Origin of the sequence: Schleiferilactobacillus perolens DSM 12744, from assembly GCF_001435585.1 — a bacterium.
Taxonomy (GTDB): Bacteria; Bacillota; Bacilli; order Lactobacillales; family Lactobacillaceae; genus Schleiferilactobacillus; species Schleiferilactobacillus perolens.
This window is the reverse complement of the sequence record NZ_AZEC01000016.1, coordinates 1-57,618: the sequence shown is the minus strand read 5'-3', so window position 1 is coordinate 57,618 and position 57,618 is coordinate 1. Positions and strand designations below refer to the sequence as shown.

Below are 57,618 nucleotides of genomic sequence, written 5' to 3'. Positions count from 1 at the left end.
CTTTGTTCAGTTTTCAAAGGCCTGCGATCGTTGTTCGTTCGTGTTAGCTCACTCACAACGACAGCTTATATAATATATCACGCTCAGCAACTCATGTCAACAACTTTTTTCAATCAAGTTTTTGATCAATCACTGCATCGCTGTGCTGTACTGCGTTGCCTCAAAATGACAACAGAAAATATCATACCAGCTGGATGGGGAGTCGTCAACACTGTTTTTCAAAAAAACGATAAAAATCGTCAGGCAGATTCTTTGACCTGATTTCTAAAACGGTTTACATTGCTGGTGTACCAAGGAAAAGGTGGATCTTCATGCTTGACGTAAAAAATTCAATTGACCGATTATCCTGGACCGTTGACCATCATTTCTTGCATATTAAGAACCAACACGACTTCATGCGGGCTTGGGCTGTACAATTCGAGCTTGCCTACACAGACTTCCGCGTGATTCAAATGGCGTTGCAGTTAAACGGCGAGGAAAATCATCCACTGTTGGCGCGCTTCGCTGCCAACTACGAGGCCATCTTCCAATATGAATATGAATTCGCCGGCAACGGTTTGGAAGGATTCAATGCAAAGTTTGGCCCTTCAGAAATTCCAAAGTACGAGGCACTCGTCAAAGAATTCGACGGGATCATCAAAGAAATTCAAGCGTTGCAGTAATTTGCCAATAAAAAAGATGACGACCGTTTTTCTCGGCCGTCATCTTTTTTATTTGCGTAATGCGGCGATATCCAATACCTTGTCCACCCAAGAGTCATCATAGAAGCCCTCTTCATGGGTGACGAGCACAACACCGCCAGGAAATTCTTGAATAGCCGTACGCAGTGCATCTTTCGTGGCTTCGTCTAAGTGGTTGGTGGGCTCATCCAGAAGAAGCAGATTACTGGGGGTTAATAGTAACCGGGCCAGTTTAACCTTGGACTGCTCCCCGCCGCTTAACTCGTGGATCGGACTCATTGCCTGCTGCGCAGTCAGCCCAGTCCGCGCCAGTGCTTGACGTAAAGTACGGGGCTGGGCTTTGGTAAAGATGCCCTGCAAATATTGCAGCGGCGAAGCCAGGGGGGCTTCCCAGTGGAGTTCCTGATCGTAATAACCGGGCACCATTGTCGCCGAGGTATCCACTTCACCGCTAATTGCCGGCAGCATGCCAAGAATTGTCTTCAGCAAGGTCGTTTTCCCCACACCGTTAAACCCGGCAAACACAACGACTTCACCGCGCCCCACGGAAAAGTTTAACGGTTCTCGAAGCAATGGCTGCTTTTGATAGCCAATCAGTAAGTCGCTGACGGTGACCAAAATTTCGCTGGCGGTTTCCACAAATGGAAATTCCAGCACCGGTCGAACTTTGTTGCCCGGCGGTGTTAACCGTTCCACGTGGGCCAGCTGCTTTTCCCGGGAACGGGCACTCTTGGAGCGAGAACCGGCTTTATATTTGCGAATATAAGCTTCGGTCTTCGAGATTTTCTCTTGTTGCTTGTTAAATTCCCGCATGTAGGTTTCCCGAGCTTGATTGCGCAGCTTCAATGCTTGCTTCAGATTGCCGGTATAGCGAGTGATCTTGCCAAATTCGACATCACAGATCACGTTCGTGACTTGATCCAGGAAATCATAGTCATGGGATACCACGATGTAGGCACCATTGAAATCCTGTAGGAAAGAAACCAGCCAATCAATGTGATCCTTGTCCAAAAAGTTGGTGGGTTCATCCAATAAGAGGACATCGGGATGGCTCAGCAACAGTTTAGCTAAAATCAGTTTCGACCGCTGTCCGCCAGATAGTGCAGTGACGTCCCGATCGTAACCGAGTTCAGCCAGGCCTAAACCGGTGGCCACTTGGTCAATGCGGGTGTCGATGTTATAGAAGTCAGCGGCTTCCAGTCGTTCCTGGATCGCCCCCGCCTTGGCCAATAATTCATCATCCGCATTGGTCCCATAATCGGTGTAATATGCATTCATCCGCTTCTCGTCATCGTACAATTCAGCGAACGCCGAATGCAAAAACGCGCCGATGGTCACGCCAGCACTAAGCTTGGCATACTGATCTAAGTAGCCATAGTGCAGTCGGCGCTGCCATTCGATTTTGCCCTCGTCCGGAATCAGTTGGCCAGTGATGATGTGAATCAAGGTACTCTTCCCCACACCATTTTGACCGATGATCCCCATCCGGTCGTGCGGATTAAGGATGAGTTCAGCGTCCGTATATAATTGTTTATCCATGAATTGGTGACTGAGATGGGACACGGTCAACAAAGCCATTAGGCAACCTCCTCTTAAAAAATCTAGCTACCAGTATGGCATGGCCTGACCGATGACGCAAATTGACGGTGTTCGCGGCAATAAAAAAATGCGCAAAAAAATAGGATTCAAGCCTTCTCTTACTTGAATCCTACTTAACTAACTCTGGGAGCGCGGGAACAATCATCTATTAACTTATCAGCCAAAATGGTAATTTCTTTCCACCTCGTAAATCCTGGATGCTTGTCACTTATTCGATTTTCCATCAATTATCAATGCCACCACGTTGACTTTTTTACCAGTCTGAGGTTTGGCGGTGAGGCATCTTTCTTCACAAATGCGATCATCAACGCCCATTTTTGTCAAATTATGTGGCGGCGCAATTGATAACGACGTTTGAAACGCGTTGGTCTTTCTTAATACTACATTACCTCGTTTGTTTCTCGATTTTCGTTTACAATCCATCTTCTAAATCTGGTGCTGTAAATCTGGTGTCACGTACACTTCTATTGCTTGTGATGCTTGATACCGGTGTTCCTTCTTGGGACAACGATTCAACGTCTCACGACGCCTTGAAGCTTCTTGCTACATTCACCCGAGCGGAGCGCAGTCGCAGTTCCACTCGCTAGTGCTGAACTTGGAAAGAACCACTTGGCAATTCCCGAATCTGACACTGTGGTGCTCAACCTGGGATCGTCTCGCCCAGGCTGCTGAGTCCAGCCGCTATACAGCCGGGGCCCAGAGGTTTTGTGAAACTCTGTGGTGCTTTGCTTTGGTACTCTTGTTGCGGTGATACCTGAGAAGATTTCTGATTGTTCCCTTAATCCCTCCCGCAACTATAATATAGCACGGACCGTAACCGGTTGCAACCCCCAGGCGCAAACAATGGAAGCCTTTACCTTTTCTTAATATTTGGCCGTTGGGAGGTACTCGATTGCTGCGCCGCCCAGGCTTGTAATTTCTTCTCCACACTGCCCCAGCGGCGCTTGGGAATCACTAAGGCCAAGTCACCCCGATAGATGGGGAAATTGGTGCTGCGTTCGCCGGTGATGGCAGCCAGATCGTCACTGGTCAGGTTGAATTCGCGCACGATGGCCTTGATGTTGGCACGCATGCGCATGTGGTAATACTGGGTGTAAGCCACTGCGGCCCCGCCGAGGATACCGCCGCCGACGGAAACAATAGCGGGATAGTGGCCAAAGCGGGCAAGTAGCAGTGTGAAGGCAATAAAGCCTGCCACAAATGACATCGCCGACATGAGAATAATAGAGATCAGACTTTTTTTCACCGCGTATGTTCCTTCCGTTTGATAATTACTGACAGCTTACAACATCCTGTGGCAACCGGCAATTGACCATTAAAAAAACAAGAACCCGCTTTTTGGATTCTTGCTTTCTGTCGCTAATATGGAATCGTGTATTGTCCCCCGGGTTGGAAATTAGGGTTTTGAGCGTTCATCTTGGTATTTTCGTTATCCAGGGTTTCGGTGCTGAGCCCGAGGGCGGTACGAATACGATCAGACGTTTTTTGCAGTTCCGCCGTAGTCGGTACTTGGTAGGCACCGTCACCAATCCAAGCGTCTTGACCTTGCAGGGTTTCGCTGGAGATACTCTTGGCCGCATTGCGGTAGTTGCTGAAGATACTGAGCATATCATCCGTCTTCAAATTGGTGCGCATGTTGCTGGAAATGGAGTCCAGCAATGTTTGTAAATGCGTCAACGTCCCTACTGACAACGCATTTTTAATAATTGCCTTGATGACCTGCTGCTGCCGCTTTTGCCGGCCATAGTCACCGGTGGGATCTTCATAACGCATCCGGGCATAAGCTAGTGCCATTGCTCCATTCAAATGCTGCTTGCCCTTTGGGAAATGCTGGCCACCCGTCTTAGCCGAAGTAAATTCGAACGGGTTATCGACATCCACCCCACCCACGGCGTCTACGATCTTTTCCAAACCGCCCATGTTAATTGTTAAGTAATAATCAATGGGGACATTCAACAATGTTGAAACTGTATTAATCGCCATCTTTTCACCGCCAAAATTGTAGGCCGCATTGATCTTTTCAATGTCTGTGGTGGGTTGACCAACGATCTGAGCCACCGTATCTCGCGGGATACTTGTCATAGTGACTTTGTTTTTCTGAGGATTGACCGTGGCCACGATCATCGTATCAGAATTGGCGTCACCTTGATTGGTCGTCCCATGATCAATCCGTCCATCCGCCCCGGTATCGACTCCGAGCAACAGAATCGAGAACGGCTTGCGATCGCGAATAGAGGTGGACACATTCTTACTATCCAGGGGGGTATAGGTTTTATCAATCGCGCTCTTGGTTTGGTAGAACACTCGGGCGGCATACGCCCCACCGGCAGCAAGCACGATGAACAGGAAAAGCAGAAAGATCTTGAGTCCGCGATACCGGACACGCCTACTACGTGAATCCACAATATAGCCTCGATTCCTTGAAAAATTCTGACTTTTATCATACTATAACGCGCTCCGTGTGCAAAATACACTGCCCGCAATAATCCAATAATTAAGAAAAACACTATATTTCGACATGCTCAAATCATGGCTGGTCCGCATAGAAGCATGTATACTGGTCATAATCGCTATTTTTAGAAAGCAGGGATAAATTTGAGTCAAATTACAAAGCAACCCACTCGGGATCAAGTGCCCGAAGAACTGACATGGGACTTGACCAAGATTTTTGCCACCGATGCGGATTGGGAAAAGGCGTTTGCCCAAGTTAAGGCGGATAGTGCCGCGTTGAAACAGTATGCGGGTACCTTAAAGGGCAGCGGCACGGCACTGCTTCAAGGGATTCAGGCGGTATTGAGCGTACTGCGTGTATTTGAAAAAGTTTACGTTTACGCCAGTATGAAGAGTGACCAAGACACCGCTAATGCCCATTACCAGAGTTACGACGCTCAGGTGTCCGCGTTGGCTGCCACGATTTCCGCTGACACCGCCTTTATGGAACCAGAAATCCTCGCTATCCCTGCTGACAAGCTCACCCAATTCTTCCAAGATGAACCTAAATTGGCGGATTATCGGCACTTTATTGATGCCATCACGGTGAATCGCGATCATGTGCTATCCGCTGATCAGGAAGAATTATTGGCTGGCGCCCAGGATGCTTTTTCTTCTTCAGCACAGACCTTCAATGTGTTGAACAATTCAGATCTGAAATTCCCGACCACCACAGATGAAGACGGCAACCAAGTCCAAATTACCAATGGTGTCTACAGCACCCTGCTGCAGTCCAGCAAACAAAGTGTCCGCAAGCAGGTCTTCAAAGGCCTGTATTCTGCCTATGGCCAATATCAGCATACGTTTGCCAGCACTTTGGCCGGCGAAATTAAAGTGCACAATTATTCGGCTAAGGTTCGTCACTACAGTTCCGCCCGGGAAGCAGCACTCGCTCAAAACCATATCCCGGTCAGTGTCTATGACACTCTAATCAAGGAAGTCAATGCCCACCTGCCGCTGCTCCATCGTTATGTAGCACTGCGTAAACGGCTGTTGAAGTTAGATGTCGTCCATATGTATGACATGTACACTCCCATCACGGGTACACCGCAACTCAGCTATACGTTTGCAGAAGCCAAGAAAGAAGCCCGGCAAGCGCTCTCCGTTTTGGGTGACGATTATCTGAGCCACGTGGATGAGATTTTTAACAATCGGTATATTGACGTGGTGGAAAACAAAGGCAAGCGATCCGGTGCCTATTCTGGCGGGGCTTATGATACACCGCCGTATGAATTGCTGAACTGGCAAAATGATTTGGAAAACTTGTATACGCTGGTCCACGAAACTGGTCACAGTGTCCATTCCTGGTACACCCGCCACAACCAACCGTATCAATATGGCGACTATCCGATCTTCGTCGCCGAAATTGCGTCAACCACCAACGAAAATATCCTCACCAACTATTTGCTGAAGACCCAACAGGATCCAGCAGTGCGGGCTTACGTGCTGAATCACTACTTGGATGGCTTCAAGGGGACAATTTTTCGGCAGACCCAGTTTGCGGAATTCGAACAATTTATCCACGATTCCCAACAAAACGGCCAGCCTTTGACCGCTGATCACATGAGCCAGTTCTATGGCGATCTCAATGCCCGCTACTACGGTCCAGACGCCGCGCGTGATCCAGAGATTGCCATTGAGTGGACGCGGATCCCGCACTTCTACTACAACTACTATGTCTACCAATACGCCACCGGCTTTGCGGCCGCAGCGACTTTAGCCGAAAAGATCTCCAGTGGTCAAGATGGTGCTGTGGATGCCTACATCAATAACTTCTTGAAGAGCGGTTCTTCCCGGTATGCCATCGACACGATGCAACGGGCTGGAGTCGACATGGCTAAGAAAGATTACTTGGAAAATGCCTTTGCGGTTTTTGAAAAGCGCTTGGCAGAATTGGAAAAACTCGTCTAAAACGTTGATGGCATCACAAGAAAAGCGCTGGTTGTTCAAAACCGGCGCTTTTTTCGTACATTATTGATAGACACTGGGCCATCCCACTTCTGTACAATGAAAGGTATAGGACAAATATGAGGGAGGCCCACCATGCAGCAACCCAATGAAAACAATCCCCACCGTGCCCAAACTGATGGCGTTCGCTTCACCGTGCCATGCTATTTTGCCCGGTTATTATGGCAATACGTGGACAGTTTGCCGGTCCAGGGTATCCAGTTAAGCAGTGCCCTGTATTTTCACATTCGTCAAAATGCCGGCGATTGCCGAGTAGCCTGTGTACAAACTGGTCCAGAATACCGCCATCAATGGGAAATTCAACTCTTTAATAAAACTGATATTCTGCCGGACGAAATTGTCGTCGGGACCTTTGGCGACCGGCAGATCATGTGTCTGCCGGAAGAATTGCCAGACTTGCAGCAGCGCTATGGTCAAGTGACTTAGTCGCCAGTGGCCCGCCGATCCCACAACAGGGTCCCTAAGTAAATGACGACCTCAATGGTGGCAATGAAAAAAGTGACCGGCCAGTTGGTATAGTAGCCCAGTACTAGTCCGCCCCACACCCCGGCCAGCGCCAAGATTACCGATACAAGAATCATTCGGGGAACGGTGTGCACCAAATAACGCGCTGAAGACGCCGGTAAGGTAAGCAAGACAAAAACCAGCAGCGAACCGACGATTTGGGCTCCGATACTGACGGAAATTGCTAGTAACAGCAGAAACAGAATCGACAGCAAGTGCTTGGGCAGCCGCTGTACCCGGGCCCCGACACTGTCAAAAGAATCAAATACTAAGTAACGGTAAGCAAAGAACATCACAATCAACATGATGATCGACAGGACAACCAGTTGCCACACTTCCTGAACACTGATCCCAATAATGCTGCCAAACAAAATGTTCGTGGCGTAACTGGCGCTCTTATTGGCTAAAGATAGAAACAAAATCCCCAAGCCCATAAACAACGAAGAAATGGCGGCGATGGCCGCTTCCCGACGGGATTGCTCCGTGGCCATTTCACCCACTGCCACAGCGGAAATCATCGTGAAAAACAGCATTCCGTCCAAGGGAGCCAAACCAGTGAAGACACCAAATGATGCCCCGGCAAAGCCAATCTCCGACAACGTGTGCGCCAAAAAGGACAGGTTGCGGGCAATCACGAAGACTCCGACGACGCCGCAAGTGAGAGCAATAAACGTACTGGCGACAAAAGCATTGCGCATAAATTCTAATTGAAACATCCGATTCTTCCTCTCAGTCCGTAATCATTTCATCGGTTAACGCCGCCGCATTTCCACTGGTCATTTGGCCATTCTGCAGCAACAAGTAGCGATCCGTATATTCCCGGGCCATGGGCAAATCGTGGGTCACAAACAATACCGTCAGCCCCCGCTGCTGATTGAGCTGGCGCACCAATCCGATCAGCTCGTGTTTCACCGCCACATCCAAACTGGCGGTGGGTTCATCGAGAATCAATAATTCGGGATCATTGACCAGCGCTTGGGCCAAATAGGCTCGTTGTTTCTCACCCCCGGAAGTCATCCCCAGAGGTGTTTTGGCCAACTTGGTCAATCGAGTTTCTTTGAGAATGTCGTGCAGCTGCCGTTTTTCTTTAGTCGTGTGCCAGGGCCAAAAGTGACTGAGCTGATTCAGCTGGACAAAAGCTTCCGCCGATAACGGATAGTCCCGATCCAGGTTGCGAAACTGAGGTACATAGCCGACTCGCAACCGTTGCTCTCCAGCAGAGGTAAGAACTTTGCCGGTGGTCGGCTTTAACACATTCAATAAAATGCGGGTGAGCGTCGTTTTTCCAGAGCCGTTAGCCCCTACCAAGCTGATCATGGCACCCCGGGGAATCGTGAAGTTCACATGGGAAAAAATAGGCCGATCAGCGAACGTCATCGCCAGATCTTGGCCCTGTAATAGTGGTTTATCCGTTGCCATACATAACCTTCCTTGCTTACTTTTATTAAGCATTTTTTAGTATAGCATGGTTGCCGAGTGCTTATGTGAATGATTCAGCATATGAAATGATATAATCAAGGCGGAATGTGGGAAGAAAGGAAAGTGTTTAATTATGCCAAAACTAGCCAATATCATTTTAATTGGGGACGGTGCCATCGGCTCCAGTTTTGCATTCAACTGTTTGACTTCTGGCGTCGGTCAAAGTCTAGGGATCATTGATATCAACATGCAACGGGTGCAAGGCGACGTGGAGGATTTGAACGACGCATTGCCTTATGCCGCCCAGAAGAACATTTACGCTGCGAACTATCACGATTGTCAGTATGCCGATTTGATCGTCATTACCGCTGGAATTGCCCAGCGGCCCGGTCAAACGCGGTTGGAATTATTGAAGAAGAACGCCCAAATCATGACGGACATCGCTAACCAAATCATGGCTTCTGGCTTCCACGGCATCATTCTCATTGCCAGCAACCCGGTGGACATTCTCACGGAACTGGTATTGCGAATCACTGGTTTGCCTCGCAACCAAGTCCTCGGTACCGGCACCGCACTGGATTCCGCGCGGCTGCGGTCCGAGATCGGCCAACGGTTCAACATTGATGCTCGGGCTGTCCACGGGTATATCTTGGGTGAACACGGCGATTCCGAATTCCCCGCTTGGGACTATACAACGATTGGCGGCAAGCCGATTCAGGATTGGCTGCCAGCTGAACGGGAAGAGGAAACATTGGACGAAATTGCAAATACAGTGAAAACTGCGGCCTACTCAATCATTGATAAGAAGGGTGCCACATTCTATGGTATCGCCGCGAGTTTGACCCGGATCACGGCGGCTATTTTGGGTGATGAGCGGTCGGCATTTGCGATGTCGGTACACTTAGATGGTGAGTACGGGCTGCATGATGTGAGTATCGGTGTACCGGTCATTATCGGTGAGACTGGGATGGACCGGATCATTGAGCTGGATCTGAATAAGCAGGATATGCAGCGGCTGAGTGATTCGGCGACAATCTTGAAGAAGAATTTACAAGAGGTTCTGGACAGTACAGAAACTAAGTAGACACATAATTAACAAAAACTCGTTCGGCATTGAGATGCTGAACGAGTTTTTTGTGTGTTGATGAAAAATGGGCCCTGTTTGCCGTGCCAAAGCTGCGCAACAGAAAAGAGATTTCTTAGCTCTTCGCCGTGGCCGTGCCAATTTGATCACCGGCTTGGTGAGCGCCGTTTTCGACGTTGAGGGTGTCGAGGCTGTCTTTGGTGTTGGTAATGACGACGATGACGACATCGTCTAAGCCAGCATCTTTCACTTGTTGCAGATCCATGGTGGCGATGGCTTGGCCGCCGGTAACTTTATCTTGTGGTTTAACGTTGATTGTGAAAGGCTTACCCTTCAAATCAACGGTATCCACGCCCATGTGGATCAAAACTTCCAGACCATTATCCATGGTGAAGCCCAATGCGTGTTTCGTATTGGCGACCATAGTGACAGTGCCGGCCACGGGGGCGACAATGTTGCCATCGCTGGGGTGGATCCCAAAGCCTTCCCCCATCACGCCGCTGGAGAAGACAGGGTCAGACACATCTTTCAGTGCTTCGACCGTTCCATTGACCGGGGCATAGATGTGGTCATCGGTTTCTTTGTGGTGCCCAAATAACTTTTTAAACATGATGTATCCCTCCTAATTTCGCTTACATAGCCATCATACAGCATCACCCTGGGTCAAGGGTGGCTGGTGTGGGAAATTCTGAATTTTTAAAACTTAATCGTCTGTGGAGTGCTGGCGGGAATATTCTTGGGCTGGCCTTGAATGTAAATTGTCAGCGGTCGGTCGGCGGTGATGGTGACCGCCGCCTTGGTGACTAGGAAGTCCACCCGAATGCCCTGGTAAAGCCGATTAAAGTGGATACTTTGCCAGTGCTCGGGAAGATGCGGATCGATGGTCAGATGCTCACCACGATCATCAATGCCCGCAAAGTCCCGTTGAACCACGGTGAGTGTGGCAGCCATGACGCCAAGATGAATCCCCTCCGCAGTGGTGCCGCCTTGAATGTCGCGATAATCTGAGAATAATGCCGCGCTAAACAATTGCCACGCTAGCTCTGGCTGATGGTCTTGAACCGCTAAAGCACTGTACACCACCCGGGAAAGTGTCGATCCGTGGGTCGTGCGGGCCAACCAATAAGCCAAATTTTGCTTCATAAAATCGGCTGGCAGTTCGTGGCCCAAGTCACTGAAAATATCGGTAACCGTGGCCACCGGTAAATTCCAGAAAGCCATTAAAGCGTCGGCCTGTTTAGCGATTTGGTATGCGTCAGGCGAATCGCCTTTGGCCTTTAAGATCCGGTCCAGCCGGTGAACATCACCGTACTTTTCGCCATAAGCGGCCAAATCTACAGGTTGTAAATCAAAATAACCTTGGAATTGCGCAATGATCCCTTCAGGAGAGACGTTCAAAGCCATTTTGTTGGCAATATCTCGGGCCAATTGCTGATCTTCTTTGGTAAAGTCCACCCTGGCCGCACTGGCCTGCCACAGGTCCTCCGGCAACTGGCTCTGAAGCGTTGCCAGCATGGCAAAGAGCCAAACTACCATCACGTTCGTGTAGGTATTGTTTGTGAGCCCCGCCGGTTTTCCGGGAACTCCTTCGTGAAATTCATCCGGCCCCATCACTCCGGTAATATCGTAATACCCAGTCTGCGGATTCAATTGTGCCGCGCTGATCCAAAACTTAGCAATGCTTAGCAGCATTTCGACCCCTTGATCCCGCATAAATAGGATGTCCTGAGTGGTGTGGAAGTAATACCAGACATTGTAAGCCACCGCTAAGGAGACATGACGCTGACGGTATGAGTTGTCAGTCTCCCACTGCTGGGTGATGGGATTGAGTCGCAGTGCTGGCGTCTGTTCGTCCCCCACCATACCCGACTGCCATGGGTACATTGCTCCCTGATAATGGGCCTGCGCAGCGTTTTGGCGGGCAGCCCCCAAACGGCGATAACGATACGCCAGTAAGCTCTTGGCCAATAATGGATTGTGGTCGGTGTAAAACGGGAGCACAAACAGCTCATCCCAGAAGATATGGCCGCGATAACCTTCACCGTGCAATCCCCGCGCGCCCACAGACGCATCCAGATGCGGATTGGCCAATGGCGAAGCGGTGACGTAAGTGTGGAAAATGTTTAGCTGCACCAGCTTTTGACTGGTGATATCCCCGGTAATTTCAATATCCGCGGTCTGCCAAATCCGATGCCAGACACTAGCGGCATTATCCCGGGCAGTATCATAGGAAGCCACAGCCAATAATCGATCCGCCTGCGTTTCCAAATTCACACTTTCCAAGCTAGTAAACAACACCACATCTTTGGTAACCGTCCAAGACTCTCCCGCGGCTAGCTTGCGGCTGCTTTTTTGCCAAGCGACATCACCGTCTGCTTGGCCGGCCCACTCATCAGCCCCGTGCAAGCGGGTAGCCACCACGAAGTCGACTTGGGAAGATTTCGTCTCAGCCAGCAAGGTGGCATCGGGTCCTTGCACCGCCAGCTTCTGAATATCAAAATGATTAGACTTAAAAGCTTGGTAACGGGCCACATTTCTGTTTTGAATACTGCCGTCGAGTTTGCTACTGATGGTGATCGTACCGGTGAAATCTAGCGGCGTCACTGTCATCCGCACCGCGTAATGATGCCATTGCACCATGTCGACGACTTTTTCTGCCTTCACGTCCAAGTGCCGGCCATTACTCAGCGCAATGATCGTCTGCAGCGTCATGGTCCCTTTTTGCATATCTAAATCCCGGTAGACGTCGATCAATTTAGCGGATTGGGGATCGATGGGCACCCCATCGACACTGACTTGCAAAAATTGGGCATTGGGTAAATTCACCAAGTCTTCGTTCTCCACATTATGCCCAGCAATCTTGGTGGTTTGCTGATCAAACAACCCAGCGGCATAAAAGCCAGGATAATTGTCCTGGTTGGCATCAACGCTCAGGTAGGCTCCGCGGAGACCAATAAAGCCGTTGCCCAAAGTGAGCAGCGTTTCCTGAGCGTAATTCTCTGGGCCGCCAAAGACGCCGTAGTAAGTTAAATGGTGCCCCGCCAGCGCCACGGCGTCTTCCATGGTGGTGGCACCATGGCCGCGCTGGCCATAAACGGGGATGTTCGTCTGATCCGTGATTAATGTGGCCAAATCGACCTTTTTTCCCGCCAACTCAATGATGGTGGTACTGAACCGCGATGCCGTGGGTGTGCGCAAAGCCACAGCAGTCGCCCCCAGCGCTTGTAATTCACGGTTTAATCGCTGACCAATAGCCGCACTGCTTTCCGCCGCCGTATATTGAATACTTCTATCGCCCTGTTCCCCATGTAACAAAATTGCCGCTGGCTCCACCGTTAATTTAATCGTCGCCATGTCGAACACCGTCTCTCTACGAATGCGCTTTAATAACCTCTATGTTAGGACATTGGCCCACCCGCGGCAAGAATTTACCCTGACGATGGCGGCTTCAATAAAATGAGAAATATGAAAAGTCTATCATTATTTATGCATTTTTGGTTGACGCGCGGTCTTTCTTTCGGCACAATGGAAAGCAAACAAATGAGTTGATTCCTCAGCAACCGGCTAGTGGCAGTAACCGGTAATAGGCGGAGACTCTGGGAGGGTTCTTCTCATGTTCAAATGGTATCGGTCTATTTCTTTAATTATTCGTATCGCCTGCGGCATCGTCATTGGGGCGCTGCTTGCCGTGTTGGTGCCCCAGTGGGGGTTCCTGGGAATTCTGGGTGAGCTGTTCATCGGCGCCTTGAAGGCCATTGCGCCATTGATGGTTTTCTTCATTATTATGTCCGCGCTGGCGCAGTATGAAACCGGGACGAAGAACCACTTCAGTACGGTCATCGTGCTTTATATGGCGGCTACCCTCATTGCCGCCCTCACCGCTGTGGCGGCGTCGTACCTTTTCCCGGTGACCATCGTCCTGCCCAAGGGTACCCATGTGGGTAGTGGGATTCCCAAGGGACTGGGGCCGGTGATCCAAAATCTGCTGGTCAATGCGGTGGGCAACCCGCTCAAAGCCATTACCAATGCCAATTATCTATCCATTCTATTCTGGTCGCTGCTCTTCGGGGTCACTTTACGCAAGACGGGGCCGAATATTCGTCATTCAGTGAAAGAAATTTCGGACACCATCGCTTCCGTCGCCCAATTCATTATTCAATTTGCGCCATTTGGGATTGTCGGTTTGGTCTTTAATGCGGTCTCTGAAACCGGTTTTGCTGGCATTATTCGGTATGGTCAGCTGGTCGTTCTGCTGGTCGGTACCATGGCGTTCGTTTACCTGGGTGTGTACGCCTTTATGACTTGGGTTATGACAGGGCAAAATCCGTATCCGCTGGTACTGTGGACATTAAAGGTCAGCGGTATTCCAGCCTTCTTCACCCGGTCTTCAGCCGTCAACATTCCAATCAACATGCAAGCCAGTGCAGATCTGGGGTTGGATGAAAGCTCCTACTCGGTCTCCATTCCCCTGGGCGGGTCCGCCAATTCTGGCGGTGCAGCGGTGACCATCACCGTCATGACGCTGGCTGCCGCGCATACCTTGGGTATCGCTGTATCCTTCCCGCTGGCCTTCATTCTTTGCCTGCTGACGGCAGTTTCCGCCACTGGGGCCTCCGGTATCGCTGGCGGGTCACTGCTGCTGATTCCGATGGCGGCCAGTCTGTTTGGGATCAGTAATGATATTGCAATTGAGGTCGTGGGGGTCGGCTTCATCATTGGCGTGATTCAGGATTCTGTCGAGACGGCGGTGAATTCAGCGAGTGACCTGCTGTTTACGGCGGTGGCTGAGTATCATGATGAGAAGAAGGCGGGGCGGCCTGTCGATATTGCGGCGGCGGTGCACGCGGCCAACCAGAAGCGGCATTAGCACTAGTTTCGTGGTCACTCATAGATTGTTGATCAGATTGCTAAGTCGGCCTTGATCCCCTTTAAGACGGCCGGTTCTGTGCTAGAATTGAAGTGCAAACAATTTACTTATCTTTACTGGAGGAATGACTGATGGCCAGTGGCCAGTTAGTACAGAATCTAATTATTATCGTGGTGACGTTCATCGCGGCCTTCTTCTTTGTGGCTGCTGAATTTGCCTTGGTACAGACCCGGCCCAGTCAGCTGGAAGATGCGATCAAGAAGAAACAGGGTAACGTTAAGAAACTCAAACGCGGCCTGCATATGGTCCAAAATCTGAATGAATATTTATCCACGACACAAGTGGGGACATCCATGACCGGTATTCTCCTCGGCTGGATTGGGGAAGGTACGCTAGAAAGTATCTTTATTCAGTTTTTTGGTTGGTCTCACATTGTGAGCGGTCACACCGGACAAATTTTAGGGGCGCTGATCGGCGTCCTATTATTGACTTATTTAGAAGTCGTATTAACTGAAATCGTCCCGAAAAATATTAGTATCGACATGCCGCTCAAGACTCTGATGCGTCTTGTCACCCCATTGCATGCCTTCCACACAGTGTTCTATCCATTTGTTTGGTTATTGAACTCTTCCGCAGTGGGAATTGTCAAAATGATGGGGATGGCACCGGCGGATGAAGAAAACCAGGTCTTTTCGCAATCCGAAATTCTGCGGTTATCCCAGTCGGCCGTCCTCAGCGGGCAAATGGATCAAAATGATGTGCTATACATGCGGCGGGCCTTCGAGCTTAACGATAAAGTCGCTAAAGACATCATGGTGGACCGCACCAGCCTGTCCGTGGTCGATGTCACCAGTACGGTAAAACAAGTACTACGAGCTTACCTAGAAGAGGGGTATTCCCGGTTTCCGGTGGTGGCGGACAATGATAAGGACAAAATGTTGGGTTACGTGTACATCTACGATATTGTGCGTCAAGACCAAGTAGATGGCGGCTTACCAGTATCCCGAATATTACGTTCCATCATCAATGTACCCGAGTCCATGCCAATTCATGATATCTTGACGCAAATGATTCAAAAACAGACCCCGATCGTCGTCGTGGTGGATGAATACGGCGGTACTAGCGGGATCGTAACGGACAAAGATATTTATGAAGAACTGTTTGGGACCGTGAAGGACGAAATCGATGATGTCTCTGATGAATACATCGTCAAGCAGCCAGACGATACCTATCAAGTCAGTGGGAAAACAACCTTGTATGATTTCGAACGGTACTTCCGCACAGATGTTCCGGAATTCAAGAGCTCCGATGTCATCACCGTGGCCGGCTACATTATCGACCACAACCCGAATTTGCAAATGAATCAGCAGATTCACATCGATCAGTTCACTTTCACGGTGTCTGATATTGAGCACGGGTTCGTCAATTGGTTCACGGTGACCATGGCGAAAAAGCCGAATGCCACTTCGGAAGCGGCTACCAGTGAGACAGACGCCGGAACGAAGAAACAAGAATAATCAGCAAAAAGCGCTAAACTCGACAAATGAGTTTGGCGCTTTTTTAATCCGCCCACCCGCTCGTGGTCAACAGGACCAGGGCCGGCCAGTAGCAATACCAGGAAAGGCCGGCATTGATGCCGGTAATGGCGGCCAAAGCAACAAGCAGGTCGCAGCAGACAAATGCAGTGATGCCAGTTCGGGCTAACCATGTGGCACGCGGGTTAGGTAACTCATGACGGTGAGTCAGCCAATAGTCTGCACATAAAAGAATCGTATACCCGGCGGCGGTGAGGATCAGCCACATCGTATTGATGGCGAAAACCCCAATTAGCCCTGTGACCCATGTCGTGAAAGTGATCATTGTCAGCCACCCGGACACGCGGGGAACGAAACGGTGCAGATAACACCAGTGAACGGTGCTGAAAATACCAACTGCCAATGGGACCCAGCGACTGGTCGCCGCAAACAATAAAACCGCATCTGTGATGAGCGAAAGGAGCAATCCTGCCGCGAGCCACCTCTGCTGCTTTTGCCGACCGGCAGACCACATCGCGATGCCCATTCCGGCTGCACCGGCGACACAAAAATAACGAGCCGTATTAGCCAACGCCATGTTTTGCAGGACATCACCGCAAATAAAGGCGATCAGTAAAAGTGTCATCAATAATAGCCATACTTTGCGCGTACGATCATCCCCCTTCCCAGTGCCCCCTCCATTTTACTGCAAAATAAAAAAGGGCCCGGCGCACCGAACCCTTTCCAGGGATATCTCGTTTAGTCGTTACTCAGGTCTTCCCCATTGCTGGCGATGGCTTTCTTGTACCAATAGAAGCTCTTCTTCGGATGACGGCTGAAGTCGCCCTCCTGTTTGTCGTTGCGGTTGACATAGACGAAACCGTAACGCTTGTCCATTTGACCAGTCCCAGCAGAAACCAAGTCAATACAGCCCCAAGTGGTGTAGCCAATCAGATCCACACCGTCTTTGATGGCCTCGGCCATGGCGTTGATGTGGGCTTGGTAATAATCGATCCGGTAATCATCATTGATGCTGCCATCGGCTTCGACTTTATCGAAGGCCCCTAAGCCGTTTTCAACCACCATCAGCGGAATCTGATAGCGACCGTAAACCCGGTTCAGGTAAGTGCGCAGACCCAGCGGATCCATTGCCCAACCCCAGTCGTTGTACTTCAGATATGGGTTGCGCGTGGATACAGTTTGGTTGCCAGCGGCCTTATCGGTATTCTTCTCGGTGGTTTCCACGCCAGAAGAATAGTAGCTAAAGCTGTAGAAATCAACGGTGCCAATGGCTAAGATTTGCCGATCGGCATCGGTGAAGTCCAACTTAATGTTGTTTTCCTCAAAGAAACGCTTAGCAAATGGTGGGTATTCACCGCGGACTTGGACATCGCCGCAGAAGAAGTTGCGCATGTTGTCCGCCATATCAGTCTTGAAGGTATCTTCAGGCCGCGCTGTGAGCGGATAATCCATTCCGCCAGCGATCATACAGCCAATTTCGTTATGGAGATCAATCGCATGACCAATTTGCACTGCTTTGGCGCTCGCGACAAATTGATAATGCAATGCCTGATAACGCTCCTGCAACCGATCGCCTGCACCGCTGGTATCCGGCTTCAGCTCTGCACCATCTTCCAGTGGTAAAGCACCGGCCATATATGCCCCAAATGGTGCTTGCAGCATGTTGATTTCGTTGAAAGTCAGCCAGTAATGAACCAAGCCGCGATATTCGCGGAACAAGGTTTGGGCATAATTCACGAAGAAGTCGATGACCTTCCGATTAGCCCAGCCACCGTAAGCTTCCGTCAAATGATACGGCGCTTCATAGTGGGAAATTGTGACTAATGGTTCGATCCCTAATTCGTGACAACGTTTGAAAATCTGACGATAGAATTCCAGACCCTTCCGGTTTGGTTCGATATCGTCACCGTTAGGGAAAATCCGGCTCCAAGCAATGGATAAACGATAAACTTTGAAGCCCATTTCGTGTAAATAGTTTAAGTCCTCTTCCCAGTGGTGATAGAAATCACTGCCTTGATGGGAGGGATAATAGGCGTTCGGATCAATCGTCTTGGTGAACCGCCGCGGTGTGTTGACATCGCCGCCGATGAGCATATCGGCTGTACTGGGTCCTTTGCCGTCAACATTCCAAGCACCCTCATACTGATTTGCGGCGGTTGCCCCGCCCCAGAGAAAATCTTTTGGAAACTTTGCCAATTGAATTCATCCTTTCTGTGATCCGCTTACAATCTCATTGTACAGGGAAGCGGGCGCAAACGATACCGCTTTCGGCCGTTTTCTGTTCCAACTTTCAAAACTTGTACCAACCGTGTAGGATACTAAGTGTCAGTTAGTATTTTTCACTAGAAAGAAGTGGCTATCGTGGCAACTATTAATGCAAAGAACGCCGGTCAGTTCCGGTTGGCCGATGACTTCGTCGTTAATCGCTTGGGCTTTGGCGCCATGCAGTTGACGGGTAAGGGGACTTGGGGTCCTTACAGCGACCCCGATCGAGCGGTGGATGTGATTCACCGGGCGATTGCGTTGGGCATCAATTTCTTTGATACCGCCGATTCTTATGGTCCTTGGTATGCCGATCGTTACCTGGCTGCCGGGCTCAAAGGCGCCGCTAATCGTGACGAGTTGTTCATCTCCGACAAAGTCGGTCAAACCCGCCAAGGCCCTGGTCTGTGGACACCGCTTGGCGCGCCCCACTACTTACGGCAGCAAGTGGAAGTGTCCCTGATGACCTTGGGCATTGACCACGAAGATTTGCTTTTCTTACATCGGGTTGATACCCACTATTCTATCGCGGAACAAGTGGGCGAGTTAAAGAAGATGCAAGACGAGGGCAAAATCAAGCATATTGGTCTGTCCCAGGTCACCTTGGCGCAGATCAAGGAAGCGCAAAAATACGCCAAGATCGATGCCATTGAGAATATGTACAATGTCGGCGATCACCATGACGATCCCATTGTAGACTATGCTGAGGCACAGGGAATGGCATTCGTGCCGTGGTTCCCGTTGAACACTGGTAAGTTGGTCGGTGCGGATAGTCCGCTGACGGCGATGGCGAAGAAATATGATGTATCGCCGGCGCAGATTGCTTTGGCGTGGTTGTTGAAGCGGTCGCCGAATATTTTGCCAATTCCAGGGACGAGTTCACTGGATCATTTGGCGGATAATGTAGCAGCGGCGAATGTCAACTTGAGCGACGATGATTTTCAGCAGTTGAGTCACTTAACGAAATAAGTAATATTACTTAAGGTACACAAAAAGAGCTAGGAAGAATTTGTCCTGACGAGTGCCGTGCCAAAGCTCCGCATTGGCACTACATCCATTGGGATTCGAAATCTTTCCTGGCCCTTTTTGTGTCCCTATTTACTTCAGGGTTTCCGATGATCGACATATTGACCAATAAACGTAGGAATGATAATCAGCACGGCGGCAATGGCACTTTGCCAGCGCAAGCTGGTCACCGGGAGTTGGAGAGTGCCCAAAATGGCCATGAATGTGCCGAAGACGCGCATTAACCAGGTCAACCAAGGGGCCATTTGAAACCGGTAGATGAGTTGAGACCAGAACAAGCCACCGCAACCAATCGTAAATAAGAGTGCTTCTTGCAAGAAATATGTCTGATTCAACGTTGTCATCCCTCTTTAAATATTAAGCGAACGTCGTAATTTCATCAATTGGCAACCGCACTGTGGGGTAGCCTGCCTCATCGGCCTTACCCATGGCGACAATAATCTGCGGAATCAAACCTTCGCCGGGTGCAAAGGCCGCTTGGACTTTTGGTCCTTCAAAACCGCCAATAATACAGGTGTCATAGCCGTGGGCACGAGCGACCAGGGCCAGTTGCATGGTGACTAAGCCGCTGTCGAACCCAATGATTTTAGTCCGGGGCACTTCACCAGCGTGCCCATAGAAGCCCGCGATTTCAGTGAGTTCCCGGTCATGGGTGGCCTGGTCCATACTGCCCTGGGCCACAGCCGCGTCGTAAATTTCTTGTGCATTGTGTTCAGGATGCGCCAACGCGAAGACGATCACCAATGCGCTGGCGGTTTCCACCTGGGGCGTGTTGGTCATCACTTGGTCATGGAGTTTGGCCTTACCTTCAGCGGACTCTACCACGACGAAGCGCCAGGGCTGTAAATTCATTGAAGAAGGCGCTCGCCCCGCCTCGGCAAGGATCTGAATCATTTCATCCCGCGGAATCTTGACATCTGGTTTAAAGCGTCGAATTGAGCGGCGGCCGAATACGTTTTGGGCAAAATCGTTATGTGGAAATGTTGGAATCTGGGTGGTCATATAATTGCCTGCTTTCTCTAATTGTATGCGTTACCACCTTTATGATAACCCGCTTTCGTCGTCACGTCGACATCCAGGTCTTCTGCTGGGGCCATGGCCACCCGCTCGGCATCTGCGTCCGAATAGGCCGCCCGCACCGCGGCAACCAGCCGGGGCCGCACGATTTCGTTGACCACTTGGAAGAACGCTGCCGTCCCCGCCTCGTTCATGCTTTGTCCTTGCCGCCGCAACGGTTTGTAGCGCTGCCGAAATTCACGATACAAAGGTCGAAATGAAACATCCATGGCCAACTCATAATTGGCAACACCGGCGTCGTCCTTCACCGTGACCCGGACATGGTGGAACGTCTTGCTGTACAAGAACAGCAACACGCCGCCAATGATCAGCGGCAACAGCACGAAGACGAGACCCACCACGACAGCCGTGAAGACCAGCGCGACACCGGTTACGCCGACCGCAATGGCGGCCGCGATAATAATCAAAATCCCCGCAATTGGTAATGCCACACTCAAAGCAGCCAGGACCGCCAATGCCGCTAATACACCCTTACCTAATGTTCTCATCACGATGGCCTTCTTTCACTAATTCCCCCAATCAGGATTTAATGATATCATAGCGCACTTGTTTTCTGAGTGCACGCTGTTTTGCAAATATGCAAGACCACTTTGCAAGATTGCCGTCAATGCTTTGCTGGCTGTTGCCGTTCATTCAAGTCCATTCCCCAAAAAGCCAGGACGAGGCCAATCACGAGCGTAATGCCGCCTTGCCAATAGATCGTGAATGCCCGTAATGATAGCAACACCACCACAGTTAAGAGAATGTTGGCAAGGACGATGATCACTCGGATTCGCCACATTCCTGGACTATTAACCACGGGACGCGTGAACGAGTTATTCAGGAAGAAAATCGTGCCCACGAGCGGCCCAACAATGGCGTAGTGATTAACAGTCGGCAGGACCCAAAAATACACGGCGACGATCGCCACGGTGGCAATTAGATGGACCAAAATATTTCTAGTTTTTTGACTGGTCATTATTTTTCTCCTTTGCCATTTTCTGAGATGCGGATAGTCATAGTATACATGGCCCCTGCGAAAGCGCCAACATATCAATTTCCACCTTATTGACGTGGCGCCTCCGCTCGACTATTCTAAGGACACTATTATTTAAAGGAGATTACTCACCATGGCAAAAGTTGAAAGTTTCACCTTAGATCACACCGCTGTTAAAGCCCCCTATGTCCGCCTCATCACTGAAGAAAAAGGTCCCAAAGGCGATCTGATTTCAAACTACGATTTACGCCTCGTTCAACCCAATGCCGATGCCATTGGCACTGCGGGGCTGCACACCATTGGACATTTGCTGGCTTCACTTTTGCGGGATCGGCTTTCCGGCGTCATTGACTGCTCGCCGTTTGGCTGCCGCACAGGATTCCACCTGATTACTTGGGGTGAACATTCCACCACCGAAGTGGCCCAGGCATTAAAATCCAGTTTGCAGGCAATTGCCGACGATATTCAATGGGCCGATGTCCCCGGTACCACGATTGAAAGTTGCGGTAATTACAAGGATCACAGCCTATTTTCCGCCAAGGAATGGGCGAAGAAGATTCTGACAGAAGGAATTTCGGACGATCCTTTCGAACGGCACGTGATTTAGAGCAAAACAATCGGCACCTCAGACACATGTATGTTGTGTGCCTGGGTGCCGATTTTTTTGTGGGACAGGTTGCTTAATAATCAGCTAAGACAGAACATAATTCTGGCCTTAACGGACCAAAAACTGTTTACTTGAGGTGTGACTAGGAGAAAGTTGGCTGTGTGTTAAGAAAGTGAGGTCTGCTGATGTTTCCCATTTATTTGCAGTTTTTCTTTTTCGGTATGACAGCATTCTGCCTGATTCGTGATCGCCGCGTCCACCGATACCTCTTCTCCACTGCTTTTGTGGCGTTAACGTTTGGTTATTCCGTTCTACAGTTCTACGCTCTGGTCTCCGCCATTGATAATGGTGTCACAATCACCAACGCAAATTTGGTCAGTTATCTTTACCTTGCCGAAATCATCGTCAGTCTGATTTTGTTGATTTATGTCTTTGTCCGTGCAGCATTGATCGAATTGCCTGGTGGCGAACAATCATCTGCGAAAAAGAAGGTTCTCTAAGTTCTTCTGCTTTTAACCGTAAACGGGTCTGAAATGAAATCTTGAATCCCGATTCAGTGTAGTGCCAATGCGGAGCAATCGTAGGCTGAATGGCGCTCAGTGGTGGGAACAGCAATAAACGTGGCCCGGTCCTGGCCACGTTTATATGCTGTTAGGCGTGTTTGAGACCGCGCACTTTGCGGGCTCAAACCGCCGTCACCACGTTCCAGCGCCATTCAGCCGTAGATTGCGCAGCTTTGGCACGGCCTCTTAGGCAATACTTTGTTCCGGTCTTTTTATTTTGCCAACCAAGACTCAATCTGTTCCACCGCCCGCGGCACCCAGGCCGGCTTTTGCAACGGATCAGACCGAGTTATCTCCGCAAGCACACTACCATAAAGCGCCACCGCCGTTTTGAGTGACTGACGAATGGCGGCGTCATCATGCAAATTATAAGTCGCCATCAACTCACCGCGGACAGCATCTGGCAACACGGACCACAGGTTCTTGTCGTGGACCCCTGGATCAAATTGGCCATGCCGGGCCAGCGTTTCTTGGCAGGCCAGCAACCATAGCAATTCCGGTCGCAAATTCTGGCCAAAATGCTCTGCCGCATAAATTAAATTGCCCCCGGGCGAGACCCTTGACCACATACCCCGCAATCCAATAAAACTCATTCACGTGAGCCGCAAACTCTGCCTGCCTCGGAATTGCCAACCAGTGACTGGCGGCGCTCGTGGGCCGTGGTGTGATCCGGCCACTTCCCCGCCGCCAGACAATCGCGTTCAACTGATCATCGTCCAGATAAGCCTGCACCACACTCGCTGGCGCCAACTTCAAATCCATCCGTTGGGTGCCAGGATAACGGGTCAAAAATGTCTCCCAATATTCGTCACCGCCGCCAAAAAGGCCTGGCTCATGGAGATGCTGGACAATCGTGGGCGTCCCAAACAACGCCAAATAGGGCTGGGCCAAAGCGGGCCGGACTTGGTGTACAAAAAGCGTCACATCCAGATCCTGCCAAGCATCTTTGACCGCAGTCGGATTGTTCAGCGAGCCTTCCACCCCAATAGCGGCCACATTATCATCAGTTTCCGCCAGCCCGATCACCTTAGCCAGCATGACACTGGGCGTCTCACTCATGACGGGATTCATCGCCATGGACAATTTGCCGAAAGGCCAGCAGCCCGCGCGCCAGGCCGCGGAGTAAGACTTCAGCCGTCCCGGCGTTCGTGGCGATCGGCACATCATACACATCGGCCAACCGCAGCAAGGCGTTCACGTCCGGTTCATGGGGTTGGGCCGTCAATGGGTCACGCAGAAAGATAATTAGATCCATTTGGTTCTCAGATACCAAAGCACCGACTTGCTGGTCGCCGCCCAGGGGGCCAGAGTTGAAGCGATGCACCGGCAAGCCAGTGGCATCAGTCACCACCTGGCCCGTGTGGCCCGTGGCGAACAATTCATGGTGGGCTAAGATTTCTTGATACGCCGTCGCAATGCGGGCCATTTCCGGTTTCTTGGCATCGTGGGCAATGAGCGCAATTTTCAAAATAATTCCTCCTCGTATTAACCGCTCTCATCGTAGCATATTCCAGAATTTTCCGAGCGTTCTCATTTGCTTATGGCATAATGAAGAAAACCGACGAGGAGGATTTAACGCAATGATGGTGGACTCGAATGCAGTACAACAAGAAGTATTTCAAGATGGTGTACTGAATGTTCAAACGGAGCAATTGTTTGGCCGGTTAACCTGGATCAATGACCACATTATTCGGGTGCGGGTGAGCCAAACCAAGACATTCCCATCGCACCCCAGTGTCGTGGCTAATGTCGCCGTTGATCAGAATGGCGATCATACCGTGGCCACTGGCGGCGGTGGCCAAACCACTGAAACGCCCATCGTCATCAACCACGATGAATATACTCCCGCCACCGACGATGCTGGCACCTATACGTTTGGCAAAAATCAGTTGGTCTGGGAAGCGGCTCATGGCTTGTTACAAATTACCCGCAACGGTCAAAGTGTGGTGACGCTGCGCCTGCCCACCTGGGAAGACGACGGTCAGACTTGGCACGCCCGGCTGTCCTTTGATCCCGATGAATACTTCTTTGGCGGGGGCACCCAAAACGGCCGTTTTGCTGTGCGCGGCCAGCGGGTCACCATTGCCAATACGAATTTATGGACCGCAGGTGGCGTCGCTTCGCCAGTGCCTTTTTATTGGTCCACCGCTGGTTACGGTCTCCTCGTCAATACGTTTACGCCGGGTCTGTACGATTTCAGCACCCCCGCCCACGGTGTCCAATTGCAGCACACCGATCCTTATTTTGATGTCTACATCATGCTGGGCGCCGATCCCGCCGCGTTAATTCATGGTTACCATGAGCTCACTGGGCAGCCGCCGATCAATCCCCGCTTCACTTTTTACCCCGCCCATCTAAATGCTTACAACCGGGATTACTGGTTGCCGGTGACCAAGGACTCGGCTGGCGCCATTTTGTTCCCCGATGGTCAATGGTACAAGGAATACCAACCGGTGAGCGAAAAAACGTTCAACACGGGCTATCGCCAAGGGACCATTTCCGTCAACGGCCAGACGCTGGTACCCAATGTCGGGGCGACACCGGTCCATTTCACACAACACGATTGGAATAAACAGCCGGCTGGCGCTGTTCATGAAACTTTGAATGGTGAAAAGGAAAGTGCGCAATTCTCTGCCCGCGCGATCCTCGACCGCTATCTGCATCACCGGCTGCCCATCGGCTGGTTTCTGCCCAATGACGGTTACGGTGCCGGCTATGGTCAGACGGATACCTTCGCCGGTGATCTGGCCAACCTCCACGATTTTGTCACTTACGCCAATGATAAGGGGGTCGCGGTCGGCCTGTGGACCCAGGAAAACCTGCATCCCAAAGATCCGATCAATCCGCAAAAAGGCGATCGGGATATCATTCAAGAAGTGGGCGATGCCGGAGTGGCGGCCGTCAAAACCGACGTGGCCTGGGTGGGCGAAGGCTACACCTTCGGCCTGCACGCCACCGCCGATGCGGCGGCCGCGATGACCCATGCCGGTCACGGGCGGCGGCCGTTCATCCTCAGTCTTGATGGCTGGGCGGGCAGTCAGCGCTACGCTAGTATTTGGAGCGGCGATCAGGGTGGTAATGACTGGACCAACATCCGCAGTCATGTCGCCACCTACTTGAGCACGGGCCTATCCGGTAATCCCAATGTCGGGGCCGATATTGATGGCATCTATGGCGGCAGCGATCCGATTATCCAAACCCGGGATTTGCAGTGGAAATCTTTTACCCCGATCCAGCTTAATATGGACGGTTGGGGCAGTCAGCCAAAAAACATGGGGCTCGTCTTTGGTCAGCCTTATGAAATGATCAATCGCGCCTATCTGCAATTCAAGACTACCCTGATGCCGTATCTCTACACATTAGCGAATACCGCCCGGCAAACCGGCGCACCAATTGTCCGGCCGCTCTTTTGGACCGAGTTGAATTCCTATACACTCAGCGACGATACCGGCACAGAATTTTTGCTGGGCGATAATATCTTAGTCGCCCCGGTCACCTTGCCGTACCAGATGGATAGTGCCGGCAATGCCCGGGTGCCCCATCTGTATTTTCCGGACGCCGCCGCCAGCTGGCAGGATTTGTTCACCGGGCAGCGTTACCGGGGCGGGCAAACCTTGGCCGATTATCCAGCGCCGCTGGGACAAACCCCGATCTTTGTCCGCGCCGGGACACTGTTGCCGCGGGTGCCGGTGCACCTAACCCCGGGTACCTATCCTCAGCGGCATCGCTTGGTCACTTACTTTCCCAGTGCGCAGACCAGCCACACGACAGTCTATACAGATGACGGCACCAGTTTGGCTTATCAAAAAGGCGAGTTCGCGACCACTGCCATTCAGGCCACAGATGATGGTCGGCGCATCATCTTGACCATCAATCCGGTTCATGGCCACTTCCAAGGTCAAGCCCCAGAACAACACACCATTGTCCAAATTGTGGCCGATCGACGGCCGCGCCAAGTGCAATTCACCAGCGGCCAAGATGCCGCCCAACTGATTCCAGAAAATCCCTGCCCCACCGATAACGGTGCAGGCTGGTCGGTAGGCCCATTAGCCCAATGGCCGATCAGCGTGATTGCCCCGCGGCAAGGTTTGAACGTGACTTTACCACCGCTGGCAGTCGCTAAAAAAGTCACCGTGATTATTGATTATTAACGACCATGGAATATTAAAGGACGCCTGCTAATTGCAAGCGTCCTTTATTTGGCTCCACCATTACTTCTGTTCCGCCCAGGTATCATAGTCGGCGACTTTGACCTCTGGGAAGTGCTGCTTGATCGCGGAAATGTACGGTACCACATTCCGCGATACGATAATCAAATCGGGCTTCTCCTTATAATCCAAGGTCTCACTCAACTTCAACTCGTGCCAGTCATACTCTGGAAACTCTGCCTGAATATGGGCAAAGGCCTTCTTGTAATACTGACCATTCAAGACCGCATTGACGATCGCACTGCCCTGATAATCCAGACGATCCATCTCTGTGACAAAAATACCAACTGCCATTGTCATCGTCCCCATTCTTTGCTTCGGTTTTTAACCAGGATCAGTATATCATGGTATTATTAAATTATCTACCATGGAGACTTATTTACGATAAACAAAGCACATCAGCGCTGTGTTCACCACTGCTAATATCACAGCGACAACACTCCATGCGACACCGGTCTGGAATGCGATAAAACGGATAATACCCTTGGGCAACTAGTAAAGGCAATAACCGACTGCCCACTGGCGGTCGTTGGTAACCGGTTGGATTTCGACGCCGATCGTCATAGGCTTGCAGCAGGCTGACGATCAGGAAAAGTTGTAATAGAATGCCACCCACGCCACCCCATGTTCCCGGACCCCGCAATAAATCAATGGTGACCGCCACAAGTAAGAAGCCTGAAATTGCCGCTTGAACTAACTGAAAAGTCTTTCTTCTCGTCATTGCAAACAATAACCCCACGTCCTTTCGCATTGCAGGTGCGATTGCAAAAAAATGTTGTCCCACAAACTGATTGTATCATGGAAAAGGTTCCGTTAAAGATTTTTGCTCACTTGTTCACATCTCTTCGACGCCGAAATTACAAAAACACGGTACCCAACCGCAACAACAGAACCACCCCCAATGACACATACGTTGCCCAATTGAAGTCTGGTACCGCGAATGGAATTAATCCAATCAGAAAAATCGCCGAACCCGCCAGGTATGGCACCAGAGAAAATGCACCCAGCCCAAGTGCAATCATCAAGTTACACAACACGATGACCAGCCAAAGCTGAAGGAGGTGTCTTAACACAATAGACTGATACCCTCTGGTGCCGACCCGAATCATGATGAACCGGGCGATCGGCACTAAATTACGCAGCCAGTAATCTGCCAGCGCAGCAAATAAAGCGAGGGTGCCCACCTCAAATAGAATGATGAAATTGCCGTCGCTATTCCACCCAAACATCATTTCAGTGACCTGAGCAGTTCGATAATGAAACAGTGTAATCGGTAAGACCCACACTGCTGTCCAAATTGCTGCGGTGGTCGCAATCAGTCGGTAATTCGTGTCAATTCGCCCCTTTCGAGGACATACCGATCCGTGTAGGCAATCGGGGTGGCCTGATCGTGGGAGGCAATGATGATCGTTTTACCCTGCTGGCGCAGCTCCGCAATCAGCTTCACCAGTTCGGTCAATGATTGTTCATCTAATCCGCGGGTTGGTTCATCCAACAATATCAGCTGCTGGTCTTCCATTACCGCTTGAATGATCCCCACTTTTTCCCGCATACCAATCGAATATTTCTTCATTGATGCCCGATTCTGAATATCCAGCCCGAATCGACTCACTAAAGGCAATACGGTCTCTAACTTAGTCTGGTGCCGAATGCTCAATAAGAACAACAAATTTCGTTTCAGTGTTTCGGTTTCAATAAAACCCGGATTTTCAATCAGCGCACCCAATTCAACATGCCCATCAATCACACTCGTTCCAGCGTCCGGTTTGAGCCAATCCGCGATAATTTTTAGCAAAGTGGATTTCCCCGATCCGTTACCACCACTGATATGAATCACCTCACCCGCAGATAGGGTGAGATTTACATCATCGAGCACCTTTTGACCTGAAAAAACTTTTTCAACATGTGTCACTGTCAACATTTTAATCACCCTATCTATAACCCAACGTGTAGAGATACCGATTGATCCAAGGAACAACGAGAAATGTATGGATTGACATTTCAATCAGAATACACCCCGCCGCGATAATAAACGGGCCGATGCGGTAGGTCAAAAAGAACATGAGCAAACCCAACATGACATACATCAGCAGGTTGGCTAAGCAAAAGAGCAATATTGTTTGCAAGGGGATGACGCCAACACCAAAGAAAGCAAACTCCACAGCATATAATCCCAATCCAAATGTGATTGCGTCAGTCATTAATGTCCCCAAATAGGCCCACCGGTATGCTTCCGACCCGATTCTTGGCACGACCAGCGTGTCGATGTGCAGATAAAATGTGACGTGATACGTGAGCAGCAGGATATACAGGATATTGAACCCATAGGATAAACCATTCGTGAGAATTAACGCTATTAGCAGACTGAGATTACGCGGGTACCCACCCAACGTAGAAATAAGTGGTGATGTCAATACTGCCAGCACCCAGATAACGAGCGCTCGTGTTGAAAAGCTTTTGAAATAGATGGCTTTCATTTTGGCATCACCTCATGACGATACCAGCTTGCGGCGATGACAAACGTAAGCCCCAAATAGATGACACAGGAAAAAAGATGCATCACTACTGCCGGAATCGGTAAAAGATAGGGGCCGAAATCGGATAATCCAGTGGGTGAAATCAGTGTCTGTAAAAACAGTAAGCCGCCTGCGATTCGTAACACAGCAATACGCGCAAGAAGTACCACGCCAACATACATCACTAATGAAACAAGCAACCCACTAATGCGAAATAGACTGATTCGTGCCATCCAGAGACCAATGGCAAAAACAAACATCGTAAAAATTGCCATCCCCCACGCCCTAGTCAGAATCAACCACAAGAAAGAAATTATGGGACTACTAGATATCAGGAACTCAGAGTGGATTGATCCGGTAAAAACGAATGGATGTTGCGTGAAGTGAATTACCACCGCCGACACGATCATGGTCAATACCATGAGACCAAACGTATAAAGAAAAACAGACAAGAATTCTGTCACTAGCAGATGCTTAAACCCATGCAAGCGAACAGCAAGCGATTTGTTCAGTCCGGATATTTTGGCCTGAACAAAGTAGTCAGTGACTAGAAGGCTGGTGCCGGAAAATAATATGAGGAAAGCAGGAAAGCTAAATTTCGGCGTAAAGAGCCAAGCCAGTATTTCGATACCGTTTGTGCTTTCAATTGGATCTAACTGGTATGACGTAACAGTAACTGCGATGATCGGGAATGCAATAACAAACAGAAGAGACCGGATTCTTATTCCTAGAAACTTGCCAACATTGAGCATGTGCAGCCACTCCTCTACGTGTTGATGGCGTTATCCATGTGGCTTACGTGAAACGCTTTCAGCCAACTTTAAGTGCATCGTACCATAAAGATGAAATTATTAGTAACAAAACAGTTTGTTTTTCCGAATGATGATTCAGCTCGCAAGTTTCAACATTCAAGTACCTTAAATCTCAATAATGGTTCCCCTTTCATGACCCATCTCCCGTATAATGGAGGCAACAACCGAAAGGGAGGTTTTTTTGTGACAAGTCATACACCATTTTCCCGTTTTCTCTTTGGCGGCGACTACAATCCGGAGCAGTGGCCCCGGTCTGTATGGGCAGATGATATGCAGATTCTGACGGACGTGCACATGAATGAAGCCACCATTAATGTATTTTCCTGGGCCCAATTGCAGCCGAGCGAGGCGGAATACGATTTTTCAACGCTGGATGATATTGTGGCGACGTTAACCAAGAATCACTTTGACATCGTGCTGGCTACCTCCACCGCCGCCTTACCCGCTTGGCTGGCGACCCGCTATCCGGAAGTCACTCGGACCGACTATGACGGACGGCACGCTCAATTTGGCGGCCGCCATAATGCATGTCCTAATTCGCCCGTTTTTCGCCATTATAGTGCGCTGCTGGCGGGAAAATTGGCGGAACGTTACGGTCATTTGGCCAATGTGGTTTGCTGGCATATCTCTAATGAATACGGCAGCTATTGCTATTGTGCTAACTGTGCCAGGGCGTTTCGCGTATGGCTGCGCCAGAAATACGGTTCCCTGACGGCACTTAACGACGCTTGGTATACCCACTTCTGGGGTCATACTTTCTACGATTGGGAAGAAATTGTACCACCCACGGCCCTCAGCGATGGCATTGGTCCCGATCATATCGTGTTATCGGCGATGGGAATCGATTACCGCCGGTTCCAATCTGATTCATTGTTGCAGAATCTGGTGGATGAAAAAACAGCGATTCGCGATTTTGATCCAGACACCCCCATCACCACCAATATGATGGGTACCTTCAAGGATCTGGACTATTTCAAATGGGCCAAGGCGTTAGACATTGTTTCCTGGGACAGCTATCCGGCCTATGACACGCCCCACAGCGAAGTGGCCATGCGCCATGACTTGATGCGCGGGTTAAAGGGCGGCCAGCCGTTTATGTTAATGGAACAAACCCCCAGTCAACAAAATTGGCAACCTTATAATGCGACGAAACGACCGGGCCAGATGCGAGCAATGAGTTATCAAGCCATCGCCCATGGTGCCGACACGATTCAATACTTCCAACTGCACCAAGGCCGGGGTGGTACGGAGAAATTCCATGGCGCCATCATCTCCCACGCTGACCATGATGAAACCCGGATTATCCGCGAGACCCGCGCCCTTGGCAGTGAATTAGCCGCAACGGGTCCGCAACTGATGAATGGCCGCACCCACGCCAAAGTGGGCATTATCTTTGATTGGGAAAACTATTGGTCCCTGGAATATTCCTCCGGTCCCAGTGTTGAATTAAAGTATGTGGATCAAATCCGCCGCTACTACGCCGCCTTTTATCGGCAAAATGTGGCCGTGGACATGATTCCGACAAACTTGTCTGCTACGGAAATGGCTCACTATGATGTGATCGTCGCCCCTGTCCTAATTATGGTTAAACCCGGTGTCAGTGCGGCCTTGCATCAATACGTGGAAAACGGCGGGACCTTTGTAACCACCTATATGAGCGGGATCAATGATGAGAATGACCAAGTCATCATGGGCGGCTACCCCGGCCCGTTCCGGGATTTATGCGGAATCTGGGCAGAAGAAATCGATGCGCTGCCGCCGCACACCAGTATTCCGGTACAATTCGGCGACAGCCACGTCAGCGGCAGCATTGTGGCCAACGTCTCCCACTTGGAAGGGGCTCAGAACTTAGCCAGTTATGGCGGCGCCGACTTTTATGCGGATACCCCGGCGGTGACCGTGAATCCTTGGGGCAATGGCCAGGCCTACTATGTTGGCACGGTATTAGACGATGCCGGTCTGGACGTATTGGTGGATCGCTTGATTCAAGAAAAGCAGCTCGCCCACTTCGAGACGCCTACGGATGTGGAACTGACCACCCGCTATTACGATGGCTACGCACTGCACTTCTTAATCAACAACACCGCCCACCCCGCCACCGTAGACACCAGCCGCTTCACTGGCCTGCCGACTTTAATTGGCACCAATGCGGTACAAGCGGAGACAATCCTTGCGCCTTATGATGTATTGGTTATCAAAGACAAAGAATAGGAATAGCTAAAACGTACTAAAGGGGGGCGGACAAAATCCGTCCTGATGAGCCGTGCCAAAGCTGCGCAATCTGCGGTGAAATGGGGCTGCGACGCGCAGCTAGTGCGTAGCCGCAGGCGTAGCAAGTGGTGACGGCGGTTTGAGCCCGCTGAGGAACGCGGTCTCAAACACGCCTAACAGCAATCTTGCCCAAGACCGGGGCAAGATTATTGCTGTTTCCACCACTGAGCCCCATTTCACCTCCGATTGCTCCGCATTGGCACTATAATCATCAGGGTTCAGGATTTTGTCCCACCCCCTTTTTGTCTACTCTTCGTCAAACGGCGGATAATCATCCTCATCGCCATCGTCATCCAGATCATCATCGTCGTCATCATCCAGATCGCTCATCCCCATCATGGTGAGATAGCTGGTGATCAAACTAAATATCAGCATATGCGAGTCCTGGTAACCCGGCACATTCATCAGTCCAAAGAAGACCGCATACAACGTAGACTGCCAGGCCCGTTCGCGATAAAACGTCTCCGGCCGGTCATCCTCGATCCCGGGATCCACCTGCTGTGACACCTGGTCGAGCAGATCCAGCATCTTCTTAGGCGACAACTGCTTCGACCGGGCCAAATCGGTGAGGATCACGGCCATGGCCTCGGATTCATCCCCTAAAAACGGTGTCTGCAAGTGGTTCAAGACCGCCAGGAAAATGTTGGCCAACTGATTGCGTTTCTTAGCTGGGAAACGCGGGTGCATGACGGCAGCATACAGGAAGCGCAATCCTGCCGAAGTGGCCGTATTGGGTGCCGGTTTGAGCTGGCGCATGTCCTGCTCTGCCTGGACGTAACGGACCGCCCAATCAAACAGTTGATTGCGTTCTTTCGCAGTCAAAAATGGATCCACAATATCAGTATGCAGCAGGGCCGCCCCGACAATGGCAATCTGGGAGCGGGTATAGACCGCATCATTTTGCGGCTGATCGATCTTTTCAAACAGCCAGTCTTCCTTGGTGACAATTTCCTGGGCAATTCGTTTCCGCTGAGCAGTGGTGACAAACCCCTCGGTGAGACCAACCACCAGCACAAACTGGGCCTGCAGGCGGCGTTCTTCATCGGCGACATGAATATCCTGCAATGCCACCGTCACTGCCGCACTGGAAAAATCTTCGGGGTCGGCCAAATCATCCTTGCCAATGTCCCCGCCCAGTAACTGGGCCAAGGCGTCCGCCTGCAACTGGTCAGGGTCCGTCACTGCCTCCCGTACACTGCCTGTCGGCTCTTGCTGATCCGCCAATTCGGTTAAATCGGGATCGGCATTCTCGGTGGGAAATGCCTGGATCAAAGCCGCATTGATTTTCTTCTTATTAAAATGTGCTCCTGCGACCCCATTGCCGCTAGTATCCACACCACGGGAATCTTCCACTCGGTTAGGACCGCGGCCAGCGACACAAAAGGGCACCTGCTGAGCTCCCACTACCAGCGGAGAGAGTGTTTTCTCCAGCGTGATCGTGTGCTGCCAGTCGTCACCGAAGTCATATGTGTAAACCAGCGGTCCCTTCTGCAACAGCGGATAGGCCGCTGTTTTAGCAGTGAGTTCCTGTTCCAGGGTGGTATCGGGGTCGATCGCGTCCACATAAATACGCCGCTTGTTTTGGTCATCTTGGAAACTGTGCAGATGACCGTTTTGCCAGCCAAATGCGATCTGGATAATGCCGTGCAGCTGATTTAACCGTACCGTTTCCGGCACCACCACCTGGCGCCAAACCGGTGGGTGCACACCGTCAATTTGAATCTTCAATTGCAAATACTTTTTCTCCGCCATGGCTGTCCCTGCTTTCTGAATTGTCTCTTACGCCTAGTGTACCAGATGGGTCGGTGAGGTTGGCAAAATGGCATATAAAAGAGGAAGAAATCTTTTTGGACGTTTTTGAATGTTTATGGCCGGAAGTGCTTGCTTTTATTCATGCGAACGGTTACACTGTTAATTGAAATCATGGGGGGTTGAAAAGCGTTGCTTACGAATCAGCGGCACGAGTTGATTTTGCACATGTTGCACGAAGCTGGTTTCTGCCAACTGCAGGATCTGGTCCACCGCACCAACACGTCAGAATCCACCATTCGACGAGATCTGAATGAATTGGAACAGCAGGGATTGCTTGAACGAATCCACGGCGGCGCCCAGTTGAAACAACGGGCTGTTGGCGATGAGCGGATGGCAGAGCGGGAACAATCCCACCCCACCGAGAAAAGGCATTTGGCCGAATACATCGCCGCCGCCTACTTGCGCGACTACCAAGCCATTTTCTTGGATGCTGGCACCACCGTCGCCATGCTCATTCCTCATTTGAAGGAACGGGCCGGGTTGACGGTGTACACCAACAGCGTGCAGACCGCCAGTATGTTGGCGGATGCCGATATCCCGAACATTATTCCTGGCGGGCAAGTCAAGCCGCAAACCAAAGCCATTGTCGGCGCCATCGCGGCCCGCTTCCTGGGCAGTGTCCATGTCGATCTGGCCTTCATCGGTACCAACGGCATCAGTGCCCGGGCCGGATTAATGACCCCCGATCCAGAGGAAGCCGCCATCAAGCAGGTGATGATCAGTGCCGCCCGGCGCAGCATCGTCCTCGCCGATCATAGCAAGTTTGACCAACAAGCCCTCGTGACTTTTGCGCAACCAGATGATGTGGACGAAATCGTGACTGATTTCATCCCATCCCCATTACAAAACGATTTTCGTAGATTTACGACCATTAAGGAGCTGACAAGCAATTGATTTATACGATTACGGCAAACCCCGCAATTGATTACGTCCTGCAGATGAACAAGATGGATCTGGGCGCGGTCAACCGCGTTCCTGATGCCCAATTATTAGCCGGTGGCAAAGGGATCAATGTATCTCAGATTCTCAACCAACTGAAAGTCCCCAATACCGCGTTAGGTTTTGTGGGCGGCGAAATTGGCAAGATTCTGGAAAAACAATTGACCGCCAAACATATCAATGATCATTTCACCCGAATCGCCGATCAGACCCGGATCAACGTGAAGATCAAGGCCGGTGAAGAGACTGAGTTGAACGCTGCCGGGCCAAAGATCACGGCCGCCGAAACCGCCAGTTTCTTCCAAGAACTGGCTGCTGTGACTAAAGGCGACGTGGTGATCATTTCCGGTAGTTTACCGGCGAGTCTGGCGAAGGATTTCTATGATGAAATTATTCGCCGAGTCCAAGCCGCCGGTGCCGATTTTGCCATTGACACCACCGGTCAGCAATTGCTGGACAGTCTGCCCTTGCACCCCTTAGTGGTCAAACCCAATCATCATGAACTCGCTGATCTGTTCCATACCACCTTCAAGGATGAGGCCGATCTAATCGCCCATGGTCAAAAGCTATTAGCCTTGGGTGCCCAACACGTCCTGGTCTCCATGGCCGGTGCTGGTGCGATCCTGATTACCCCGGACCATGTATATCGTTCCCTGGCGCCGAAAGGTAAAGTGAAAAATTCCGTGGGCGCTGGCGATTCCATGCTGGCCGGATTCGTCGGGGCATTCACCCATCAGCAAGACCCTGTCGAAGCTTTCCAATATGGTCTTGCTTGCGGCAGTGCCACCGCTTTCTCTGAAGATATTGCCGAGCGTGCGGCCATCGACGCATTATTACCTGATATTCAAATTAGCACCATTCAGTAAGAAAGGACTGAACACAATACTATGAAAATCCAAGATCTATTGATCAAAGATGCCATGATTCTGGATCTCAAGGCCACCACCAAGGAAGGCGCCATCGATGAAATGATCGACCGCTATGCTAAGGTCGGCGTCATCACTGATAAGGCTGACTACAAAGCCCACATTTTGAAACGGGAAGCAGAATCCACCACCGGGATCGGCGACGGCATTGCAATGCCCCACGCCAAGACCGATTCCGTGAAGCGGGCTGCTGTACTGTTCGCCAAGAGTAACCAAGGGGTCGACTTTGACGCGTTGGACAAACAACCCGTCCACCTGTTCTTCATGATTGCCGCCCCCGCTGGTGCCAACAACGAACACTTGCAGGCCTTGGCTGCATTGTCATCCCTGCTGATTAATCCGGCACTGGTCGCTTCTTTGAAGAAAGCCACCACAGCGGATCAAGTCATTGAATTGTTCAACGACGCCGAAGCAAAGAAAGAGGCCGAAGACGCCAAGGATGAAGCAGAAGCAGCCGCCACCCAAGCTGCAGTGGGGACAGCCAATACTGCCTCTGCCACCACAAGCGCGGCTCCAAAGCCTTACGTTGTCGCCGTCACTGCTTGTCCTACCGGGATTGCCCATACATACATGGCCGAAGCGGCTTTGAAAGAAGAAGCCAAAAAAATGGGGGTCAACATCAAAGTTGAAACCAACGGCTCCGAGGGTATCAAGCATCGTCTGACTGCTGATGACATCAACAATGCCGTCGGGGTCATCGTGGCTGCTGACAAGAAGGTCGCCATGGATCGTTTCTCTGGCAAGCATCTGATCAATCGGCCGGTCATTGATGGGATCAACAAGCCCCACGAATTGATCGCTGATACTCTGGCAGAAAAGGGCCCGATTTTCCATGGTTCCGGTGACGAAAGTGCCGCGGGTGCCGATGAAGATGACGAAAAGCAATCCTTAGGTCACCAAGTTTATACCAGCTTGATGAACGGGATTTCCAACATGCTGCCCTTCGTGGTCGGTGGCGGGATTATCATGGCGTTATCCTTCCTGCTGGAACGGATTCCCGGCGTCGGAGCAAATTCCTTGATCTTCACCTTCACCAATGGTTTGGGCAGTGCCGCCTTTAACTTCTTGGTACCGATTCTAGCGGCTTATATCGCTGAAGCCATCGGTGATCGCCCGGCTCTGTTACCAGGGTTCGTGGCAGGCTGGATGGCCAATAACGTTGGTTTCTCCGTCATCGCCTCTAAAAACGGGGTGGCTGGTTTCTTAGGCGGCCTGGTCGGTGGTTTCTTGGCCGGATTAACGATCCTGGTATTGAAGAAATGGTTCAAGAACCTGCCCAAGTCTTTGGACGGTTTGAAGCCTGTCTTCATTTTCCCAATTCTGAGTCTGCTGGCAATTGGTTTGATGATGTACTTCATTATTAACCCAATCTTCACCGCCATTAACTTGACCCTGATTGGTTTCCTGGAAGGCATGGGCACCACCAATGCTGTCTTAGTCGGCACCCTGCTCGGCGGGATGATGGCCATCGATATGGGCGGCCCCTTCAACAAAGCCGCGTATGTCTTCTCTATCGGTGTCTTCACGGCATCCAAACAAACGGATGGCCGCTGGATGGCCGCTGTCATGGCTGGTGGGATGGTACCGCCGTTGGCCATTGCCTTGGCCACAACGATTTGGCCCAAGAAGTGGACCCAAGCAGAACGGACCTCTGGCTTGTCTGACTACCTGTTGGGCTTGTCCTTCATTACCGAAGGTGCCATTCCGTTCGCCGCTGCTGATCCGCTGCGGGTCATCACTTCCAGCATCATTGGTTCTGCCGTTGCCGGCGGCTTGACCCAACTGATGGGGGTTAACGTACCCGCACCCCATGGTGGGATCTTCGCCTCATTGCTGGCTAACAAGCCCCTGCAATTTATTCTGGCAGTGGTCGTTGGTTCGGTCATCAGTGGTGTGATCCTCGGTTTGTGGAAGAAGGATCGGCCGGATAATGGTCTGGACGAAGCGAAAGCTTAACTTCTGAATTAATTGATAAAGTCGTCAGCCTCCGGGTTGGCGGCTTTTTTAGTGTCCCAAAATCCCACCACTAAGCACCAGCGACCCTCTTTTCTGTGATTCAGAGTAAACTCTCCTTAGCACAAACGGGAGGGGATTATTTTGATGGCGACAACGGGAAAAAATAAACAGTACCAAATTATCGGCGTGTTAGGCTTATATTCATTACTGACGGCCTTGGCCGGGTCCAGTACAAACCTGGCATTACCGCGGATCGCGATCGATTTGCATGTGGCCAGTAGTACAGCGACATGGATCGTCCAAGTGGCTTTGATCACCACCACAATTTTGCTGGTGATGTTTGGCCATTTGGGCGATTTGATGTCTAAAAATCTGGTTTTCACCGCTGGCGGTATTTTATTTACGATTGGTTCCTTGATTACCGGGATTGCGTTTGACATTGTCACCATGCTGCTGGGGCGGTTTGAGCAGGCCATTGGGGCGGCGATGGTGATGGCGAATAGTATGGGGATCGTGACGGAAAACTTCGATGATCACAATCGGGCCGAGGCATTAGCGGCAATTGCGATGTTTATTTCCGTGGGGTCAATCTCCGGCCCAGCATTGGGCGGCTTGATCATGTCTTTTGCCAGCTGGCGCTGGATCTTTCTCCTGAACGTGCCGCTGGGTATTATCGGCAGTATCATCGGTTACCGCGTGCTGACTTTGCCCAAGTGGCGCTGGCGAGACGTGCGGACAGCCACTGCTGGGGCGAATTGGACTGGTCAAAACTTATTCACTGTGGGAATCATTTTGTTCTTCTTGAGCGGCTCAATTTTTCAAAACGGCTTGAATCGCTGGCCGCTGGGACTGGCATTGCTAGTCGTGGGAACGGCCCTCACCGCCTGGGCGTTTATCCAGGATGATCGGGCGAAGAAGCCGTGGTTAGCCCCGAGTTTAGCGCGCAACCACGACTTTATTATCTCTGTGGTGCTTCTGGGCTTAACTATGCTGGTCAACGCTGTTTCCAATATTCTATTACCTTTCTATTTACAAAGCTTCGGCGGCATGAGTCCGCTGGGCAGTGGACTGATCATGGTGCTGCAGGATGGCACCATGCTGCTGATCACACCGCTAGTGGGCTGGCTGGCCGACCACTGGGACCGAACCAAATTGACGATGGTCGGTCTGATGGTACTGGTGGTCTCTCAGATTGGCTATATTATTTTCCCCAGCACGATGGATTTATGGCGTATTATTCCGCCGATCGTCTTGAACGGTATTGGGATGGGCCTTTTCCTTACACCCAATAATGCCATTACAATGGGCGTGGTGGCGCCCGCATTGACTGGTGTGGCAGGTTCCTTCAATTCGTTCTCTCGAACATTGGGCATGACCATGGGAATCTCGCTGGGCTCCGCCCTGCTCTTCTTACAATTACCCGGTATCCGTCAAATCACTCCCGCCTTGGGCAGCCGCTTCATGCATGCTTTCGCGGTGGTGTTCGCCATCGCCACAGCGATCTCATTGATTGCCTTGATCGTCGTGATTTGGCGGGCGTGGCATTCGGCGCGGCAAAGTGCGCACTAATCTTTTTTTCACTTTGCTATTATTTTCTCTGACGCGTATTATCATAACCATACCGCAGTACGCTTATCAGGGAGGAAATTATGCTATCATTCAACTACATGCGGCGCCAACCGTTGCGTTTGCTCTGCTATCTATTGCTCGTGCCCATCGCCGCCTTGACCGAAGTGGCCGTATCTTGGGTATTGCAGCTAATCACCGATGTGGTCACCGGTAAACAGCATTTCAATTATGTCTGGCTTTGTATCGGCATTCTCATTTATATTATCGTCCAGGCCCTGGTCAGTTTCGGCCAGAGCTTCCAGCGCTCTCGCCTGTTAGCCAATGGCAGCCGGATGCTGCGCAATGACTTGTATGCCGCTACATTAGACCGCTCGCTCAATCAGTTTAGTCGACACGACCATGGTTTCTACCTCGCCAAATTCAATAAGGAAGTCGATGTGATTGAACACACGTATTATGGGACTGCCTTGCACGGTTACTATCTGGTTTGGCAGCTGGTCTTTGCTTTAGCCGGTACAAGCTTGATCAAACCCATCATGACGGTGGCGATCCTGCTGTTTTGTATCCCGTCTATGCTAGTTCCCTTGTTTTCCCAGAAGAAAACTGGCCCTGCACAGACCGCAGTGGTGGATGCGGCCACAGGGTACAATAATCGCGTGGAAGACTTCATCAATGGCTTTGACACAGTGAAATTCAACGCCGCTGGCAGCCGCTTTGGTTCTCTGTTCACGGCCGCTACCGCTTGGCTGGCCAAAAAGGAGATCCACAACCAACTGGTCATCAAAGTGATCAGTGAGCTGCTCAACTTCTTCAACAACATTCAATATATTGGCACCTGGTTGTTGGGCGGCTTCCTGGTACTGCGGGGCAGTATTACGCTGGGCGAGTTAGTAGCCTTCTCGCAACTGATGGTGTTTATCTCCTATCCTTTGTTTGCCTCAGCCGATATGTTGTCCCAGTTTTCGGGCGGTCGCGCCGTGGTAAAAAATGTGGTGACGTATTTGAACGAAGCCGTGCCCGCCCAGCCACAAGCACAGTTGCCGCAACGGATACACACCATTGGCTACCATCAAGTGAGTTTAGCCGTGGACAAGCAACCGTTGTTGCAAGATATTGATCTCCACTTAGCGACGGATCAAAAATATTTGATCGTCGGCCAAAGCGGCAGTGGTAAGAGCACGTTGATGCGCCAACTTTTCGGCTACTATCAAAACTATACTGGTCAAATTACGATTGACGGGATCGACATCCGCTCGGTCGGCTTCGGCGATATCACTAGTCACCTCACTTACGTGGACCAGTCCACTTATCTGTTCAATGCGACCTTAGCGGATAATGTCACCGTGTTCCATGACATTCCCTTTAAACAGATCCGCCAAGCCGTCGCCCGGGCGGGTTTGCAAACACTGCTGGTGAGTGACCCTCAGGCTTTACAGCGGGTGGTCAGTGATAAATCCACAGCGATCTCTGGCGGGGAGCGCCAACGGCTGGCGTTGGCCCGCAATCAATTGAAGGGACCAATCTTTACCATTTTCGATGAATTGACCAGTGGCCTCGATCCGCATATTGCCACGCAGATTGAGGATATGCTTTTTGCTTCGTCGCAGGGGCTGGTGCTGATTACGCATCGGTATAATCCGACGATTTTTGCTCAGGCGGATGGCATTATCGTGGTCGATCAGGGGCGGATTGTGGCCTTTGGCAGGGATGACGACAAGGTTGTTCAGGAAGCGTTGGCGCAATTGGGGTTTCTTGGGTGAAAATGAATTATAGACGGCTTGCCGTGCCAAAGCTGCGCAATCTCCGGTGGCAGGGGGCTGCGACGCGCAGCTAGTGCGTAGCCGCAGGCGTAGCAAGTGGTGACGGCGCTTTGAGCCCGCTGAGGGCCACGGTCTCAAAGTCGCCTAACTGCATATAAACTTGCCCAGGACCGGGGCAAGTTTATTGCAGTTCCCACCACTGAGCCCCCTGCCACCTCCGATTGCTCCGCATTGGCACTGTATCCAGGACACACCAGAGTCTGACTCTAACCCCAGCCGCCACTGAGAAGAATGAGACCATCTGTCGGATCTTTGAGTATTCTTTCGAGATATCCCTGCCAAATACGTTCGCTTCTTGAATCATGCAAAGTGCGAAAGATCGCGATGGCGCTGCGACATATTTTTTCTCCCGTGGTCACTGCACCTTGGGCGATCGAGAGCCATCCAGTAAAGAACAACACACGGACATTGCCATCTAAGGTGATGTCCGATTTTTGTTGTTGCAGCATGGTGAGTACTTGAGCGGCACCGGGTAAATCATGGCGCGCCAAGAGGACCGTGAAGTCGGAGGCCAGCAGCCAAAACTGGAGATGGCGAAATTGGGCGCTGGCCGCCAGGCGTTGGGACTTGCGGTAACCGATCCGCAGCATCTGCAAATTATCCGGCGGAGAAAAAAACATGCTGGCGCTGATGAATAATTCGATTTCGAACACCCCCCAGTCCTCCACATTCAGCAGATAATGCTGCAAAATACCGACATTGTGTTCGGCCAACTCTGCATCGGCGGAGACGCCATGGATGTGTTTTAAGAAGGCGTACAGTGCCCGGTAGTCAGCCAACAATAAAAGATTATATTGCGTCGGATTGTTGTGAAACAGGGTTACGCGGCGCGCAATAGTCGCCAAAACGACATCGGCATCCTGCGAACTGTACTCCGATTGGTTCAGGAACTCCGGATCAAACGGCATATCCAAGTTGATCATAAAGTTCCGCACGGCCATGGGTGTTTCTTCCTGGGTAGTGGCACGAGCGTAATCATGTTCGAAGAAAAACTCACTGCGGGTGACATGGATTGCCGCCAGTAAGGGATCTAACTTGGCCAGTGTAATGTCATTAATACCGTGTTCGAACCGAGAGATCGCGGCACTGCTGATGCCGGTGTCGCGCGCCACATTCTGTAGAGTCACATTCTTGTTTTTGCGCAACCGGTGATAAATTTGTCCGTATGCGGTCATTGAACGCCCTTCTTTCCCTGCCTTTGGCTTACGTATCCGTAATTTATTCAACGATAGCATCACAGGTCGATGATAATCAAGATAATTTATAGAAAGCGTGATGTCATGTTATTATCCGCTAATCACTTAAGCAAAAAGTTTCCCACCTCGAATCAGCAACCATTTGTCGCCGTCCAAGACGTATCGTTCACCGTCCCCACCGGCCGGGTCGTGGCCTTTCTGGGTCCAAATGGGGCTGGGAAAACGACGACGATTAAGATGTTATTGGGACTGATCACGCCCACCCACGGGACAATTCAGGTACTCGGTCACCCAGTCGCCAGAACCTTAGGGGCTGTCGGGGCAGTGTTAGAGGGCAGCCGCAATATCTACTGGCGTTTGTCACCGCTTGAAAACTTTGAATATTGGGGTGGTCTGCGCGGCATTCCGCGAAAAATTGCTCAAAAAAGGGGCATGGCGTATTTAACCACATTTGGTTTAGACGCCAAAGCCGATCAACCAGTGCGCGCACTCAGCCGAGGTATGCAGCAAATTGTCGCCATCTGTTGTGCGTTGATCCACCAACCGCAATTGCTATTGCTAGATGAACCCACATTAGGCCTCGACCTGACTGCGGCCGAGCAAATTCAGACGATTATCCGGCAGTTGGTCGCGGATACCCATCTGGGGGTGCTCTTGACGACCCACGATATGAGCGTGGCCCAGGCCATTGCGGACGATGTTTTAATGATTGATCAAGGCACAATTGTTTTTCGCGGTGAAACCCAAAGTGCACTCCGCGGCTTTTCCAGTGAAACCTATGCGCTCAGTTTTGCCAAACCATTGATGAGTCCCGAACTCACTCAATTGGGTCGGTGGGGAACCATGGCGCCGGTTTCCCCAACACAAGTGATAATCACGTTGGCGGATACCCACCCCCTTTCTGAACTATTAGAATATCTGGGACATTTGCCCATCACTGCCATCGAAAAACAACAGGTGGATTTGGCCGCACTTTTTAAACATGTCATTCGTCAACATCAGAAAGGGGCGACTGTCCATGTGGATCGCCGTGAGCAGTGAGTTACGCCGCACGTTATTAATCAAAAAACGTTATCCAACAGAGACGCTCGCACAAATCATTCTGGCTGTCATCAGCTTCTACGCACTCACGCTGGGCGGAAAATTCATGGCTGGCGGTGTATTGCTGGGCAATCGATTGACCGATCTGATTATTGGTTACGGGCTATGGATGTTAGTGTTAAATACAGTGGGTGATATGGGCTTTGGCATTGCGGAAGAAGCTGAAAACGGCACGCTGGAGCAATTGTTTATCTCACCATTGGGGCCGTTGAAGTTATTTCTGATTCGGGCTGCGGTAAGTCTTGGTATGTCATTGCTCTTTATTGGGTTGGTTCTTTTCGGCATTCTTTGGCTCACGGGCATCCAACTCACAGTGCAGCCGATCCAACTCGTTCCCGCCATCATGGCGTTAATCGTTTCATTCGCGCTGGGATTACTGGTGGCGGGCCTAGCGATTGTCTTTAAGCGGATTTCCCAAGCCCTGAATATCTTTGAATTTGGTTTCGTGTTTCTGCTTATGATCCCTTTTAACACCAGTGGCCCATTGCTAGCATTCGTTGGCCATTTTGTACCGCTTTATCCCATATTCAGTCTGTTGCGAGAATTGCTTCATCCTGCTGGCCGCTCAATTGATACAGCCTCATTGATGGCCTGGTGCCTGATTAATACCCTGTTTTGGTTGTCGATTGGTATTACTGTTTTCCAACGGGCAGTCAAACTAGCGCGTAATCGGGGAACGATTGGACATTACTAAGCATTGGTAATACGCGTATAAGGCCAATGGGCGCAATGTGCGATACAATGACTGCGCGGTGAGCATGATGACAACAGAAAAACATTCCACTATTGACCCACTCGATACGGCCACAGAGCTAGCCCATCAGCAATTGCAAAACGGAGAATATCGAGATTTCGATAATTTATCCGATTTGTTTAAAGACCTGCATCCTAGCCCAGCACATTCTGTTCAATATAAGTGAGCACGCCGCTCTCAGTATTGGCCGGTGCAATCGCATTCGCAGCGGTTTTTACTGTTGCCGCCGCATTATCCATGGCCACCGCTTGACCCACATAACGGAACATCGACAGATCATTCTCGCCGTCACCGAAGGCCATCATTTCGTCGGGGGCGATGTTCAACTGGTGACTGATTTGCTCTAGTGCCCAAGCTTTGTCCAAGCCTGGTTGAATCAGGTCGATAATCCCCGTGCCGCTGGCCGTGGGCACCGCCAAGTCGGCTAAAGTGCTTTGCAACAACGGCATCATGTCGTCTATGGCGCCAGGTTCGCCAATCATATCGAACTTCACAATTCCTTGCGTGTAGCCAGTCAGCGTGGGTACTGCGACGACCTGAGGATAATAGTCCCGCATATTCCCCGCGAACTCGGGATCAGCATCTTGGCGAATCCAGACAGTATCAATGCCGCACACCGCGACTTGCGCAGCTGGGAAACGCGACATGATCTGCAAAATCTTGCTCACAGTTCCTGGCGCAAAGGTTTTGGCTGCCAACGGTTCACCGTGCAGCTTTATTTCGGCTCCATTTTGCCCAATGAAGTCCACCTCTGGAAAATCCGCAAACAGACGCTGCATTTTGACGGTTTGATTACCACTGGCCGGAACAAACCGAATATCCTGCTGACGCAACGCTCGGTAAACTCGCCTAAAGCGGTCATGGTTGAACTGACTCTTGTCATCTAAAAAAGTGCCATCCATATCTGCTGCAATTAACCGTATTCCCATACCGTCCTCCAAATAGTGTGAATGCTTACATTGTAGCACGCACCGTACCCACTCGGTACAAGCATATTTCTTCCCTTTCACGCCGCTCCCTTCTAAAATGATAGTGGTTTCTAGAACGACACATAGGTGGTCGAGATAATTTTCTTACCCTGGTAAATCTAGTGCCAATGCGGAGCAATCGGAGGTGTCAGGTGGCTCAGCTGTGGAAACCACACCGCGCGCGGGTTTTGCGCGCGGATGTGGTTAGGCGTGTTTGAGACCGCGCACTTTGCGGGCTCAAACCGCCGTCACAGCTTGCTACGCCTGCGGCTACGCACTTGCTGCGCTTCGCAGCCACCGGACACCGGAGATTGCGGAGCTTTGGCACGGCTCCCTCAGAAGACTTTTATCCCAACCGCACACATTGGGGGTATTTGTAATGACAAGTTTTCCACGTCGTGATCCGGTGTATGACCAACTACTGACACCGGAGAATTCTGCATTACTGGTGATTGACTATCAACCCACACAAATCAATTCCATCGGGTCCATGGATCACCATCAACTCATCAATAACATCACCGTCACCGCTCGGTTGGCGAAACTGTACAAAGTACCGATCGTCCTGTCGACCGTGAACGTCCAATCCGGCCGCAACAAGGATACCATTCCACAGTTGAAGGCCGTCTTGGGGGATCAACAAGCCATCGACCGGACCAGTATCAATGCCTGGCAGGACGAGGACTTTGTCAAAGCCGTCAAAGCCACCGGCCGCAAGAAGTTAATCATTGCTGCCTTGTGGACTGAAGCCTGCTTGACCTTCCCGACTTTGGACGCCATGCGCGAAGGTTATGAAGTTTATCCGGTCGTAGATGCAGTGGGCGGCACTTCCACCATTGCCCACGAAGCCGCACTGCGCCGGGTCGAACAAGCCGGTGCACAACCCGTTTCCAATGCCCAGTTAGCCTGCGAATGGCAACGGGATTGGAACCGGACAGAAACCGTGCCCGAGTTTGTCAAGATTTTACTGGACGCTGGCGATTTCATCAACCTTGAATAGTCTCTCGTCTAAGCGACAGGCCGTTTCCCATCTGGGACGGCCTGCTTTTTTTGCCCGCAACCATCGGGTATACTGAAGAATAGTACATGTGTTTGCGTATATAATAAGAGCGAAGGGAGTCGAGGGCGATGGCCGGTTATGACCAGCAATTATTCAAGAATGTGGCACTGCGCATCACCAAGCAGCTTTTTGAACGGAGTGACACCGATTATCGGGTCTATGGCGCGGAACCGTTAGATCCCAATTTGCAGATCCCAGTGGATAAATTCGGATCGTTGACGATTAGTGGCGAAATGGGCCATTATGACGACGGCACCATGGTCAAGATGGACATATTGTATGACGAACCCGCCAGCCATCGTTACGATCGACCCTCTTTCCAGCTCAAAGCGATTCACTACGGTCTCCCCGAAGACGCCAACGGTCAGTGGGCTTTCCTCGGCCAAGTGCTGTCCAAAAGTCCAGCCACGCTCAGCCGCCTGATTGATAATGTGCCGCCCAACGAGAAAATCTTGGATCTGTTATTGAACGGCACTTTATTGGATAAAAAGATTAAGGGCATTGGCGAAAAAACGCTCTTGAAGCTGCAGGCCCTAGTGAAGAAGAACACCGATTTAAGTATCTTAATGGATGCCTTTGGCGATCGGCTCACCCCCATTGCCTATCAGCATGTTTTTGACCACTTTGGCGATGCCAAACGCGCCATTAAACGAATTGATGCGGACCCATACGTCTTAATTGAAGTCGGTGGGATTGGGTTCAAGACCGCCGATAAGTTTGCGCTGGCCGCTGGGGTTCCCCGCAATGATCCCCGCCGGATTCGGTTTGGCATGCAGTTCGTATTCAACACCGAAATCTTGCCCCGGGGCAACACCTTTGCATCAATCAAATTCTTCGTCGCGCGCTGCACGGCCGCTTTGGATGTCGCGCCCGTGGACGTCAATCCCCAGCTCACACCGGAAGCGGCCTGGCAAAATGGTTTCTTAGTCAATGAAGAGTATCAGCTGGTCACCAGTCTATTGATGTTTATTAAAGAGGCCGACCTTTACCGCGATATTAAGCAGGCCCATAAACAGGTCTGGCCGGTACTGGAAGAAAAGAAGCTCAAGACGGCCATCACCGAGTTTGAAGAGGCCCATCAGGTTCATCTGGACGACGAACAACGCGCGTTCTTGTTCACCGCGAATAGTCACGGCATTACGGTCCTCAATGGCGCCGCGGGTACCGGGAAAACGTGGATCATCAATGCCTTTGTGGAGATCATGGAGAAACATAACCGGAAGTTTACCCTGATGGCTCCCACTGGCCGGGCTGCTAAGGTGCTGCGGGATTACACCGACCACACGGCGACGACGATCCACGCCCGGCTGGGGTTAATGCCGGGTTTTGAGTTTTCGGCGTATACCCGGCAAGGCAACCAGGATGTCTATGGCAAAAGCGACTTTGTCGTCGTGGATGAATCGTCAATGCTGACGGCGGATCTGGCATGGGAAATTGTGCGGTCGATCGTGTATGAGAAACGCCACCTGATCTTTGTCGGCGACGCCTTTCAGCTGCCCGCCATTGGTCCCGGTAATTTCCTCACCGATTTGGCCAACTGTGCTGCTGTGGCCACCGTCACCCTCACCCATGTCTATCGGCAAGGGGCCAAGTCTGGCATCCTGGACTTAGCCAGTACAGTGCGCAATCGAGAACCGTTACCATTCAACGCCGCTCAACCGGCCTATTTATCTGGCGCACTGCGGTTATATAATCAACGGGATGAAGTGACCATCGCCAACACACTCATCGCGGCCTATCATTCCCTGTGGCTTAGTGCCGCCCATGATACCAGCCAACTCTTGTTATTGGTCAACCGCAACAAGGGTACTTTGGGCCGGATGCAAATGAATGCGCGCATCCAGCAATTTGCTTGCCCCGCTGTCCCTGGCCGGCCGGAATATGTCGCCCCGTATATCAATCCCGATACGGAAGAACCCGACGTTTTTCGTTTGGGCGATAAAGTGATGGTTCTGCAAAACGACGGACGCGCTCAACTGGTTGATCCCAAAGATAACAAGCGAATCGTGCAGACGAAAGACGACGAGGACGATGTGGCCGCCAGCGACCGTGTTGATTATCAAACCACAATCATTACCAACGGTGACACCGGAGTGATTACCCACATTGATCCGCGCCGCCACTTCCTCGTGGTTCACATTGATGACGAGTACATCTACTTTAGCTTTGGCGGTGTCACTAACCGCCTGGCTTTGGCCTATGCAGTCACCGTGTACAAGTCCCAAGGCGGTCAAGCTAAACACGTCCTCATCGGCCTCGCCCCTTCTGGCACTATGGTTGATGCTCAATCCTTCTACACCGCCATCACACGGGCGGAAGCCACCGTGGACTGCTACGGTGATTTTGGCATGCTCACCGGCAAGCTGGATTATGTCCCCACTGAACACCGGCACGATTTGTTGACCAATTTCTTAGACGGCCGGTTACAACCCGATAAATTCGGGGCGCATACCACGGCAGAAATTCGTGATTACTTAGCGCCGTTACCCCAGGATGCACCGGTACCTGACCAGTCAGAGGCGGCGCACAAGCCGAAGTTGCGGGTAGAAGTCGACCCGACGTTGGTGGACTTTTTGAAAAAAACCCAGAAGAAGGACGGGCCGGAAAGCTGAGTCACTGATACCGTTTATCCCTAGTCAAACAAGCGGCCGTCAATTTTAGTGAAAAGCCGGAAAACCCTTTCTCGGTCCAAAAAAGTATGTTATGTTTGTAGCATGAATCACAATTTGATTGGACCTGAGACAAGTTTCTCCCTGATGAGCCGTGCCAAAGCTACGCAATCTCCGGTGGCAGGGGGCTGCGACGCGCAGCTAGTGCGTAGCCGCAGGCGTAGCAAGTGGTGACGGCGCTTTGAGCCCGCTGAGAGGCGCGGTCTCAAAGTCGCCTAACAGTATATAAACTTGGCCAGGACCGGGCCAAGTTTATTACTGTTCCCACCACTGAGCCCCCTGCCACCTACGATTGCTCCGCATTGGCACTACATCGATCAAGGCCCAGCTTTTTATCCCTCTTTAATTTTCTCTACCATCATGGGGCATCCCTCAACCGGACAATATAATTGTTGTCTCTATAAAATCTTCCACAAAAAATCCACCGATCGGAGATGACCAAATGCTATCCCTATCACATCTGACAAAAGCGTACGGCGATCATGTTGTGCTCAGCGATACCACTCTGAATATCGATCAATCGTCACACATTTATACACTGATTGGCCAAAGTGGGAGTGGCAAGACGACCCTGCTCAACATCCTCTTCGGTATTGATCAAGATTATTCCGGGACCTACTACCTGAACAGCGCGGATGCTCGGAAGTTTAGCAACAGTGATTGGGATAATGTCCGCAGCACGCAGATGCAAATTGTGTATCAAGATTTTAAGCTATTGGACAGTTTAACCGTTGAAGATAACCTGACTTTTGCAAATCGTCTCTCCAACACAGATTTGCAAACACGTATTGACGATGCACTTTCTGCGCTTGATCTTGAATCCGTTAAAAATAAGAAAGTACGCAATCTCAGTGGCGGCCAAAAGCAACGTGTGGCATTAGCACGCGCCACAATTAATCGTCCAGAAATTCTCCTGCTGGATGAACCCACCGGTAATCTTGATGACCAGAACACCACGAAGCTAATGTGTTATATCTCATCATTGAAGGACAGTGGGTTAACAATTCTGATCATCACCCACGATAAGCGCGTGATGACCTATTCAGATACGGTTCTCCAGTTAGTGGGGGGCAAAATACAGGTTGCAGATGTGAAAGAACCATCTGCTTCTTTGGGCGCATCTCACAGCATGTATCAGCCTGACTCGCCGCAAAAGACAGGTCTGGGTTTGAAGATAAAGTATGTATTACGCACGCTTCGTGCCAGTCTTTCAGATCAATTATTATCAGCCGTCCCCATCATTTTGATCATTATGTCGTTTTGCATTATTTTCACGATGTTCAGAGAGACCATATTTTCAGGCTTCAACACCATTTTTTCCGGCTTCGATGATCGTTCAATTCTGATTGATACACAGAAACTGACTGACAGCACCCAAAAGAAACTTCAACGGAGCAATATTGTCAGCTCTTATGATGGTAAGCGCATTGGTTTCTCTGAGGTTGATCGAAAACAACTTCAGGATATCCCGAATGTTTCGGACGTCTTACTGTTCTCCAATGGCCTGATTAACGGCGATGATGAAAGCCACAATTTACTCGCCCAATCGCTTGCTAAAAAGGAACTCCCCATATCTGTAAAAGACAGTCCAAGTTTTGTCAGTGCTCCAGATTTCATTTCTTTAAGCTTTGAAAGTCTTGGCGTTCCTGCGGCCCAGTTGGCAAACTACAACTATCAGCAAATTCATTTACTCGCTGGTGAAAGCCCCGCTAAATCAGCAAATGATCTCCTGATCCCGGATATTTTGGCTGAAAAAGTCACGAGCAATGCTGACTACGCGAGGGCAATTAACAAACCCCTAGCACTGGCAATCCGCAAAGATAACTCAGTGAAGGCGGCGAAAAAAACGTATCGGATCGTTGGTGTCTATCGCACAAATTACCAACAGCAAGTTCCTGCTACTTTGAAGATCTATACCCGCTTCGTCGCCAGTCCAACGCCGGCCACGCGTGCAGACTATCGGCAAACGATCAGTGTACTCACCGAGAACGAAAAAACACGTGCTTATAATGCCCCTATGATCAAATCGTTCACTGCCTATCAGCAAGCCCTCGGTACGGGACACAGCAGCGCCTTGATCGTGGCCAAAAATGCCAAGGATATTCCTTCGATTTCAAACAAGATTCGGACACTTTTTCCCAAGTACCAACAAATGTCGCAATACGAAACAAAGAATGGCGCCTACGCTAAAGTTTATCGGAATCTAGTGTTCTATTTGATTGGCGGATCAGCACTGTTAGCACTGATTCTAGGGGTCATCATCTGTTTCCTGAACAAATCAAAAATCAGGAACCGCAGCAAAGAGCTCGCAATTCTTTACAGTCTGGGCTACTCCAAGCGTTCTGTTAACCAGATCGTCCTCATTGAGAATGCCATCCTTTTTGCCACTTACTATGTTCTCGCTGTTGTTCTTCTTATTCCGCTTTATTACTTCTATCTGCGGACGACCGCCAGAGCGTCTTTGTTTGTTAACTTGTTCTCGGTCAACAATCTGGCCATGATTTTCTCGTTCTTGATTCTCACTATGATTATCTCTGTGTTGTGGGGAATCAACGGTGTGAAAAAGAAGAACCTCAGGAAATATCTTTCTCTGTAATTTGTTTAACAGCCCCCCAAAAAAATACCACGAGTCTTGAAGTTTGTATTCCTTCAATGTTCGTGGTATTTTTGCGGTGGATATGTGAATCTTTCAGCAATGGTCAACACACTGTGGGGTGGGCCAAATGTTTCTTTTGGAATGGCTTCAGCACAAGCATTCAACAATTCTATTCACGGTCATTGGTCTGTTACTGGTGGGCGCCATTGGGTATTACGAATACTCGCTGTATCAACAAACCCAAGTGGCCGATGAGACCGCTGCGGAGTGGTATCCTGGGATGCTGGCTTTAGTCAAAAAAACGCGCGACAAAAAAGCCCTTTATAAAAAGTTTCCTGACGTCTTACTCGCCGTCAAAGAGCAACATGCCTTGGCCACGCATAATGCTGCCGCCGAACAGAAGGCCGTCACTCCTTCTTTTGTCGACTTCACGCATTATTTTTCACCAATCATTCGTGGCCAACATGCTGAACAATTGGGATTCGTCGCTGGCGAGGTGCAAGCAACTCGCCATGAATTGATGTATCTCCAAAAGAACCACATTACGGCAATGTTTCCCATCGCCTTCCTGGCCAATCCCAAAACTGCAGAGTCAGTTAATCCGCCACTGGCGTTAGCCCCAATTATTCCAATCATGACCACGTCTTACTACGAAAATGGCTGGTATCAAGTGTGGGACTGGTTCCGTACCGGCGGCATTATCTTTGGACTAATCACGATTAATCTGGCATTTGGCACCGGTGTCGCTGAGGAGTTGCAAAACGGTGCCCAGCGTCTTCGCTTCCTCCGTCTGCATCAGGTTAACTGGTGGCGGCTGGTCACCACGCGCTGGTTGAGTCTCATCGCCATTCCGATTGTGAGTCTGGTGGCAGCGACCGGTCTCTTCCTAGGATATAGCCTCATGCGCACCGGTCTTGGTGATCTGCGCTATCCTGTCCAGCATTGGATCACTGGTCCGCCCTGGGATACTTTATTCAACGATGTCCGCCTGCGGGAAGCCATGAATTATTTTGCACCATTGCGGATTGAATTAATGCCGCTCAGTCAGTATCTGCTGTTGGCGGGGGCGTTATTGCTGGCGATCATTTGCTTGAATGCCGCCATTATTTTGCTGGTCAGCCGCATTGTAAAGCAGCCGTTGGTCACCCAAGTGCTTAGCGCCCTTTGGCCATTTTTGATATTCCTACCCATCAACGCCCATAATCCGTTTAGCTATCTCAACATTGACACATCTGCCACCAACTATATTGCCACCGTTGTCGATACCACCCAAACACTCTATTGGCCGATCCTGGGCAGCATTTTTCTAGCCGCTCTGCTCATCCTCGGTGTCGTGATCCTGTGGCGGCCAGCGGTGGCGAAGGGAGTGCGAAAGTGATGACCGACATTCTCACAATTCAAGATTTGATCTTTGGCTATCGGCATACACCAGTTTATGAAAATGCAACGCTCACATTAGACCATCCCGGTATTTACGGATTAGTCGGCCCCAATGGCAGCGGCAAAACCACCCTTCTGAATTTAATCACGGGGCTGCAGCATCCCCAGCACGGGACCATCACCATTGCCGGCCAACCCAATCGTGACGCCGTTGTGTTTGAACATGTGGCCTACGTACAGGATAGTCGGGTGCTCTATCCCAGTATGACGGGGCTGGATCATCTTCGTTTCGTGGCCCATCAGCGCCGCCGCCCCGCTGCCGACATTGACCGGTTTATTCAGAATCTGCAGCTGACCACCTTTGTCCACCGGGCTGTCCGAACTTATTCCCTGGGACAAAAGCAGCGGCTGCTCATCGCACTGGGACTGCTGGACAATACCCCGATACTATTATTAGACGAACCGCTCAACGGGCTTGATCCCGATAGTACGATGGCCGTCCGCAGTATCCTCACCGCTCTGTCCAAGACTCAGCGAACAGTGATTGTGTCTTCCCATAACCTAGACGAACTGACCAAGGTCACCACCGAAATTATTTTTGTCGTCGATCATCAGCTCCAATTGGAGCATCTCACAAAAGATGTCGAAGCCCGCTATACAGCGCTCTATCACCAACAAACAACCATCACTTTGCCCGATGAAGAGGCGCCATCATGAGTGGCCTGGGGCAGTGGTTCTTGGGGCGGTTTTGGCGACAACGCACGATTTGGATCGTGGCCTTATTAGCAATTCTATGCGTCGCTGGCTTTGGCGGCTATACCTGGTGGCAAAGGGAAAATTACCGGCACCAAGAGACTGCCCAACTTGATAAGGTCGCCCAGACAGTGGCTTTTGATATGATGGAAAATGTGTCTGAACGCCAATTCCCGCCCAAAGTGAATGATCAGCTGCAGGAACTGCGCCGCAAAATGATTATTGCATTGAGCCAAAAACGTCAGGCAGTCCAAAAAGGACAAACCAAAAAATATTTGGCCGCCGATATCACCCGCTGGCAGTTGGCTGGTGACTATTACCGGCTCGATCCAGTGGGCTTGGCCCGCTATGGCCCCTACACCCCAACCGCCGCGCGGGATCAAATTGCCCAGGATCGGGAATTGCAACGGACTCACCAGACGCCGGAACCCATCACCGTATCTTTGGCTTTGCCAGTCTTTCCGCGACGCTTTCTGCAATTTATAGTGAGTCCGATCATGCTGTTTATTCTGGGCTTGGTATTCAATTGGGCCTGGCTGAGTGATCTCGCTGGACCGTTACCGTTTGCGGTGCTGCATGCCCGCCGGCGTTGGCAGGTACTGACGATCACTTGGCTGGGGGCTTGGTGCACGGCATTGCTGTTTCTGGTTGTGGCCATGTCCACGGCGACGGTGGTCAGCCAAGTGGGCGGCTATTATCTGGCGGATGGTCGTTTACAAGGCGGCCTGCGACAGTGGCATCAAGTATTCACGTTGCACCAGCTGACTCTCCAGGGAATTGGCGCGACTCTTTTAGCCACCGGGATCACGACGGGGCTAGTGGTCTTACTTTCCATGCTGATTCGGCGAATACCCCTATTTCTGCTCACGCTGGCGATTATCACCGGCGTTTTGACCTTTGTCCCCGCGACGTTTTGGAATCCCTTCTTCAGTTTCCAGCAATTTGCGGGGGGCAGTGGACTGGTATAGTCGTTTGGCAAACTGGGGTGGGCGCAGCCATTATTACGGCGATTCTCTTTGTTCTCTGCCGTTGGCGAATCGCACGGTTTGATATGCATTGACTGAGGGAAATAAAAAAAGGGACTGGGACAGAATCCTCCCTGATGAGCCGTGCCAAAGCTGCGCAATCTCCGGCTGAAATGGGCTGGAACGCTGTGACGGCGGTTTGAGCCCGCAAAGTGCGCGGTCTCAAACACGCCTAACCACATCCGCGCGCAAAAACCGCGCGCGGTGTGGTTTCCACAGCTGAGCCCATTTCAGCCTCCGATTGCTCCGCATTGGCACTACATCCATCAGGACTCGGATTTTTGTCCCAGTCTCTTTTCATCTACCCTGGTTATTTATCTAATGCTTGATCATCTACACTGTCCAACGCCTGACTAATCGCCGTCAGCGTATCATCTAGCGCGCCGGGTTCAAATGGCGAAGCCAAATGGCCGGTCTTAATCAGTTCCATCAATGTCTGTGAACCGCCAGCATGGGCCATGGTGGTGTAATCGTGCCAAGCCTCGGGATCGTGATCCACATTGAATCTTTTCCAGAACTGGTAGGCCAGTACCTGGGCAATAGTATAGTCCAAGTAGTAGAACGGCGATTCAAAGATATGGCCCTGGCGGAAGAAGTAGATGCCCCGCGCTAACGCCTCGTTCTCGCTATAATCCCGTTCTGGATTATACTGCTGCTCCAGCTTGCGCCAAGTTGCTTTGCGCTCTGCTGGGGTCATTTCTGGATGGGTATAAACCTCATGCTGGAAGTGGTCCACCAAGATCCCGTATGGCAAGAACTCCAAGGCGGATTCCAGGTGATTATATTGATACTTTTCTACCGCATCGCCGAAGAAGCCGTGCATCCACGGATAGGTGATGAATTCCATGGACATGGAGAAAATCTCTGCCGCCTCAAAAGTCGGGAATGTGCTCAATCCGTCCTTGATCCACCGGGCTGAATAGGTCTGGAAGGCGTGCCCGAATTCATGGGTCAAAACATCCACATCACCGGAGGTCCCATTGAAGTTAGCAAAAATGAAGGGGGCCTTTAAGGACGGAATATATTCACAGTAACCGCCGCCTTGCTTGCCCTTCTTCGCCAGCAGGTCAAAGAGATGGTTTTGCACCATCAGTGCAAACAATTCACCGGTTTCCGGCGATAATTCGTTGTACATATGCTGCGCAGTATCCACCAATTGATCCGGTGTCCCCTGCGGTTTAGCGTTGCCGCTCTTGAAAGCAACAGGTAAATCGTAATATGCCAACTTATTTAATCCCAGCCGTTTGGCCTGCTTCGCGTATTGCTTCTGGGTCAACGGCACCACTTTTTCCAGCACCGTTTGGCGATACTGGGCGACCATTTTTTCATCATAACCAAACCGGTTCATGTACACGTAGCTCAACTCGGAATAGTCTTTGTATCCCAAAGTGTGGGCAATCTCGGTGCGCACTTTGACCATATCGTCATAAATCCGATCAAAATCCGCTTCGTGGGCTGTATAAAAGCCCCAGTATGCTTCCGTGGCCGCCTTGCGGGTGTGGCGATCGGGGTCTTGCATATATGGTCCCAATTGCGCCAGGGTCAGCACTTTACCGGCAAAATCAATTTGGGCACTGGCAATCAGTTTCGAATATTCACTGATTAGCGCGTTATCCTTTTGTTGGAGAGGAATAATCGCTTCGTTGGCCATCTTCAGATCATTTTTCATCCCCATGATGTCTGGTTCTGGATAAATCTGACCCAGCACTTCCTGATAGGGACTGGCGACAACGGCGGCCTTATATTTGCGTTCTTCGTTCTCATAAAGCGGCGCATTGTCGTTCCAGTAAGTATCCTCTTCATCATAGAAATGATCATTCGTATCGATCGAATGCCGAATCTGAGCCAGCATCGCCTGGGAACTGTAGTCATTGATCAGCTGATTGGCGCTGGTGGCTGCTGCGAGGGCGGTATCTGGATCATCAGCGCCTTGCAGCGCAGTCGTGTATGTCGCCAACTGCTTCTTAATACTAGCGAAATCTGGGCGAACATAGGGTGCTTCTTTGAAATCCATGCATGCTTCACTCCAATCTTTAATATGTTTATTTTGGCTGAAGCAGCGGTGGGATGCAAGAGGTTTGCTGATAATCACTGATTAGAAGTCTGGATTCTATTATTTGCGGGTCTCATTTTAAAGTGCGGGATACTCAATATGCTGCCCCGTCAGATTATTCCACTGCTGCCCCAGTTGCTTGCCCAACCCTTCTTTTCCCATATGATGCAGCGTATCAAATACCCACTGCAACTCTTGCCGCCCTTCTTGGTGCCGCCCAGAGACAAACCAGTAGGCCGATTTGAGTGCATAAAGGTCAACTACCCCCACTTACGACCGAAGTCGTTGAAGTGGGAGCTTGCAACTCATGCCCAGTGGATCGGTGCTTCTCTTGGTACCGTTGAGAAACAGTAGTCCAAACGTCTCACGACTCCTACGCGATGGTTACATCCGAGGGCGGCTGACACGCCCTGACGTCAAGTCAGGCCATGCCCGACCGTTTTGTTTTCTTTTGCTTCTTTGAATCAAACGACGGCTCTTTGTCGCCCGCCAAATAACGCCGGCCAAGTTCGGCCAGGTTCATCGCAGCGACGCGGTCATCATTAGTGCGGTAGTCGCACTGCTGGCAATGGTACTC

General features: G+C 50.8%; 52 protein-coding genes. 25 read left to right on the top strand and 27 right to left on the bottom strand.

From position 1 onward, the window contains the following. Together FD09_RS16800 and FD09_RS13395 are read left to right on the top strand one after the other, a co-directional pair. The coding region (locus FD09_RS16800; RefSeq protein ID WP_235812297.1) for a hypothetical protein at positions 1–261 on the top strand (261 nt) is incomplete at its 5' end. Positions 262–311: 50 nt separating this feature from the next. After that, complete coding sequence (locus FD09_RS13395) at positions 312–662, top strand: hypothetical protein (protein ID WP_057822202.1); 351 nt, start codon at positions 312–314, stop codon at positions 660–662. A 48-nt stretch (positions 663–710) separates the two neighbouring features. Here FD09_RS13395 and FD09_RS13390 read toward each other — a convergent pair whose 3' ends face one another. The 3 genes from FD09_RS13390 to FD09_RS13380 all read right to left on the bottom strand — a co-directional run bounded on the left by FD09_RS13390 (position 711) and on the right by FD09_RS13380 (position 4,682). Beyond that, on the bottom strand, positions 711–2,258 hold the full coding sequence (locus tag FD09_RS13390) for an ABC-F family ATP-binding cassette domain-containing protein (protein ID WP_057822201.1): 1,548 nt from the start codon (positions 2,256–2,258) through the stop codon (positions 711–713). 874 nt (positions 2,259–3,132) lie between these two features. Then, the gene (locus tag FD09_RS13385; protein ID WP_057822200.1) at positions 3,133–3,525 is read right to left on the bottom strand and encodes a hypothetical protein; all 393 of its coding nucleotides are present in this window, start codon (positions 3,523–3,525) and stop codon (positions 3,133–3,135) included. A 113-nt stretch (positions 3,526–3,638) separates the two neighbouring features. Further along, a complete protein-coding gene (locus FD09_RS13380) occupies positions 3,639–4,682 on the bottom strand; it encodes an LCP family protein (RefSeq protein ID WP_057822199.1) in 1,044 nt (347 codons plus the stop codon). 201 nt (positions 4,683–4,883) lie between these two features. On the opposite strand from FD09_RS13380, the gene pepF reads away from it, so the two are divergent. Then, positions 4,884–6,680, top strand: a complete 1,797-nt coding sequence (gene pepF, locus FD09_RS13375; protein ID WP_157053832.1) for an oligoendopeptidase F — start codon at positions 4,884–4,886, stop codon at positions 6,678–6,680. A 132-nt stretch (positions 6,681–6,812) separates the two neighbouring features. Further along, positions 6,813–7,163: a DUF960 family protein gene (locus FD09_RS13370; protein WP_057822197.1), complete on the top strand. Its 351-nt coding sequence runs from the start codon at positions 6,813–6,815 to the stop codon at positions 7,161–7,163. On the opposite strand, the gene FD09_RS13365 is transcribed toward FD09_RS13370, so the two are convergent. Continuing rightward, complete coding sequence (locus FD09_RS13365) at positions 7,160–7,957, bottom strand: metal ABC transporter permease (RefSeq protein WP_057822196.1); 798 nt, start codon at positions 7,955–7,957, stop codon at positions 7,160–7,162. The genes FD09_RS13370 and FD09_RS13365 overlap by 4 nt on opposite strands. Before the next feature lie 13 nt (positions 7,958–7,970). Next, the gene (locus tag FD09_RS13360; RefSeq protein ID WP_057822195.1) at positions 7,971–8,660 is read right to left on the bottom strand and encodes a metal ABC transporter ATP-binding protein; all 690 of its coding nucleotides are present in this window, start codon (positions 8,658–8,660) and stop codon (positions 7,971–7,973) included. A 133-nt stretch (positions 8,661–8,793) separates the two neighbouring features. Between FD09_RS13360 and FD09_RS13355 the strand changes: the two genes are divergently transcribed. After that, positions 8,794–9,744 carry an L-lactate dehydrogenase gene (locus FD09_RS13355; protein ID WP_057822194.1) on the top strand — a complete coding sequence of 317 codons (951 nt, stop codon included), beginning with the start codon at positions 8,794–8,796 and terminating at the stop codon, positions 9,742–9,744. Positions 9,745–9,859: 115 nt separating this feature from the next. Here FD09_RS13355 and FD09_RS13350 read toward each other — a convergent pair whose 3' ends face one another. Together FD09_RS13350 and FD09_RS13345 are read right to left on the bottom strand one after the other, a co-directional pair. After that, positions 9,860–10,354, bottom strand: a complete 495-nt coding sequence (locus FD09_RS13350) for a PTS sugar transporter subunit IIA (protein ID WP_057822193.1) — start codon at positions 10,352–10,354, stop codon at positions 9,860–9,862. 86 nt (positions 10,355–10,440) lie between these two features. Continuing rightward, positions 10,441–13,098, bottom strand: coding sequence for a glycoside hydrolase family 65 protein (locus FD09_RS13345; protein ID WP_057822192.1), 2,658 nt, complete (start codon positions 13,096–13,098; stop codon positions 10,441–10,443). 259 nt (positions 13,099–13,357) lie between these two features. Here FD09_RS13345 and sstT point away from each other — a divergent pair, with 259 nt between their 5' ends. Further along, entirely contained in the window at positions 13,358–14,611 is a 1,254-nt protein-coding gene (gene sstT / locus FD09_RS13340; RefSeq protein ID WP_057822191.1) for a serine/threonine transporter SstT, read from the top strand. Between the two features lie 131 nt (positions 14,612–14,742). Continuing rightward, positions 14,743–16,128, top strand: a complete 1,386-nt coding sequence (locus FD09_RS13335) for a hemolysin family protein (RefSeq protein WP_057822190.1) — start codon at positions 14,743–14,745, stop codon at positions 16,126–16,128. A gap of 43 nt (positions 16,129–16,171) precedes the next feature. Here FD09_RS13335 and FD09_RS13330 read toward each other — a convergent pair whose 3' ends face one another. Together FD09_RS13330 and FD09_RS13325 are read right to left on the bottom strand one after the other, a co-directional pair. After that, positions 16,172–16,771 carry a lysoplasmalogenase family protein gene (locus FD09_RS13330; RefSeq protein WP_057822189.1) on the bottom strand — a complete coding sequence of 200 codons (600 nt, stop codon included), beginning with the start codon at positions 16,769–16,771 and terminating at the stop codon, positions 16,172–16,174. A 113-nt stretch (positions 16,772–16,884) separates the two neighbouring features. Continuing rightward, the gene (locus FD09_RS13325; protein WP_157053830.1) at positions 16,885–18,342 is read right to left on the bottom strand and encodes a glycoside hydrolase family 1 protein; all 1,458 of its coding nucleotides are present in this window, start codon (positions 18,340–18,342) and stop codon (positions 16,885–16,887) included. 165 nt (positions 18,343–18,507) lie between these two features. Between FD09_RS13325 and FD09_RS13320 the strand changes: the two genes are divergently transcribed. After that, on the top strand, positions 18,508–19,377 hold the full coding sequence (locus tag FD09_RS13320; protein ID WP_057822187.1) for an aldo/keto reductase: 870 nt from the start codon (positions 18,508–18,510) through the stop codon (positions 19,375–19,377). Positions 19,378–19,511: 134 nt separating this feature from the next. Here FD09_RS13320 and FD09_RS13315 read toward each other — a convergent pair whose 3' ends face one another. The 4 genes from FD09_RS13315 to FD09_RS13300 all read right to left on the bottom strand — a co-directional run bounded on the left by FD09_RS13315 (position 19,512) and on the right by FD09_RS13300 (position 21,469). Next, positions 19,512–19,769: a hypothetical protein gene (locus tag FD09_RS13315; protein WP_057822186.1), complete on the bottom strand. Its 258-nt coding sequence runs from the start codon at positions 19,767–19,769 to the stop codon at positions 19,512–19,514. A gap of 22 nt (positions 19,770–19,791) precedes the next feature. Further along, positions 19,792–20,436, bottom strand: coding sequence for a nitroreductase family protein (locus FD09_RS13310; RefSeq protein WP_057822185.1), 645 nt, complete (start codon positions 20,434–20,436; stop codon positions 19,792–19,794). Between the two features lie 17 nt (positions 20,437–20,453). Further along, on the bottom strand, positions 20,454–20,999 hold the full coding sequence (locus FD09_RS13305) for a hypothetical protein (RefSeq protein ID WP_057822184.1): 546 nt from the start codon (positions 20,997–20,999) through the stop codon (positions 20,454–20,456). Between the two features lie 116 nt (positions 21,000–21,115). Continuing rightward, the gene (locus tag FD09_RS13300) at positions 21,116–21,469 is read right to left on the bottom strand and encodes a hypothetical protein (RefSeq protein WP_057822183.1); all 354 of its coding nucleotides are present in this window, start codon (positions 21,467–21,469) and stop codon (positions 21,116–21,118) included. 151 nt (positions 21,470–21,620) lie between these two features. Here FD09_RS13300 and FD09_RS13295 point away from each other — a divergent pair, with 151 nt between their 5' ends. Further along, on the top strand, positions 21,621–22,094 hold the full coding sequence (locus FD09_RS13295; protein ID WP_057822182.1) for an S-ribosylhomocysteine lyase: 474 nt from the start codon (positions 21,621–21,623) through the stop codon (positions 22,092–22,094). A 221-nt stretch (positions 22,095–22,315) separates the two neighbouring features. Continuing rightward, a complete protein-coding gene (locus FD09_RS13290) occupies positions 22,316–22,594 on the top strand; it encodes a hypothetical protein (RefSeq protein WP_157053828.1) in 279 nt (92 codons plus the stop codon). A 275-nt stretch (positions 22,595–22,869) separates the two neighbouring features. Here FD09_RS13290 and FD09_RS16960 read toward each other — a convergent pair whose 3' ends face one another. Genes FD09_RS16960 through FD09_RS13275 form a run of 3 tightly spaced genes read right to left on the bottom strand, consistent with a single transcriptional unit; the run spans position 22,870 to position 24,125 of the window. Then, positions 22,870–23,142, bottom strand: a complete 273-nt coding sequence (locus tag FD09_RS16960) for a hypothetical protein (RefSeq protein WP_057822180.1) — start codon at positions 23,140–23,142, stop codon at positions 22,870–22,872. Then, positions 23,099–23,734, bottom strand: coding sequence for an aminoglycoside 6-adenylyltransferase (locus FD09_RS13280; RefSeq protein ID WP_162261522.1), 636 nt, complete (start codon positions 23,732–23,734; stop codon positions 23,099–23,101). The genes FD09_RS16960 and FD09_RS13280 overlap by 44 nt, the downstream gene beginning before the upstream one ends. Continuing rightward, positions 23,709–24,125 carry a methylglyoxal synthase gene (locus FD09_RS13275; protein ID WP_057822178.1) on the bottom strand — a complete coding sequence of 139 codons (417 nt, stop codon included), beginning with the start codon at positions 24,123–24,125 and terminating at the stop codon, positions 23,709–23,711. Before FD09_RS13275 ends, FD09_RS13280 begins: the two co-directional genes overlap by 26 nt. Before the next feature lie 112 nt (positions 24,126–24,237). Between FD09_RS13275 and FD09_RS13270 the strand changes: the two genes are divergently transcribed. Next, positions 24,238–26,808 (top strand): glycoside hydrolase family 31 protein, encoded by a 2,571-nt coding sequence (locus FD09_RS13270; protein ID WP_057822177.1) that lies wholly within the window; start codon positions 24,238–24,240, stop codon positions 26,806–26,808. Positions 26,809–26,868: 60 nt separating this feature from the next. On the opposite strand, the gene FD09_RS13265 is transcribed toward FD09_RS13270, so the two are convergent. The 6 genes from FD09_RS13265 to FD09_RS13240 all read right to left on the bottom strand — a co-directional run bounded on the left by FD09_RS13265 (position 26,869) and on the right by FD09_RS13240 (position 30,133). Further along, positions 26,869–27,159 (bottom strand): hypothetical protein, encoded by a 291-nt coding sequence (locus FD09_RS13265; RefSeq protein ID WP_057822176.1) that lies wholly within the window; start codon positions 27,157–27,159, stop codon positions 26,869–26,871. An 85-nt stretch (positions 27,160–27,244) separates the two neighbouring features. Next, a complete protein-coding gene (locus FD09_RS13260) occupies positions 27,245–27,586 on the bottom strand; it encodes a hypothetical protein (RefSeq protein WP_057822175.1) in 342 nt (113 codons plus the stop codon). A gap of 136 nt (positions 27,587–27,722) precedes the next feature. Beyond that, the gene (locus FD09_RS13255) at positions 27,723–28,151 is read right to left on the bottom strand and encodes a hypothetical protein (protein WP_057822174.1); all 429 of its coding nucleotides are present in this window, start codon (positions 28,149–28,151) and stop codon (positions 27,723–27,725) included. A gap of 29 nt (positions 28,152–28,180) precedes the next feature. After that, positions 28,181–28,786, bottom strand: a complete 606-nt coding sequence (locus FD09_RS13250) for an ABC transporter ATP-binding protein (RefSeq protein WP_057822173.1) — start codon at positions 28,784–28,786, stop codon at positions 28,181–28,183. Positions 28,787–28,796: 10 nt separating this feature from the next. After that, the gene (locus tag FD09_RS13245; protein ID WP_057822172.1) at positions 28,797–29,342 is read right to left on the bottom strand and encodes a hypothetical protein; all 546 of its coding nucleotides are present in this window, start codon (positions 29,340–29,342) and stop codon (positions 28,797–28,799) included. Beyond that, a complete protein-coding gene (locus tag FD09_RS13240) occupies positions 29,339–30,133 on the bottom strand; it encodes a hypothetical protein (RefSeq protein ID WP_057822171.1) in 795 nt (264 codons plus the stop codon). Before FD09_RS13240 ends, FD09_RS13245 begins: the two co-directional genes overlap by 4 nt. Positions 30,134–30,376: 243 nt before the next feature. Here FD09_RS13240 and FD09_RS13235 point away from each other — a divergent pair, with 243 nt between their 5' ends. Continuing rightward, on the top strand, positions 30,377–32,404 hold the full coding sequence (locus FD09_RS13235; RefSeq protein ID WP_057822170.1) for a beta-galactosidase: 2,028 nt from the start codon (positions 30,377–30,379) through the stop codon (positions 32,402–32,404). 306 nt (positions 32,405–32,710) lie between these two features. Here the strand turns inward: FD09_RS13235 and FD09_RS13230 are convergent, their stop codons facing one another. Then, the gene (locus tag FD09_RS13230) at positions 32,711–34,216 is read right to left on the bottom strand and encodes an IS1096 element passenger TnpR family protein (RefSeq protein ID WP_057822169.1); all 1,506 of its coding nucleotides are present in this window, start codon (positions 34,214–34,216) and stop codon (positions 32,711–32,713) included. A gap of 189 nt (positions 34,217–34,405) precedes the next feature. On the opposite strand from FD09_RS13230, the gene FD09_RS13225 reads away from it, so the two are divergent. From FD09_RS13225 to FD09_RS13205, 5 genes are all read left to right on the top strand, one after another. After that, positions 34,406–35,170, top strand: coding sequence for a DeoR/GlpR family DNA-binding transcription regulator (locus FD09_RS13225; protein WP_057822168.1), 765 nt, complete (start codon positions 34,406–34,408; stop codon positions 35,168–35,170). Beyond that, positions 35,167–36,081 carry a 1-phosphofructokinase gene (gene pfkB / locus FD09_RS13220; RefSeq protein WP_057822167.1) on the top strand — a complete coding sequence of 305 codons (915 nt, stop codon included), beginning with the start codon at positions 35,167–35,169 and terminating at the stop codon, positions 36,079–36,081. The genes FD09_RS13225 and pfkB overlap by 4 nt, the downstream gene beginning before the upstream one ends. A 21-nt stretch (positions 36,082–36,102) precedes the next feature. Continuing rightward, the gene (locus tag FD09_RS13215) at positions 36,103–38,097 is read left to right on the top strand and encodes a PTS fructose transporter subunit IIABC (protein WP_057822166.1); all 1,995 of its coding nucleotides are present in this window, start codon (positions 36,103–36,105) and stop codon (positions 38,095–38,097) included. A gap of 144 nt (positions 38,098–38,241) precedes the next feature. Beyond that, positions 38,242–39,666 carry an MFS transporter gene (locus FD09_RS13210; protein WP_057822165.1) on the top strand — a complete coding sequence of 475 codons (1,425 nt, stop codon included), beginning with the start codon at positions 38,242–38,244 and terminating at the stop codon, positions 39,664–39,666. A gap of 80 nt (positions 39,667–39,746) precedes the next feature. After that, entirely contained in the window at positions 39,747–41,426 is a 1,680-nt protein-coding gene (locus tag FD09_RS13205; RefSeq protein WP_057822164.1) for an ABC transporter ATP-binding protein, read from the top strand. Positions 41,427–41,692: 266 nt separating this feature from the next. Here the strand turns inward: FD09_RS13205 and FD09_RS13200 are convergent, their stop codons facing one another. Next, a complete protein-coding gene (locus FD09_RS13200) occupies positions 41,693–42,661 on the bottom strand; it encodes a helix-turn-helix domain-containing protein (protein WP_057822163.1) in 969 nt (322 codons plus the stop codon). Positions 42,662–42,766: 105 nt separating this feature from the next. On the opposite strand from FD09_RS13200, the gene FD09_RS13195 reads away from it, so the two are divergent. Together FD09_RS13195 and FD09_RS13190 are read left to right on the top strand one after the other, a co-directional pair. Continuing rightward, entirely contained in the window at positions 42,767–43,723 is a 957-nt protein-coding gene (locus FD09_RS13195) for an ABC transporter ATP-binding protein (RefSeq protein WP_057822162.1), read from the top strand. Further along, a complete protein-coding gene (locus FD09_RS13190; RefSeq protein WP_057822161.1) occupies positions 43,701–44,477 on the top strand; it encodes an ABC transporter permease in 777 nt (258 codons plus the stop codon). Before FD09_RS13195 ends, FD09_RS13190 begins: the two co-directional genes overlap by 23 nt. 194 nt (positions 44,478–44,671) lie before the next feature. On the opposite strand, the gene FD09_RS13185 is transcribed toward FD09_RS13190, so the two are convergent. After that, positions 44,672–45,466: a Cof-type HAD-IIB family hydrolase gene (locus tag FD09_RS13185; protein ID WP_057822160.1), complete on the bottom strand. Its 795-nt coding sequence runs from the start codon at positions 45,464–45,466 to the stop codon at positions 44,672–44,674. A 418-nt stretch (positions 45,467–45,884) separates the two neighbouring features. On the opposite strand from FD09_RS13185, the gene FD09_RS13180 reads away from it, so the two are divergent. The 6 genes from FD09_RS13180 to FD09_RS16510 all read left to right on the top strand — a co-directional run bounded on the left by FD09_RS13180 (position 45,885) and on the right by FD09_RS16510 (position 54,931). Beyond that, a complete protein-coding gene (locus FD09_RS13180; protein ID WP_057822159.1) occupies positions 45,885–46,505 on the top strand; it encodes a hydrolase in 621 nt (206 codons plus the stop codon). Positions 46,506–46,633: 128 nt separating this feature from the next. Beyond that, positions 46,634–49,177: an AAA family ATPase gene (locus FD09_RS13175; RefSeq protein ID WP_057822158.1), complete on the top strand. Its 2,544-nt coding sequence runs from the start codon at positions 46,634–46,636 to the stop codon at positions 49,175–49,177. A gap of 499 nt (positions 49,178–49,676) precedes the next feature. After that, complete coding sequence (locus FD09_RS13170; RefSeq protein ID WP_057822157.1) at positions 49,677–51,830, top strand: ABC transporter ATP-binding protein/permease; 2,154 nt, start codon at positions 49,677–49,679, stop codon at positions 51,828–51,830. 127 nt (positions 51,831–51,957) lie between these two features. After that, positions 51,958–53,208: a hypothetical protein gene (locus FD09_RS13165; protein WP_057822156.1), complete on the top strand. Its 1,251-nt coding sequence runs from the start codon at positions 51,958–51,960 to the stop codon at positions 53,206–53,208. After that, positions 53,208–53,927 (top strand): ABC transporter ATP-binding protein, encoded by a 720-nt coding sequence (locus tag FD09_RS13160; RefSeq protein WP_057822155.1) that lies wholly within the window; start codon positions 53,208–53,210, stop codon positions 53,925–53,927. The genes FD09_RS13165 and FD09_RS13160 overlap by 1 nt, the downstream gene beginning before the upstream one ends. After that, positions 53,924–54,931 (top strand): hypothetical protein, encoded by a 1,008-nt coding sequence (locus FD09_RS16510; RefSeq protein WP_057822154.1) that lies wholly within the window; start codon positions 53,924–53,926, stop codon positions 54,929–54,931. Before FD09_RS13160 ends, FD09_RS16510 begins: the two co-directional genes overlap by 4 nt. 367 nt (positions 54,932–55,298) lie before the next feature. Here FD09_RS16510 and FD09_RS13150 read toward each other — a convergent pair whose 3' ends face one another. After that, complete coding sequence (locus FD09_RS13150) at positions 55,299–57,002, bottom strand: M3 family oligoendopeptidase (protein WP_057822153.1); 1,704 nt, start codon at positions 57,000–57,002, stop codon at positions 55,299–55,301. Positions 57,003–57,119: 117 nt separating this feature from the next. After that, positions 57,120–57,311, bottom strand: a complete 192-nt coding sequence (locus FD09_RS16385) for a hypothetical protein (RefSeq protein WP_157053822.1) — start codon at positions 57,309–57,311, stop codon at positions 57,120–57,122. Between the last annotated feature and the right edge of the window lie 307 nt (positions 57,312–57,618).

What these genes read in the sequence shown, in the direction of transcription:
- FD09_RS13395 (WP_057822202.1), top strand. Translation starts at nt 312, where the DNA reads ATGCTTGACGTAAAAAATTCAATTGACCGATTATCCTGGACCGTTGAC.
- FD09_RS13390 (WP_057822201.1), bottom strand. Translation starts at nt 2,258, where the DNA reads ATGGCTTTGTTGACCGTGTCCCATCTCAGTCACCAATTCATGGATAAA.
- FD09_RS13370 (WP_057822197.1), top strand. Translation starts at nt 6,813, where the DNA reads ATGCAGCAACCCAATGAAAACAATCCCCACCGTGCCCAAACTGATGGC.
- FD09_RS13365 (WP_057822196.1), bottom strand. Translation starts at nt 7,957, where the DNA reads ATGTTTCAATTAGAATTTATGCGCAATGCTTTTGTCGCCAGTACGTTT.
- FD09_RS13360 (WP_057822195.1), bottom strand. Translation starts at nt 8,660, where the DNA reads ATGGCAACGGATAAACCACTATTACAGGGCCAAGATCTGGCGATGACG.
- FD09_RS13355 (WP_057822194.1), top strand. Translation starts at nt 8,794, where the DNA reads ATGCCAAAACTAGCCAATATCATTTTAATTGGGGACGGTGCCATCGGC.
- FD09_RS13350 (WP_057822193.1), bottom strand. Translation starts at nt 10,354, where the DNA reads ATGTTTAAAAAGTTATTTGGGCACCACAAAGAAACCGATGACCACATC.
- FD09_RS13345 (WP_057822192.1), bottom strand. Translation starts at nt 13,098, where the DNA reads ATGGCGACGATTAAATTAACGGTGGAGCCAGCGGCAATTTTGTTACAT.
- sstT (WP_057822191.1), top strand. Translation starts at nt 13,358, where the DNA reads ATGTTCAAATGGTATCGGTCTATTTCTTTAATTATTCGTATCGCCTGC.
- FD09_RS13335 (WP_057822190.1), top strand. Translation starts at nt 14,743, where the DNA reads ATGGCCAGTGGCCAGTTAGTACAGAATCTAATTATTATCGTGGTGACG.
- FD09_RS13330 (WP_057822189.1), bottom strand. Translation starts at nt 16,771, where the DNA reads ATGACACTTTTACTGATCGCCTTTATTTGCGGTGATGTCCTGCAAAAC.
- FD09_RS13310 (WP_057822185.1), bottom strand. Translation starts at nt 20,436, where the DNA reads ATGACCACCCAGATTCCAACATTTCCACATAACGATTTTGCCCAAAAC.
- FD09_RS13305 (WP_057822184.1), bottom strand. Translation starts at nt 20,999, where the DNA reads ATGAGAACATTAGGTAAGGGTGTATTAGCGGCATTGGCGGTCCTGGCT.
- FD09_RS13300 (WP_057822183.1), bottom strand. Translation starts at nt 21,469, where the DNA reads ATGACCAGTCAAAAAACTAGAAATATTTTGGTCCATCTAATTGCCACC.
- FD09_RS13295 (WP_057822182.1), top strand. Translation starts at nt 21,621, where the DNA reads ATGGCAAAAGTTGAAAGTTTCACCTTAGATCACACCGCTGTTAAAGCC.
- FD09_RS13290 (WP_157053828.1), top strand. Translation starts at nt 22,316, where the DNA reads ATGACAGCATTCTGCCTGATTCGTGATCGCCGCGTCCACCGATACCTC.
- FD09_RS13280 (WP_162261522.1), bottom strand. Translation starts at nt 23,734, where the DNA reads ATGGCGATGAATCCCGTCATGAGTGAGACGCCCAGTGTCATGCTGGCT.
- FD09_RS13270 (WP_057822177.1), top strand. Translation starts at nt 24,238, where the DNA reads ATGATGGTGGACTCGAATGCAGTACAACAAGAAGTATTTCAAGATGGT.
- FD09_RS13265 (WP_057822176.1), bottom strand. Translation starts at nt 27,159, where the DNA reads ATGGCAGTTGGTATTTTTGTCACAGAGATGGATCGTCTGGATTATCAG.
- FD09_RS13260 (WP_057822175.1), bottom strand. Translation starts at nt 27,586, where the DNA reads ATGACGAGAAGAAAGACTTTTCAGTTAGTTCAAGCGGCAATTTCAGGC.
- FD09_RS13250 (WP_057822173.1), bottom strand. Translation starts at nt 28,786, where the DNA reads ATGTTGACAGTGACACATGTTGAAAAAGTTTTTTCAGGTCAAAAGGTG.
- FD09_RS13245 (WP_057822172.1), bottom strand. Translation starts at nt 29,342, where the DNA reads ATGAAAGCCATCTATTTCAAAAGCTTTTCAACACGAGCGCTCGTTATC.
- FD09_RS13240 (WP_057822171.1), bottom strand. Translation starts at nt 30,133, where the DNA reads ATGCTCAATGTTGGCAAGTTTCTAGGAATAAGAATCCGGTCTCTTCTG.
- FD09_RS13230 (WP_057822169.1), bottom strand. Translation starts at nt 34,216, where the DNA reads ATGGCGGAGAAAAAGTATTTGCAATTGAAGATTCAAATTGACGGTGTG.
- FD09_RS13215 (WP_057822166.1), top strand. Translation starts at nt 36,103, where the DNA reads ATGAAAATCCAAGATCTATTGATCAAAGATGCCATGATTCTGGATCTC.
- FD09_RS13210 (WP_057822165.1), top strand. Translation starts at nt 38,242, where the DNA reads ATGGCGACAACGGGAAAAAATAAACAGTACCAAATTATCGGCGTGTTA.
- FD09_RS13205 (WP_057822164.1), top strand. Translation starts at nt 39,747, where the DNA reads ATGCTATCATTCAACTACATGCGGCGCCAACCGTTGCGTTTGCTCTGC.
- FD09_RS13200 (WP_057822163.1), bottom strand. Translation starts at nt 42,661, where the DNA reads ATGACCGCATACGGACAAATTTATCACCGGTTGCGCAAAAACAAGAAT.
- FD09_RS13195 (WP_057822162.1), top strand. Translation starts at nt 42,767, where the DNA reads ATGTTATTATCCGCTAATCACTTAAGCAAAAAGTTTCCCACCTCGAAT.
- FD09_RS13190 (WP_057822161.1), top strand. Translation starts at nt 43,701, where the DNA reads ATGTGGATCGCCGTGAGCAGTGAGTTACGCCGCACGTTATTAATCAAA.
- FD09_RS13185 (WP_057822160.1), bottom strand. Translation starts at nt 45,466, where the DNA reads ATGGGAATACGGTTAATTGCAGCAGATATGGATGGCACTTTTTTAGAT.
- FD09_RS13180 (WP_057822159.1), top strand. Translation starts at nt 45,885, where the DNA reads ATGACAAGTTTTCCACGTCGTGATCCGGTGTATGACCAACTACTGACA.
- FD09_RS13175 (WP_057822158.1), top strand. Translation starts at nt 46,634, where the DNA reads ATGGCCGGTTATGACCAGCAATTATTCAAGAATGTGGCACTGCGCATC.
- FD09_RS13170 (WP_057822157.1), top strand. Translation starts at nt 49,677, where the DNA reads ATGCTATCCCTATCACATCTGACAAAAGCGTACGGCGATCATGTTGTG.
- FD09_RS13165 (WP_057822156.1), top strand. Translation starts at nt 51,958, where the DNA reads ATGTTTCTTTTGGAATGGCTTCAGCACAAGCATTCAACAATTCTATTC.
- FD09_RS13160 (WP_057822155.1), top strand. Translation starts at nt 53,208, where the DNA reads ATGACCGACATTCTCACAATTCAAGATTTGATCTTTGGCTATCGGCAT.
- FD09_RS16510 (WP_057822154.1), top strand. Translation starts at nt 53,924, where the DNA reads ATGAGTGGCCTGGGGCAGTGGTTCTTGGGGCGGTTTTGGCGACAACGC.
- FD09_RS13150 (WP_057822153.1), bottom strand. Translation starts at nt 57,002, where the DNA reads ATGGATTTCAAAGAAGCACCCTATGTTCGCCCAGATTTCGCTAGTATT.